This window comes from Paenibacillus sp. 1781tsa1 (genome assembly GCF_024159265.1).
Lineage (GTDB): Bacteria > Bacillota > Bacilli > Paenibacillales > Paenibacillaceae > Paenibacillus.
In genome coordinates this window covers 4556045-4613715 of record NZ_JAMYWY010000001.1, presented here as the reverse complement: position 1 = coordinate 4613715, position 57671 = coordinate 4556045, and the positions used below count along the sequence as shown (strand labels likewise).

Annotated in this window: 62 protein-coding genes (2 of these 62 running past the window's edge); 52 read left to right on the top strand and 10 right to left on the bottom strand. The window is 46.3% G+C overall.

The window, feature by feature from the left end:
- From NKT06_RS20860 to NKT06_RS20845, 4 genes are all read left to right on the top strand, one after another.
- Positions 1-174, top strand: the 3' end of a protein-coding gene (locus tag NKT06_RS20860) for a metal ABC transporter substrate-binding protein (protein ID WP_483311581.1). It extends 876 nt beyond the left edge of the window; 174 of the gene's 1050 nt are visible here — the last part of the coding sequence; its start codon lies beyond the left edge, outside the window; it ends in the stop codon at positions 172-174.
- 99 nt (positions 175-273) lie between these two features.
- Positions 274-1032, top strand: coding sequence for a metal ABC transporter ATP-binding protein (locus NKT06_RS20855; RefSeq protein WP_091018152.1), 759 nt, complete (start codon positions 274-276; stop codon positions 1030-1032).
- Between the two features lie 52 nt (positions 1033-1084).
- Positions 1085-1888, top strand: a complete 804-nt coding sequence (locus NKT06_RS20850; RefSeq protein WP_017687569.1) for a metal ABC transporter permease — start codon at positions 1085-1087, stop codon at positions 1886-1888.
- Between the two features lie 49 nt (positions 1889-1937).
- The gene (locus tag NKT06_RS20845; protein WP_253438843.1) at positions 1938-2651 is read left to right on the top strand and encodes a cytochrome c biogenesis CcdA family protein; all 714 of its coding nucleotides are present in this window, start codon (positions 1938-1940) and stop codon (positions 2649-2651) included.
- Between the two features lie 155 nt (positions 2652-2806).
- Here the strand turns inward: NKT06_RS20845 and splB are convergent, their stop codons facing one another.
- Positions 2807-3877, bottom strand: a complete 1071-nt coding sequence (splB, locus tag NKT06_RS20840) for a spore photoproduct lyase (RefSeq protein WP_253438841.1) — start codon at positions 3875-3877, stop codon at positions 2807-2809.
- Between the two features lie 191 nt (positions 3878-4068).
- On the opposite strand from splB, the gene mntR reads away from it, so the two are divergent.
- The 3 genes from mntR (at position 4069) to NKT06_RS20825 (ending at position 7410) form a co-directional block, all read left to right on the top strand.
- A complete protein-coding gene (gene mntR, locus NKT06_RS20835) occupies positions 4069-4497 on the top strand; it encodes a transcriptional regulator MntR (protein WP_062835284.1) in 429 nt (142 codons plus the stop codon).
- A 211-nt stretch (positions 4498-4708) separates the two neighbouring features.
- Positions 4709-6319, top strand: coding sequence for a family 10 glycosylhydrolase (locus tag NKT06_RS20830; RefSeq protein ID WP_253438839.1), 1611 nt, complete (start codon positions 4709-4711; stop codon positions 6317-6319).
- 89 nt (positions 6320-6408) lie between these two features.
- Positions 6409-7410 carry a patatin-like phospholipase family protein gene (locus tag NKT06_RS20825; RefSeq protein WP_253438837.1) on the top strand — a complete coding sequence of 334 codons (1002 nt, stop codon included), beginning with the start codon at positions 6409-6411 and terminating at the stop codon, positions 7408-7410.
- Positions 7411-7469: 59 nt separating this feature from the next.
- Here the strand turns inward: NKT06_RS20825 and NKT06_RS20820 are convergent, their stop codons facing one another.
- Complete coding sequence (locus tag NKT06_RS20820) at positions 7470-7802, bottom strand: hypothetical protein (protein WP_253438834.1); 333 nt, start codon at positions 7800-7802, stop codon at positions 7470-7472.
- A 5-nt stretch (positions 7803-7807) separates the two neighbouring features.
- Complete coding sequence (locus tag NKT06_RS20815; RefSeq protein WP_062835280.1) at positions 7808-8800, bottom strand: DUF1385 domain-containing protein; 993 nt, start codon at positions 8798-8800, stop codon at positions 7808-7810.
- Between the two features lie 212 nt (positions 8801-9012).
- Between NKT06_RS20815 and NKT06_RS20810 the strand changes: the two genes are divergently transcribed.
- The 5 genes from NKT06_RS20810 to NKT06_RS20790 all read left to right on the top strand — a co-directional run bounded on the left by NKT06_RS20810 (position 9013) and on the right by NKT06_RS20790 (position 13516).
- Positions 9013-9591: a YqhR family membrane protein gene (locus NKT06_RS20810; RefSeq protein WP_253438832.1), complete on the top strand. Its 579-nt coding sequence runs from the start codon at positions 9013-9015 to the stop codon at positions 9589-9591.
- A gap of 76 nt (positions 9592-9667) precedes the next feature.
- Entirely contained in the window at positions 9668-10111 is a 444-nt protein-coding gene (gene aroQ / locus NKT06_RS20805) for a type II 3-dehydroquinate dehydratase (protein WP_253438830.1), read from the top strand.
- A gap of 39 nt (positions 10112-10150) precedes the next feature.
- Positions 10151-11224 carry a M24 family metallopeptidase gene (locus tag NKT06_RS20800; protein ID WP_253438828.1) on the top strand — a complete coding sequence of 358 codons (1074 nt, stop codon included), beginning with the start codon at positions 10151-10153 and terminating at the stop codon, positions 11222-11224.
- 289 nt (positions 11225-11513) lie between these two features.
- Positions 11514-12071 carry an elongation factor P gene (efp, locus tag NKT06_RS20795; protein ID WP_017687580.1) on the top strand — a complete coding sequence of 186 codons (558 nt, stop codon included), beginning with the start codon at positions 11514-11516 and terminating at the stop codon, positions 12069-12071.
- Between the two features lie 191 nt (positions 12072-12262).
- Positions 12263-13516 (top strand): aspartate kinase, encoded by a 1254-nt coding sequence (locus NKT06_RS20790; RefSeq protein ID WP_253438826.1) that lies wholly within the window; start codon positions 12263-12265, stop codon positions 13514-13516.
- An 86-nt stretch (positions 13517-13602) separates the two neighbouring features.
- On the opposite strand, the gene NKT06_RS20785 is transcribed toward NKT06_RS20790, so the two are convergent.
- Complete coding sequence (locus tag NKT06_RS20785) at positions 13603-14352, bottom strand: 2-phosphosulfolactate phosphatase (protein ID WP_253438824.1); 750 nt, start codon at positions 14350-14352, stop codon at positions 13603-13605.
- Positions 14353-14615: 263 nt separating this feature from the next.
- Here NKT06_RS20785 and spoIIIAA point away from each other — a divergent pair, with 263 nt between their 5' ends.
- The 26 genes from spoIIIAA (at position 14616) to NKT06_RS20655 (ending at position 37891) form a co-directional block, all read left to right on the top strand.
- Positions 14616-15620 carry a stage III sporulation protein AA gene (gene spoIIIAA, locus NKT06_RS20780; RefSeq protein ID WP_253438822.1) on the top strand — a complete coding sequence of 335 codons (1005 nt, stop codon included), beginning with the start codon at positions 14616-14618 and terminating at the stop codon, positions 15618-15620.
- Positions 15613-16131, top strand: a complete 519-nt coding sequence (gene spoIIIAB, locus NKT06_RS20775) for a stage III sporulation protein SpoIIIAB (protein ID WP_145322639.1) — start codon at positions 15613-15615, stop codon at positions 16129-16131. The genes spoIIIAA and spoIIIAB overlap by 8 nt, the downstream gene beginning before the upstream one ends.
- 29 nt (positions 16132-16160) lie before the next feature.
- Positions 16161-16364: a stage III sporulation protein AC gene (gene spoIIIAC, locus NKT06_RS20770; RefSeq protein WP_017687585.1), complete on the top strand. Its 204-nt coding sequence runs from the start codon at positions 16161-16163 to the stop codon at positions 16362-16364.
- Between the two features lie 32 nt (positions 16365-16396).
- Positions 16397-16786 (top strand): stage III sporulation protein AD, encoded by a 390-nt coding sequence (gene spoIIIAD / locus NKT06_RS20765; RefSeq protein ID WP_017687586.1) that lies wholly within the window; start codon positions 16397-16399, stop codon positions 16784-16786.
- A gap of 20 nt (positions 16787-16806) precedes the next feature.
- A complete protein-coding gene (gene spoIIIAE / locus NKT06_RS20760) occupies positions 16807-17997 on the top strand; it encodes a stage III sporulation protein AE (protein WP_253438819.1) in 1191 nt (396 codons plus the stop codon).
- Positions 17998-18028: 31 nt separating this feature from the next.
- The gene (spoIIIAF, locus tag NKT06_RS20755; protein WP_253438817.1) at positions 18029-18859 is read left to right on the top strand and encodes a stage III sporulation protein AF; all 831 of its coding nucleotides are present in this window, start codon (positions 18029-18031) and stop codon (positions 18857-18859) included.
- Positions 18860-18874: 15 nt separating this feature from the next.
- Complete coding sequence (spoIIIAG, locus tag NKT06_RS20750) at positions 18875-19513, top strand: stage III sporulation protein AG (RefSeq protein WP_253438815.1); 639 nt, start codon at positions 18875-18877, stop codon at positions 19511-19513.
- 66 nt (positions 19514-19579) lie between these two features.
- Positions 19580-20398 carry a SpoIIIAH-like family protein gene (locus NKT06_RS20745; RefSeq protein WP_253438813.1) on the top strand — a complete coding sequence of 273 codons (819 nt, stop codon included), beginning with the start codon at positions 19580-19582 and terminating at the stop codon, positions 20396-20398.
- 139 nt (positions 20399-20537) lie between these two features.
- Positions 20538-21002: an acetyl-CoA carboxylase biotin carboxyl carrier protein gene (gene accB, locus NKT06_RS20740; RefSeq protein ID WP_253438811.1), complete on the top strand. Its 465-nt coding sequence runs from the start codon at positions 20538-20540 to the stop codon at positions 21000-21002.
- A 55-nt stretch (positions 21003-21057) separates the two neighbouring features.
- Positions 21058-22401: an acetyl-CoA carboxylase biotin carboxylase subunit gene (accC, locus tag NKT06_RS20735; RefSeq protein WP_249913463.1), complete on the top strand. Its 1344-nt coding sequence runs from the start codon at positions 21058-21060 to the stop codon at positions 22399-22401.
- A gap of 218 nt (positions 22402-22619) precedes the next feature.
- On the top strand, positions 22620-23030 hold the full coding sequence (locus NKT06_RS20730; RefSeq protein WP_253438809.1) for an Asp23/Gls24 family envelope stress response protein: 411 nt from the start codon (positions 22620-22622) through the stop codon (positions 23028-23030).
- Between the two features lie 147 nt (positions 23031-23177).
- Complete coding sequence (gene amaP / locus NKT06_RS20725) at positions 23178-23717, top strand: alkaline shock response membrane anchor protein AmaP (RefSeq protein ID WP_017687594.1); 540 nt, start codon at positions 23178-23180, stop codon at positions 23715-23717.
- 14 nt (positions 23718-23731) lie between these two features.
- Positions 23732-23965, top strand: a complete 234-nt coding sequence (locus NKT06_RS20720) for a DUF2273 domain-containing protein (protein ID WP_017687595.1) — start codon at positions 23732-23734, stop codon at positions 23963-23965.
- A 222-nt stretch (positions 23966-24187) separates the two neighbouring features.
- Entirely contained in the window at positions 24188-24640 is a 453-nt protein-coding gene (nusB, locus tag NKT06_RS20715; protein ID WP_017687596.1) for a transcription antitermination factor NusB, read from the top strand.
- A 117-nt stretch (positions 24641-24757) separates the two neighbouring features.
- The gene (gene folD, locus NKT06_RS20710; RefSeq protein WP_253438807.1) at positions 24758-25615 is read left to right on the top strand and encodes a bifunctional methylenetetrahydrofolate dehydrogenase/methenyltetrahydrofolate cyclohydrolase FolD; all 858 of its coding nucleotides are present in this window, start codon (positions 24758-24760) and stop codon (positions 25613-25615) included.
- Positions 25616-25625: 10 nt separating this feature from the next.
- Positions 25626-26990, top strand: a complete 1365-nt coding sequence (gene xseA / locus NKT06_RS20705; RefSeq protein ID WP_367399870.1) for an exodeoxyribonuclease VII large subunit — start codon at positions 25626-25628, stop codon at positions 26988-26990.
- Entirely contained in the window at positions 26980-27237 is a 258-nt protein-coding gene (gene xseB / locus NKT06_RS20700) for an exodeoxyribonuclease VII small subunit (protein WP_017687599.1), read from the top strand. Before xseA ends, xseB begins: the two co-directional genes overlap by 11 nt.
- The gene (locus NKT06_RS20695) at positions 27230-28135 is read left to right on the top strand and encodes a polyprenyl synthetase family protein (RefSeq protein WP_483311629.1); all 906 of its coding nucleotides are present in this window, start codon (positions 27230-27232) and stop codon (positions 28133-28135) included. Before xseB ends, NKT06_RS20695 begins: the two co-directional genes overlap by 8 nt.
- A gap of 284 nt (positions 28136-28419) precedes the next feature.
- A complete protein-coding gene (gene dxs / locus NKT06_RS20690) occupies positions 28420-30327 on the top strand; it encodes a 1-deoxy-D-xylulose-5-phosphate synthase (protein ID WP_253438802.1) in 1908 nt (635 codons plus the stop codon).
- A 22-nt stretch (positions 30328-30349) separates the two neighbouring features.
- The gene (locus NKT06_RS20685) at positions 30350-31195 is read left to right on the top strand and encodes a TlyA family RNA methyltransferase (protein WP_253438799.1); all 846 of its coding nucleotides are present in this window, start codon (positions 30350-30352) and stop codon (positions 31193-31195) included.
- A gap of 84 nt (positions 31196-31279) precedes the next feature.
- Entirely contained in the window at positions 31280-31765 is a 486-nt protein-coding gene (locus NKT06_RS20680; protein ID WP_253438796.1) for a hypothetical protein, read from the top strand.
- A gap of 85 nt (positions 31766-31850) precedes the next feature.
- Positions 31851-32300: a transcriptional regulator AhrC/ArgR gene (gene ahrC, locus NKT06_RS20675; protein WP_017687604.1), complete on the top strand. Its 450-nt coding sequence runs from the start codon at positions 31851-31853 to the stop codon at positions 32298-32300.
- A gap of 55 nt (positions 32301-32355) precedes the next feature.
- Positions 32356-34074, top strand: coding sequence for a DNA repair protein RecN (gene recN / locus NKT06_RS20670; RefSeq protein WP_253438793.1), 1719 nt, complete (start codon positions 32356-32358; stop codon positions 34072-34074).
- A 120-nt stretch (positions 34075-34194) separates the two neighbouring features.
- Positions 34195-35523 (top strand): SpoIVB peptidase, encoded by a 1329-nt coding sequence (spoIVB, locus tag NKT06_RS20665; RefSeq protein ID WP_253438790.1) that lies wholly within the window; start codon positions 34195-34197, stop codon positions 35521-35523.
- A 195-nt stretch (positions 35524-35718) separates the two neighbouring features.
- A complete protein-coding gene (spo0A, locus tag NKT06_RS20660; protein ID WP_253438786.1) occupies positions 35719-36525 on the top strand; it encodes a sporulation transcription factor Spo0A in 807 nt (268 codons plus the stop codon).
- A gap of 409 nt (positions 36526-36934) precedes the next feature.
- Positions 36935-37891: a GGDEF domain-containing protein gene (locus NKT06_RS20655; protein ID WP_253438783.1), complete on the top strand. Its 957-nt coding sequence runs from the start codon at positions 36935-36937 to the stop codon at positions 37889-37891.
- Positions 37892-38161: 270 nt separating this feature from the next.
- Here the strand turns inward: NKT06_RS20655 and NKT06_RS20650 are convergent, their stop codons facing one another.
- Entirely contained in the window at positions 38162-38974 is an 813-nt protein-coding gene (locus tag NKT06_RS20650) for a FlxA-like family protein (RefSeq protein WP_253438779.1), read from the bottom strand.
- 206 nt (positions 38975-39180) lie between these two features.
- Here NKT06_RS20650 and NKT06_RS20645 point away from each other — a divergent pair, with 206 nt between their 5' ends.
- From NKT06_RS20645 to NKT06_RS20625, 5 genes are all read left to right on the top strand, one after another.
- A complete protein-coding gene (locus NKT06_RS20645) occupies positions 39181-41142 on the top strand; it encodes an AraC family transcriptional regulator (RefSeq protein ID WP_253438776.1) in 1962 nt (653 codons plus the stop codon).
- Positions 41143-41330: 188 nt separating this feature from the next.
- Positions 41331-43304, top strand: a complete 1974-nt coding sequence (locus tag NKT06_RS20640) for an AraC family transcriptional regulator (RefSeq protein WP_253438772.1) — start codon at positions 41331-41333, stop codon at positions 43302-43304.
- Between the two features lie 179 nt (positions 43305-43483).
- Positions 43484-44521: an NAD(P)/FAD-dependent oxidoreductase gene (locus tag NKT06_RS20635; RefSeq protein ID WP_253438770.1), complete on the top strand. Its 1038-nt coding sequence runs from the start codon at positions 43484-43486 to the stop codon at positions 44519-44521.
- Between the two features lie 327 nt (positions 44522-44848).
- Positions 44849-45499 carry a hypothetical protein gene (locus NKT06_RS20630; RefSeq protein WP_253438767.1) on the top strand — a complete coding sequence of 217 codons (651 nt, stop codon included), beginning with the start codon at positions 44849-44851 and terminating at the stop codon, positions 45497-45499.
- A 534-nt stretch (positions 45500-46033) separates the two neighbouring features.
- The gene (locus tag NKT06_RS20625) at positions 46034-46510 is read left to right on the top strand and encodes a hypothetical protein (protein WP_017687614.1); all 477 of its coding nucleotides are present in this window, start codon (positions 46034-46036) and stop codon (positions 46508-46510) included.
- Between the two features lie 116 nt (positions 46511-46626).
- Here the strand turns inward: NKT06_RS20625 and NKT06_RS20620 are convergent, their stop codons facing one another.
- Entirely contained in the window at positions 46627-47226 is a 600-nt protein-coding gene (locus NKT06_RS20620) for a thymidine kinase (RefSeq protein ID WP_062835251.1), read from the bottom strand.
- A 176-nt stretch (positions 47227-47402) separates the two neighbouring features.
- Here NKT06_RS20620 and NKT06_RS20615 point away from each other — a divergent pair, with 176 nt between their 5' ends.
- Positions 47403-47615 (top strand): hypothetical protein, encoded by a 213-nt coding sequence (locus tag NKT06_RS20615; RefSeq protein WP_253438764.1) that lies wholly within the window; start codon positions 47403-47405, stop codon positions 47613-47615.
- Positions 47616-47623: 8 nt separating this feature from the next.
- On the opposite strand, the gene NKT06_RS20610 is transcribed toward NKT06_RS20615, so the two are convergent.
- Positions 47624-47971, bottom strand: coding sequence for a potassium channel family protein (locus NKT06_RS20610; RefSeq protein WP_253438761.1), 348 nt, complete (start codon positions 47969-47971; stop codon positions 47624-47626).
- Between the two features lie 63 nt (positions 47972-48034).
- Complete coding sequence (locus tag NKT06_RS20605; RefSeq protein WP_253438758.1) at positions 48035-48346, bottom strand: DUF2627 domain-containing protein; 312 nt, start codon at positions 48344-48346, stop codon at positions 48035-48037.
- Between the two features lie 230 nt (positions 48347-48576).
- Between NKT06_RS20605 and lpdA the strand changes: the two genes are divergently transcribed.
- From lpdA to lipB, 5 genes are all read left to right on the top strand, one after another.
- Complete coding sequence (gene lpdA / locus NKT06_RS20600) at positions 48577-50001, top strand: dihydrolipoyl dehydrogenase (protein ID WP_253438755.1); 1425 nt, start codon at positions 48577-48579, stop codon at positions 49999-50001.
- A gap of 139 nt (positions 50002-50140) precedes the next feature.
- Positions 50141-51169 carry a thiamine pyrophosphate-dependent dehydrogenase E1 component subunit alpha gene (locus NKT06_RS20595; RefSeq protein WP_253438753.1) on the top strand — a complete coding sequence of 343 codons (1029 nt, stop codon included), beginning with the start codon at positions 50141-50143 and terminating at the stop codon, positions 51167-51169.
- A gap of 2 nt (positions 51170-51171) precedes the next feature.
- On the top strand, positions 51172-52158 hold the full coding sequence (locus tag NKT06_RS20590) for an alpha-ketoacid dehydrogenase subunit beta (RefSeq protein WP_253438750.1): 987 nt from the start codon (positions 51172-51174) through the stop codon (positions 52156-52158).
- Positions 52159-52205: 47 nt separating this feature from the next.
- Entirely contained in the window at positions 52206-53633 is a 1428-nt protein-coding gene (locus NKT06_RS20585) for a dihydrolipoamide acetyltransferase family protein (RefSeq protein ID WP_253438747.1), read from the top strand.
- A gap of 111 nt (positions 53634-53744) precedes the next feature.
- Entirely contained in the window at positions 53745-54452 is a 708-nt protein-coding gene (lipB, locus tag NKT06_RS20580; RefSeq protein ID WP_253438744.1) for a lipoyl(octanoyl) transferase LipB, read from the top strand.
- Between the two features lie 26 nt (positions 54453-54478).
- Here the strand turns inward: lipB and prli42 are convergent, their stop codons facing one another.
- Entirely contained in the window at positions 54479-54580 is a 102-nt protein-coding gene (gene prli42 / locus NKT06_RS20575) for a stressosome-associated protein Prli42 (protein WP_017687624.1), read from the bottom strand.
- Between the two features lie 266 nt (positions 54581-54846).
- Between prli42 and NKT06_RS20570 the strand changes: the two genes are divergently transcribed.
- Entirely contained in the window at positions 54847-55980 is a 1134-nt protein-coding gene (locus tag NKT06_RS20570) for a M20/M25/M40 family metallo-hydrolase (RefSeq protein ID WP_253438741.1), read from the top strand.
- A 126-nt stretch (positions 55981-56106) separates the two neighbouring features.
- Here the strand turns inward: NKT06_RS20570 and NKT06_RS20565 are convergent, their stop codons facing one another.
- A complete protein-coding gene (locus NKT06_RS20565) occupies positions 56107-56253 on the bottom strand; it encodes a Z-ring formation inhibitor MciZ (RefSeq protein ID WP_253438738.1) in 147 nt (48 codons plus the stop codon).
- A gap of 346 nt (positions 56254-56599) precedes the next feature.
- Here NKT06_RS20565 and NKT06_RS20560 point away from each other — a divergent pair, with 346 nt between their 5' ends.
- Together NKT06_RS20560 and NKT06_RS20555 are read left to right on the top strand one after the other, a co-directional pair.
- The gene (locus NKT06_RS20560; protein WP_253438735.1) at positions 56600-57193 is read left to right on the top strand and encodes an NUDIX domain-containing protein; all 594 of its coding nucleotides are present in this window, start codon (positions 56600-56602) and stop codon (positions 57191-57193) included.
- Positions 57194-57195: 2 nt separating this feature from the next.
- A protein-coding gene (locus NKT06_RS20555) for an endonuclease Q family protein (protein WP_253438732.1) crosses the window boundary here: on the top strand, positions 57196-57671 show its 5' end (the start). Its footprint extends 745 nt past the window's final position; 476 of the gene's 1221 nt are visible here — the first part of the coding sequence; its start codon is at positions 57196-57198; its stop codon lies off the right edge, out of view.

The window sequence follows — 57671 nt, the reverse complement described above, 5'->3', positions numbered from 1 at the left end:
TTCGAAGAGCTGGTATCTGACAAATTGGCGAAAACACTGGCAAGTGAAGCAGGAGTGGAGACCATGGTCCTTAATCCGGTTGAGGGATTGACCAAGGAGCAGGCAACCAACGGGGATGATTATTTCACCCTGATGGAGAAAAATTTGCAAAATCTGCTGATCGCATTAAAATAAGATAGAATGAAGGATTCAGATCAAAGAGTCTTTACCGTTTGCGGTGAAGGCTCTTAGGACGCTATGCAATCCTTATATATAATGAAGGGCGGCTTTGCCATGCAGCAAATCATGCCACTATGTCATGATCCAATTATAGAGATCGAGAAACTATCATTTTCCTATGGGGATCAGCGAGTGATTGAGAATCTCGATTTTATGGCCCAGGAACGGGACTTTGTCGGGATTATCGGTTCCAATGGGGCGGGTAAAACGACATTGCTGCGTATGCTGGTAGGACTTCTTCCTCCTGCGCAGGGAGATATCAAACTATTCGGACAGTCGATTCGCAGGTTCAAGGACTGGGACCGAATTGGATATGTGCCACAAAAGAATGCATTTAACCCGTTATTCCCTGCGACCGTTCGTGAAGTGGTCATGTCCGGTTTGTACAATAACAAAAACATGTTCCGTCGTATGTCTCGCAAATGTCAGCAACAATGTACGGATGCGATGCAGGTTATGCGGATTGAAGATCTGGCGAATAAACGAATTGGTCAATTGTCCGGTGGACAGCAGCAGCGTGTATTTTTGGCACGAGCGCTTATCAATCACCCGGATCTGTTGATTCTGGATGAACCCACAGTAGGTATTGATGCTGAATCACAGGCGAGTTTCTTTGAACTGATTACCCATATGCATGAACATCACCGCATGACTTTTCTGATGGTGTCTCATGATATGGATCGGATGGAGAGTTATCTGGGTTCTGAAGCTGCGGTAACGAATGGCAAAATTAATTTTCATGTCCGTCATTCGCATGAGGTACAGGATTGTGCTGAGACCAATCTGCAACATACCACTGCACAGGTACGCTAGCCGTATTTATGGCCCATTAGATTAGAGTAAGGCCGAAGGAGTCGTGTTTGTTTTGGAAATATTAATGAGTGATTTTTTTCAGCGTGCGCTGGCGGGTGGGTTGCTAATCGGCATTACCGCTCCGTTAATCGGACTGTTCCTGGTCTTGCGGCGGTTATCCATGATCGGAGACACCTTGTCTCATGTGACCATTGCCGGGGTTGCACTTGGATTCCTGATTGAAGTATATCCCATTGCGGTAGGCTTGATATTTGCCGTGCTGGCTTCATTTGCGATAGAGAAATTGCGCAAAGCGTACAAGAGTTACGCCGAATTATCGATTGCCATTATCATGTCGGGTGGCGTGGCTCTTGCATCCTTGTTCTTCACGCTGGGCAAAGGATATAATGCAGATGTCATGAGTTATTTGTTCGGCAGTATATATACCTTAGACGCTACGGATCTGAAGCTGGTAGGTGTGGTTACGCTGATCGTGGTGATTGTAGTGGCATTGTTACATAAGGAATTTTTCCTGCTCAGCTTTGAGGAAGATGCAGCAGCGGTTACAGGATTGCCTGTGAGAATTCTGAACATGTTAATTACTGTGATGACAGCACTCGTTATTAGTACGGCGATCAAGATTGTCGGTGCACTTCTGGTGTCAGCGCTATTGACCATTCCAGTAGCGGTCAGCCTGTTGATGGCCCGAAGTTTCAAATCCGCGATAATTCTGTCCGTCGTGATCGGTGAAATTGCCGTAGTCCTTGGACTGGTTGTTGCAGGCATCTGGAACCTCGCACCTGGAGCAACGATCGTATTATTGCTGATCATGATGCTGATTCTGACGATGATTGGAAAAAAAGGGTTCCGAGCCTGACGACTGAACGAGCAAGCACGTGAGCCCGGGGAAGGGAGACATCCGCTTCATGCCTGATGTTAATGTATGGATGGCTTTTGTAGCAGGTTTGGTCTCATTTATATCACCTTGTTGTCTTCCACTGTACCCGTCATACCTCTCCTACATTACAGGAATGACGGTGCAACAATTGAAGGATGACCGCAATCAGCGAGAAGTCCGCTTTAAGACCATGACGCACACGCTGGCGTTTATTCTGGGCTTCTCGGCTGTGTTTTATTCATTGGGCCTGGGTGCTGGACTGTTTGGCCAATTCTTCAATGATAACCGCGAACTGATTCGGCAATTGTCTGCGATTTTGATTATGCTTATGGGCTTATTTTTGCTAGGTGTGTTCAAGCCGCAGTTTCTAATGAAGGAACGAAAGCTGGATATGAAGTGGAAACCAGCTGGTTATCTGGGCTCTTTCATATTTGGTATCGGTTTCTCAGCAGGATGGTCGCCTTGTATTGGGCCCATTCTAACAGCGATTATTGCAATGGCTGCGAGTGAGCCCACAACCTGGCTGGCACTAATTACAGGTTATACTGCGGGGTTTGCCATCCCGTTCTTCATTTTGGCGTTTTTCATTGGTTCGACACGCTGGATCTTACGGTATTCCAATGTTATGATGAAAATCGGGGGAGCATTGATGCTATTCCTTGGAATATTGCTTTTTACAGACCAGATGACAAAGATTACAATCTGGTTGCAGCAGATTACACCAGACTGGATGATTATTTAAACGGATTAAGTGAAATTAGATTTTTTATTATGCATGATAAAGCAGGCTACATGTTAACCAGAGTTACTCTGGGTCATGTAACCTGCTTTTTAATCGTTTGGTAGGAATGCTTATACAAGCATCACTATTCGTGCAGGGCAGTACCGTTTTTTCGTTTAGGTGAAGTAATCAATATTGGCTAGTGGAAAATGTTCAAAGATCCGTTCCGTAATGAATTCGCGTAGCGCATCTTGCTGGTCATCTTTATACACATACTTGTACTGGCCCCAGCGGCCCCATTTCATCTTGCGTTTCTCGATATCCATCTCCAGCTTGGTTTTAGGATAACGCTTTTCAATGGTCGCTTTGGCCGTTTTGGTAAAACGGTGCTGGATCATTTCAAACGTAAGATCCTTGGTTGCTTCCTCTGGAAGCGTATCTGCCAGCTTCTGCAACAACTCGGAATATCCTTCTTCCCAGCCCTCATACCACATAATAGGAGCGATAATGAAGCCGAGAGGGTAACCTGCGTGTGCAATTTTGCCAGCAGCTTCTATGCGTTCCTCAAATCTGGAGGTAGCCGGTTCAAAGTTTTTGATGACATAATCCGAATTGACACTAAACCGGATACGGGTGTGGCCGTTATGCTTAATGTTCAGCAGAGGATCAACGTGATGATATTTGGTTACGAAGCGCAAGCGTCCGTATTCTTCATCTGCCATAAAACGGATCAAGTCACTTAAATTCTCCGTGATATGCTCGAGTCCTACGGGATCAGACGTACAGGCGGCTTCAAATCGTGTGATTTCTGGCGCGCGTTCTTCGATGTATCCTTTTGCAGCCTGAATGATCTCCTCGGTATTGACGTAGACGCGGACATAAGGTTTGGCACCAAGTGTAGTTTGAAGATAACAATAATGGCAGTGTCCCATACAGCCTGTAGAGATAGGGATGGCATATTCCGCTGAAGGTTTCGACTGGTCGAACTTGAGTGTTTTGCGCACACCAACGACCAGAGTACGCTTCGCCATCCGGTACTTTTCTTGTTCGGTTTCACCTGGCAGATTCGTGATCCGGTTATGCGATGTGGTCATCTGATAAGGGATGTTTTTGGAAGTCACCCACTCCATAATACGTTTACCTTTATCATATTCCAGCGCACCGGGTTCAAAGTACACCAAATCGGGAATAAAGGGTTTAGTACCTTTTGCTTTGCGAACTGGCGGTTGAGCTACACTTGTACTCACGAAATCACTCCTTTCGATGCGGAACTTTAATTAGTTTGCCTCGTACGGTGAAAAGTCACGCCTGCCAATTACTTGTGTACCGTGCGCTGCGAAATGTGCAGGACTTGCCAATGCGTATTGATAACATGTATCATTATAAGATAGGGACCAGGCACGAATAGGGGCCGGTCAGAGAGAAAAGAGGGAAGCAGATGCCAACGCCCAGTATGGAAGATTATTTGGAGCGTATATACAAATTAATTGATGAAAAGGGCTATGCTCGTGTGTCTGATATAGCTGAAGGACTGGAAGTGCATCCTTCATCGGTGACGAAGATGATCCAAAAGCTGGACAAAGACGAGTACCTGATCTATGAGAAGTACCGCGGACTGGTGCTTACGCCAAAAGGCAAAAAGATGGGCAAACGTTTGATGGAGCGCCATCATCTGCTTGAACAATTTTTAACAACGATTGGTGTTCAGGAAGAAAATATCTACAATGATGTGGAAGGCATTGAACATCACCTAAGCTGGGACTCCATTACATGTATTGAGTCCTTGGTTGAATACTTCCGTCAGGATGAGAGTCGGTTACGTGACCTCAAAAATCTTCAGGACGTCATGAGTAATACGGAGTCTTGAGTTCCAGCAGTACATTAAACAAAGTAATATACAATGAATTTGTATCCTGTGATCAAAGGATGCTTCTTGCCGTTTTAATGGCAGGAAGCATTTTTTTGTTTGGTTTGACACCATAATTTGGTGATTTTTCGCAACTAAACGGACGGTAGGAGCGTCTATTAAACTAGTAGAATTTACCGCAAATTTATAATGATTTTGGAGGACTGCACTAATGAATGTTCGTAAAGGATTGATGCTGCTGCTCATTTTTGTACTTGGATTACAGACAGCAGGCATGACGGCACAAGCAGCCGGACAGAAGGAGATTGCTATTTTTCTGGACGGCAACCGCTTGGAATCAGATGTATCACCATACATCTTACCCAAGTTAAATGTAACGATGGTACCTCTGCGTGTCATTAGTGAAGGACTGGGTGCATCTGTTCTATGGTCTCAAGCTACTCGTACCGTGACCATCCAGAAGTCCGATTCGGTCATCACGATGACGAGTGGACGCCAACAGGCGACCGTGGATAACGCTGTAGTTGGTCTGGATGCATCGGTAGAATTGAAACAGGGTCGGGTAATGGTACCCATTCGATTTGTCAGTGAGAACCTTGGCATTCGGGTGAATTGGAACCAATCAGCCCAGACCATTGATTTGTACACAGGAGACGTTTCAACACCGACACCTGAACCAACTCCGGTAACCCCGGCAGAGCCTGGAGGCACAGGCACTGTACCGGCATCTGAAGAGATGCGGGGAGCATGGATCTCTACTGTGAATGGAGACTGGCCTTCATCCGGGGCGAAGGGAAATGTAGAGAAGCAAAAGCAGGAATACACGAAACAGCTTGATACATTACAAGGGATGGGCATTAACGCCGTATTTGTCCAAGTGAGAGCCAACGGGGATGCCATCTATCCTTCAGGTCTGGTACCTTGGAACAGTGTGCTGACAGGGACACAGGGTAAAGATCCAGGTTATGATCCCCTCGCCTTTATGATTGAGGAAGCTCACAAGCGGGGCCTGGAGTTCCATGCCTGGTTTAATCCGTTTAGAGCGACCAACTCAGCGAGTACAACGAACCTGGCTGCAAACCACATCTCCAAGCTTCATCCCGACTGGATTGTGAATGCATCCGGTAAAATGTACATCAACCCGGGCATCCCGGAAGCCAGACAGCATATTATCGATACGATCATGGAAGTGGTCAATCAATATGATATTGATGGTGTACACCTGGATGATTATTTCTATCCATCGAATGTGACTTTTAATGATGATGCAGCCTTCAAAACCTATAACACATTGAATACCAAAGACCGTGCTGAATGGCGTCGGGACAATATTAATCAGTTCGTCAAGCAGCTCGGACAGAGCATTCACAGGGAGAAAGCTAACGTTGAATATGGGATTAGTCCATTTGGTGTATGGCGTAACAAATCCGTTGATCTGACTGGCTCTGATACCAAAGCGGGAGTAACCGCGTATGACAGCATGAATGCAGATGTTCGGACTTGGATTAATCAGGAATGGATCGACTATGTTGCCCCTCAGGTGTATTGGAGCATGACCCTGAGTGCTGCACGTTACGACAAAGTCGTAGACTGGTGGGCGAATGAAGTGGCTAATACAAATGTGAAATTGTATATCGGCCACTCTCCTTATAAGTTAGGTACACCGGAGATTGGCTGGCAGACATCACAGGAGATCATCGATCAGTTGAACTACAACAAAAAGTATGGTTCGATCAAAGGAGATATTTTCTTTAGTTCACAACACCTGACGAAGAATCCTCTCGGCATAATTGCCAAATTAAAAGCGTACTATGGTCTCTAAAACATTTTAACGATACAGTTATAAGACAAACCCTTGTTCTCATAGAGTGGCAGTAGAAACGTGGCTGCCTGGAGAACGGGGGTTTTGTTGTGTTAATTAACGCGGTGTTTGAAGGTGGAGGCGTCAAAGGCATCTCGCTTGCGGGTGCTGTGCAGGGTGCTCAAGATTGTGGCATTCAGTTCAATCGGGTGGCTGGCACATCATCCGGCTCTATTGTAGCTGCTCTGCTAGCGGCGGGTTACCGGGCCGAAGAGATGAAAGTCATTATCGAGAATACACCCTTTGTTTCATTGCTGCGTCGTTCCCCCATATTTAATACCCGATGGATCGGACCCGCAGCAAGGCTGTTCTTGAAGAAAGGACTGTACTCAGGAGAAGCGCTAGAATCATGGATTCGTAAGATGCTGGAGCAAAAAGGAATTCGCACATTCGCCGACTTGCCGCAAGGCAAGTTGCTTATTACCGCATCGGACATATCCAATGGGACCATCCTGGTGTTGCCGGACGATATTCGGCGGTTCGGCATTGATCCTGCCAAGCTGGATGTTGCAAAAGCGGTACGCATGAGTTGCAGTATTCCGTATTTTTTCGATCCGGTTGTCATACGTAAATCGCCAGTATTCTCCAAAGGACTTCCTTTTCAAGATCAGTTCGTGTATGTAGTGGATGGTGGACTGCTTAGTAATTTTCCGCTGTGGCTCTTCGATGGTGATCGTTCGGAACGAGGGGGAGATGTTATTCCGGTTGTCGGGTTCAAAATGGTGGGCAAGACGGAAGTGGAACCTGCTCGGATCAAAGGACCGCTAAGCATGCTTCAGGCCCTTGTGGAGACGATGCTCACAGCACATGATGAACGCTACATCGAACAGATTAACCGGTTTCGTACCGTGAAGATACCAACGCTTGGGATTAAACCGACGCAATTTCATTTATCGTTACAGGACAGCACGGCCTTATATCGTTCGGGTGTTACCGCAGGGAGCGAATTTTTCAACGGGTGGAATATGAAAATGTATGATGAACAGCTGGACAAACAAAGAAAAGAATTGCGCAAGAAACAAGCAGAAGCTCCGCCTCTGATTCCTGTATAAACGTGAAAAAAGCAATTCTCCGCATTGGGAGAACTGCTTTTTTGTATATTCAGTAACTTTTAGTGAAATTTCGGTATATCTTCATCGCTTTTACCCTTTTGTCCCTGAATTACCTGGAAAGGATAATCCTTGCGTTTCTTTGAAGAGCCGCTGCTCTTTCTGGCACTGGACTGTGCATTGACTTTCGCCATGGTTCGTGCCGATGGCTTAATCTTTGGTAATTTGGCTTTGCTTGCCCAGCGACGAGGCGGATATTTGTACAGCAGGAATACAGCTCCGAACACGACCAGAGGAATAATGATCCTGGATGGACTAGCATTTCCCAGCCAAGTCAAGACTCCAACAGCAGCTAGTGCAATGAACGTCCAAAATAAGATTGCCTGCTTGTTCATATCATTCACCCTTTCACAGGATCGAGTGTTGCAACAGGTACTTCTGATGTAGCAGAGACATTGGCAAGCTTGGCATCCAACTCACGCATACGGTTAAACGAAGCAATGGATACTTCTACCTGTTCGTTGGTCGGTTCTTTTGTTGTTAGCAATTGCAGCCACAATCCCGGATAGCCGAGATAACGCAGTACAGGAATATCGCGTACCGAATTCGTGAGCTTTAACAGTTCAAAAGAAATGCCTAGCACAACTGGCAATAACAACAGACGCTGACCCATCCGCTCCCAGAGGTTATCGTACGTGAAGAGAGAGTATAGAAACACGCCAATAATGACAGTCAACATAATGAAGCTGCTTCCGCAGCGGTAGTGCAAACGGCTGTACTTTTGCACGTTCTCCGGTGTCAGTTCTTCACCAGCTTCATGTGCGCTGATTACTTTGTGTTCCGCTCCATGATACTGGAAGAGACGTTTAATCATCGGCGTCTGTGAGATTAACCACAGATAGGCGAGTAACAGGATCAGCTTAATGCCGCCTTCCAGTAAATTATGCAAAAACTGATTGTCGAATGCATTTTTGAATAGAAAATTCTCGATAACAACAGGAAGCAACGTGAGCACAACTTTACCAAAAAGGAATGAAAGGATGGCTACGGCGGTTACACCAATGATCATGCTAAGGCTCCAGCCCGAACCTTCTTTCTCTTTTTGCTTGGCTTTCTCTTCCGGTTCCAGTTCATCATCAGCATAGGCGTCAGCAGAATAATTGAGATGTCTGCTACCTTTGACACTTGAATCTATAATGCTGACAATTCCGCGTAATAAAGGAATCCGCCGCAATTTCGTGACCCAGGACTTGTCTTGCTTGGGAACTTCCAGATACGTAATTTCGCCGTCTTTTCTACGAACAGCTGTAACGTTGACATGTTTCCCACCGAACATTACGCCTTCAATGACAGCTTGCCCCCCATAGCTGACAGGCTTGGATTGTTGAGGCAAATTATTCACCTTCCTATTCTGTTCTAGGCCTTCGCAAACAAAGGCAGTTTAATAACCCTATTGTATCGAATTTTAAGACCAATTTCTAGTTTGTGAGTCAAACCTTGAAGGATGTTGTTAAGATTGTCCTGTTTTGAACATACTACCTCGTAGAATCAGACAGGAAATTCGGGCATAATCCGGGATTATCAACTGAATGAAGGAGAATATCGATGACAGAACGTAAGCATGAAGATACATCACCTCCTGAAGGTCAACGACCTAAAGAACGGCAGCTAAAAGACAGGGGCAGGCGCCCTACCCAGAGGCAAGATCAAGCGCACTACTATACCAAGCCATTTTCCTTTGCATTGGAGCTTGGTTTCTTTGCAGGTCTAATCTGGGGAGGGTTACACTGGCTATTCTACCTGCTGCATTTTACGATTGTGCCTGTAGGATTTCTCGCAGAGCCTTTTTTCAAACATCAATATATATATACCGCAGCAGGGCATTTGACAGGCTGGCTGTTTTTTATTGTCTTTTCCGTCCTGGCTTCCTTGCTCTACACGTTCACGATTAGAAAATTGAAAGGGCCGTTACCCGGCATGGTGTATGGAATTGTCTGGTGGCTGATTCTCTTTGTACTGGTCGGACCAAAACTGGGGATGATGAAGCCTTTGAAAGGTTTAACATGGGATTCCATCATCACGGAACTCTGCTTCTTTTTGCTATGGGGGCTGTTCATTGGATACACGGTAGCCATGGAGTACACGGATGAACGCAAACGCGAGCCAGAGGAAGCGGGGGCATAGCGCAAAAAAGCTTCTCAATCCGGCAATGCCTGTGTTAAAATAGCAGATGGTTATTTGCAGAGAGGGTGGAGCAGCGATGAAACGAATTATTGTGATCAATGGTCCGAACCTGAACATGCTTGGCGTACGCGAGCCAGGCATCTATGGAACGCTTAGTCTGAAGGATATTGAGGACAAAATTCGCAGACAGGCTGATGAACTTGGCGTCTCCATCGCTTTTTATCAATCGAACCATGAAGGGGATATCATTGACCGTATTCATGCAGCGATGGGTGAAGCAGACGGACTGATATTGAATGCCGGAGCATTTACTCATTATAGCTATGCTATACGTGATGCAATCAATGCTGTAAAAGTCCCTACAGTGGAAGTACATCTATCCAACATTCATGCACGCGAAGCGTTCAGACATCATTCAGTAATTGCAACGGAAACAATCGGGCAGATTGCCGGATTTGGTGAAGTAAGCTATGAACTGGGATTGCTGGCTCTTGTGCGTCATCTGGACAAACAAACCTGAGCCGGGAACCCGGGAATGTGAGAGAAAGAAGGGTTACCGATGGAAAACAAACGAGTTAATAAATTGCGTGAAGCCATGCGTGAGCGTGAACTCAGAGCAATGCTGATTACAAACCCGATTAACCGTCGTTATATGACGGGTTTTACAGGATCGGCGGGATATGTGCTGATTACGGAACAGGATGCTTTCTTGTTGACTGATTTCCGTTACATGGCTCAAGCGCCTCAGCAAGCCAAAGGATTCACCGTTGTGGAGCACGGAGCTAAGCCGATGGATACGGTGCGCGAACTGCTTTCATCCGCGAATATCAAAGAAGTAGGCTTCGAGCAGGATAGTGTTACATTCGGCACGCACTCGGCTTATGCTGAAGCACTTCAGTCTATTGAACTGAAAGCTGTATCCGGGATCGTGGAACAACTTCGCATGTTCAAGGATGTAGACGAGATCGCGGTCATGCAGAGAGCAGCAGATCTGGCGGATGCCACGTTCAGCCACGTTTTACAGTTTGCAAAACCAGGCATGACGGAGCGTGAAGTGGATCTGGAGATGGAGTTTTTCATGCGCAAACATGGAGCAACGTCCTCTTCGTTTGACACCATTGTAGCATCGGGTGAACGTTCTGCTATGCCTCACGGTGTAGCGAGCAGCAAGGTCATCGGGCAAAATGAGTTAATTACATTTGACTTTGGTGCACTATTGGACGGATACTGTTCAGATCTGACACGTACCATTGCTACAGGTACACCTGTACCTGAACTGCGCAAAATTTATGACATTGTACTGGAAGCTCAGTTACATACGCTGGAGAACCTGAAACCGGGCATGACCGGACGGGAAGCAGATGCATTGGCTCGTGATATCATTGCAGGTCACGGATACGGAGATCAATTCGGACACAGCACAGGCCACGGTCTGGGTATGGAAGTTCATGAAGCTCCTCGCTTGTCCAAGCTTAGCGACGATGTATTGAAACCGGGTATGGTTGTTACCGTTGAACCGGGTATATATATTGACGGACTTGGCGGCGTGCGTATCGAGGATGACGTAGTGATTACCGAGACGGGTATTCATATTCTCACGAAGTCGGACAAGAAGTTCACCGTAATCGGCTAAATTACAGCCACAAGGGATATAAGACGATTTTTAATGTGTTATTTAAATTGAAAATATGAAATTCACCTTAACGGAGAGTGCGGAACCAATCTGAAGAAGCGAAGCGTTCGCCTTTATCACCGGATTTTCCCATCAATAATGGGATCAAAAAATCTGGGGATAACAGCGATCGGAGGATGGTACTGCAATCGAAGTGAACGAGGTGGCCTTTCTTGGATTCATTTTACATATAACATTAACCCATCGTCTTATATCACCTACTTTTCAACCATATCAGGAGGGATTTTTTGTGATTTCAGTAAACGATTTTAAAACAGGCTTGACCGTGCAAGTAGACAACGATATCTATACCGTGCTTGATTTCCAACACGTTAAACCAGGTAAAGGTGCTGCTTTCGTACGTTCCAAATTGAAAAACCTGCGTAATGGTAACACGGTTGAAAAAACATTCCGTGCAGGCGAAACCATTGGCCGTGCCATCATCGAAAACCGTGGCGTATCCTACTTGTATGCGAGCGGTACAGAGCACACGTTCATGGATAACGAAACTTATGATCAGTTCACATTGACTAGTGATCAACTGGAATGGGAATTGAACTTCCTGAAAGAAAACATGGTCGTTAAAATCGTTAGCTACCAAGGTGAAATCCTCGGAATCGACTTGCCAACAAGCGTTGAGTTGAAAGTCATCGAGACTGAGCCAAGTGTTAAAGGTAACACTGCACAAGGCGCTACCAAAAATGCAAAAGTGGAAACAGGCTTGAACGTACAGGTTCCTTTGTTCATTAACGAAGGTGACGTTCTCCTGATTGACACACGTGAAGGCAAATACTCTTCCCGTGCGTAACTTTCACAAGCTGTAAGCTAATAAACGGTATTAACAACCCTTTGCCATTCCTTTGGCAGAGGGTTTTTTTCGAAAAAAGATTAGCCTATCAGGCGCTTTCGTAATATACTGGGTTAAAGTCATTTCTCGTAGAGAATAATGACGATGGACATCAATTATGCATACTGCACAAGGTAGGGAGTGGATTTGCGTTGTCATTGTACGTCATGAAATTTGGGGGCAGCTCGGTCGGAGATACAGAACGCATGAAGCGTGTAGCCGGACGTGTTGTAGAAAAAGCGGATGAAGGACATCGGTGTGTAGTCGTGGTTTCGGCCATGGGGGATACAACAGATGATTTGATTGATCAGGCAAAACAACTGAATAGTGAGCTGCCTGCTCGTGAGATGGATATGCTCTTAACCACAGGAGAACAGATTTCGATCTCTTTGTTATCCATGGCTATTCAAGCGCTTGGGCGCAAGGCAGTATCGTTTACAGGCTGGCAAGCGGGTTTCCGTACAGAGCCGGTTCACGGAAAAGCACGTATTCATGATATTCATCCAGACCGTGTGAATGCAGCACTTGCTGAGGGCAACATTGTTATTGTTGCAGGATTCCAGGGCATGACGGAAGACGGCGAGATCACAACATTGGGTCGTGGTGGTTCGGATACAACAGCGGTAGCGCTGGCCGCAGCAATCAAGGCTGATGCGTGTGAGATCTATACGGATGTAGACGGAATATATTCTACGGACCCGCGGATCGTTAAGGTTGCGCGCAAGCTGAAGGAAATATCGTATGACGAAATGCTGGAACTCGCTAATTTGGGGGCAGCGGTACTGCATCCGCGTGCAGTAGAGTACGCGAAGCATTCCGGTGTACCTTTGATTGTAAGATCCAGCTTTAACCATAATGAAGGAACGGTTGTGAAGGAGGAAGCAGCAATGGAACAAGGCGTAGTGGTTAGTGGTATTGCCTATGACAAAAATGTGGCTCGCATCAGTATTCTGGGTGTGCCGGATGTACCAGGAGTTCTGGCCGAAGTATTTGGTGCACTTGCGTCCAATCAGCTGGATGTGGACATTATCGTTCAGAGCGGAGTGATGGATGGCAAAGCGGACTTCTCGTTCTCTGTGGCGCTGTCTGATCGTGAGAACGCATTACGTGTCATTGAAGGCCTTCACAGCCGTTTGCCTTACCGTGAAGTCACATCAGAGGAGAACCTCGTTAAAATCTCCATTGTTGGCGCAGGCATGGTCAGTCATCCGGGAGTTGCTGCGAAGATGTTCAAAGTCATTTCCGCTGAAGGCGTGAGCATCAAAATGGTGAGCACTTCCGAGATCAAAGTATCTTGTGTTATTGACGGAGATAAGCTGCATGACGTCATCAAGGCATTGCATACAGCATATGATCTCGACACTGCCGAGCAAGCCGTTATCGGCGGACCTCAAGATCGCAGATAAGGTGTTTCTGTGTATGGAAATTAGCAAAGGTGAACAGTTGCCAACGGGCATCTGTCCACCTTTTTTTGTTTTTCTCATAGTAATTCTCACATCAACTTGAACATCTTCCCCCCGCGTATGCCTCTGTATGGTTGCATGCGGTTCCCCTCCCCCATCTCGGGAACGCAATCCAGCAGGTTTAATTGAGAACAATACGAAATATCATGAACTCTGCCTAACTTTTCAAGCCTCCGCCCACTAACAGATCTTTGCACCAGATCCGGAATGCTCTCCTGACTTTGGGATACGGCTTGATGAAGCACTGTGCCGAGATCGTTTAGTTGGAGGGGAGAACAGGATTGACGGTGCAGTTCGTCAATGATACATCCAGCACACAAGCCGTCCTCCAAAGCAAATTCATCCTGGTTCCCCGCACATAACAGCAATACATCCCGTTGAAGTTCACATAGAACTGCCGCAACAGCCTGCACATTGAGGAATGAACCAGCGAATACATGTTTCCCCTTGGAAGCCTTGATCAAAGCTCGGGTACCATCGGTTGTGGTTAGAATAATGGTTTTATCTGCAATGCCTGCGGTCATATATTCATAGGGGGAATTCCCCACCTCAAATCCGGTGATTTTTTTGTCAAAACGCTCTCCGCCTCGAATGCAATCTTTCACTTCCATTTGTTTGGCTTGTGGAACCGTCTCTACGGCAATCACAGCCGAAGCGTCATACGCCAGAGCCGTAACAATTGTACTGGTCGTACACAATACATCAATGACAACTGCACTTCGCCCTGCAATATCAATGGTACGTACTTCATTCACATTGGCAACAACATCGACTCGCACTCCCCACAGCTCCTTTCTGTATCTGGGGATCGGTAGTTCTGTTTCGAACCGGAATGGAACTTACCTATCTGCAATTAATATATGCATGCACATCTAGACGGGTGCCTAGAACAGAAGGTGGATCTATGCTTTCAACTCTCAACCGTATTCTGAAGAATTGATAGATTTCAGCGTCATAAATTAAATGTACAGGCATAAACTTGAGATATGAACAAGCGCCAGAAGCGTGAACCAAATGATCTCAAGGTTGGAGGAGCCTACTCATGAAGGTGAACTGGAAGGAACTTTTTCCGGAACCGATCCGAACCATTCTCGGAAGGATGCCACCCGCTCTATTGGAACAAGTGGAGGAAGTACGTATTCGTGAAGGCAGACCCCTGGAGATTAATGCAGACAACACATACCACTTCCTGACACCTCAAGGTTGTCCGACCGGGAATCCTGAAGAAGCGTATGTCCCTCAGAAAGAAGTGACGCACAGGTTGCTGGATCTGATCAGTAATCATTCACTTTATACATTGGAAGAGGAACTGCGCAAAGGGTTTATCACCATACCTGGCGGACATCGAATCGGACTTGCTGGCCGGACGGTACTAAGCGGTGGGCGTGTCGAATACCTGCGCGACATCAACGGGTTTAACGTTCGGATAGCCCGTGAGGTACATGGAGTGGCTGATCGTATCCTTCCTTATCTTCTCGATATGAAGAGCGGACAGGTCCTGCACACGTTAATCCTTTCGCCACCACAACAAGGAAAGACGACATTGCTGCGAGATCTGGCGAGACAAATTAGCAGTGGTACAAAGCTTACAGGGGGCACTGAACTGGTTCAAGGCATACGTCCGCGTCTGAAAGTGGGCATTGTGGATGAAAGGTCCGAAATTGCTGGTAGCTACAAAGGAGTACCTGGCTTCGACGTAGGTCCCCGAACCGATGTGATGGACGGTTGTCCGAAGGCTGAGGGCATGATGATGATGCTTCGCTCCATGTCGCCCGATGTCCTGATTGTGGACGAGATCGGCCGTCCGGAGGATGCTGAGGCAGTGATGGAAGCCCTGCATGCAGGAGTCTCTGTAATCGCGACTGCTCATGGCCGTGACCTATCGGAGCTGTCGGCCAGACCCGCCCTCAGAACCTTAATTACAGAGCAGATGTTTCAACGATATGTCCAGCTGCAACGGACGAGCCGGGGCATGACCTTTCGGCTGGCTGATGGCAAAATGCGTGGGTTGCAGCAGAGCGGTGCAGGAGGTGAAGGCTTTGGTTAACATGCTTGGTGCGGTAATCATTCTGTTAGCCAGCACCCTCGCGGGTTTTTACAAGGCAAGACAGTATGCATTAAGACCGAGACAGTTGCGAGAACTCATTGCAGCCCTCCAGCGACTAATGACGGAGATTAACTATGGGCTCACTCCCCTTCCCGATGCCATGGGCAAGATGGGAGCCCAGACCAAAGAACCTGTTAAGACGCTGTTCCTTCATGCAGCCACACAGATGGAACCTCCCCATGGACTCACTGCTCGGGAAAGTCTGCAGTCAGGCGTGGATCTAGCATGGGGAAGATCGGCCATGAAGGCTGACGAGCGGGAAGTCATGCTGCAATTAAGCTTCAGCCTTGGCACAAGTGACCGTCAGGATCAGACCAAACATATATCGTTAGCCATTCAACAACTAATGCATGAGGAATCCCGTGCCCAGGCAGATCAAATGAAATATGAACGAATGAGCCGAAGCCTCGGGATGCTTGTCGGAGCGTTAATCGTCATTCTGATCTTCTGAAATAGCCGGGATAGTGAGGTGCCAAGGTCATGAATCTAGAAGTGAACGCAATCTTTCAAATTGCGGGTATCGGAATCATTATTGCCATGATTCACACGGTACTGAAACAAATGGGAAAGGAAGATATGGCTCACTGGGTGACCGTAATCGGATTTGTCGTTGTATTGTTCATGGTGGTCCGTATGCTGGACAGCCTGCTACAAGAGATCAAATCGATATTTCTTTTTCAATGAAAAACGGTCATAAAGCCGGATGGTGGTGACCTGTGGAAATTATACAAGTTGTAGGTTTGGCGCTCATTGCAACAGTACTCATTCTGGTCATTAAGGAACAGAAACCGATGTTTGCCTTTCTGATTGCAGCTGCGACCGGCATTGTCATCTTCATGTTGTTGATTGGCAAGATCGGTGCAGTTATCGAAGTGTTGAAGCGGCTTGCCGAGAATTCAGGCATGGAAAGCATTTATCTGAAAACGGTGCTGAAAATTATTGGCATAGCGTACATTGCTGAATTCGGCGCGCAGATTGTCAGGGATGCAGGTCAGGAGAGCATTGCTTCCAAGATTGAACTGGCTGGTAAGGTATTGATCCTTGTACTTGCTATACCGATCATCAGCATTATTATCGAAACCGTCATGAAGCTGATGCCGGTGTAGAAGGGGCGTGCGGACTTCATATGAAATCAATGCATCATAAGCCGCAGTGGCGCCTTACGGTTGTGCTGATGCTCTGTTTTCTGTTCGGTATCCTGGGACAGGTTACTGCAAGCGCACCTTCCGGTGAGTGGATGGAGCAGCAGGCGGATCAGCTTCCCAAGGATCAGGTGGAGAAATACTGGGATCAACTGATGCAACAATACGGTGGTTTCTTCCCGGATGGGAAGACCCCTTCCTTCATGGATATGTTAATCCCCGGCAATGAAGGGTTCAGCCTGAAATCGGTGTTTGTAGCCATAGGAACCTTCATGCTGCATGAAATCTTATATAATGGCAAGCTTCTGGTGACGATTGTGATGTTAAGCGTGCTCAGCATGATTCTGGAGACTCTTCAGACCGCATTTGAGAAAAATAATATTAGCAAAATCGCTTATTCCATCTGTTATATGGTCATCATCATCATTGCAATCAACAGCTTCAGTGTGGCGATTGGATACGCCAAGGATGCCATTACCGGCATGATCAACTTCATGATGGCCATGGTTCCCTTGTTATTCACACTGCTCGCGTCTATGGGTAATGTCATCACCGTCTCCGTGACACATCCACTCATCATTTTCATGATTCATCTGGTGAGTACATTGATTCACTTGCTGGTATTCCCGCTACTCTTCTTCTCAGCTGTTCTGCATCTCGTCAGTTCATTGTCTGACAAGTACAAGCTGACACAGCTGGCAGACCTCCTGCGCAATATTAGTGTGGCACTGCTGGGTATCCTGCTGACGATGTTTTTGGGTGTGATCTCGGTTCAGGGGGCATCGGGCTCCGTAGCGGATGGAGTCAGCCTGAAGGCCGCCAAGTACATCGCAGGAAACTTTGTCCCTGTCGTGGGCAGAACATTTGCGGATGCGACGGATACGGTCATTACAGCTTCTCTACTTGTCAAAAATGCAATTGGACTCACTGGGGTAATCATCATTTTGTTTCTATGTGCCTTTCCGGCACTTAAGATCCTGGCTCTTGCCTTGATATACAACGTAACCGGAGCCATTATGCAACCGCTAGGAGACACTCCGATTGTAGGATGCCTGCAGGCCATCGGCAAGAGCATGATTTACGTATTTGCGGCGCTCGCAGCCGTCGGGCTGATGTTTTTCCTGGCAATTACCATCCTGCTGACCGCGGGGAATCTGACTGTCATGATGCGCTGAATGTATGTTGGCAAGAAAGGGGATGGAAAGGATGGGGTGGCTGAGCAACTGGCTCCAGGAATTGATAATGATCGTTCTGCTGGCGACTTTCGTGGATATGTTATTGCCGAATCGATCCATGGAACGTTATGTCAAGCTTGTGCTGAGCCTTCTCATCCTGCTGACCCTTTTATCACCCATAACCAAGCTGCTCAAAAGTGATCCGGTTGGCGAACTGAAACGAGCAATGTCGGCAATGGATGCTCCATCGGATGGGAATGCAACACTCGAACAGATTTTGGCTCAGGGCAAGCGGCTGCAAGCGGGTGAACAGGAACAATCCCTGCAATGGACAGCGAAAGAACTGGCTAATGTCATGAAAGGCCAGATTGAAGAAACAACAGGAGCGAGGGTTCGATCCGTAGAGGTACAGCTAGCAATGAGTAAATATGAAACCGAGATGGAAGCTGCCTCATCCGTCGAACTGCCTGTGATCCAGCGTGTGTTGGTCGAGATGGCAGGAGAGGATGCAGGAAGCGAAGTGAAGGCTACGCAGCAAGAAGTCGCTGCAAATACAGAACCCATATTCGGAACAGACACAGCAACCGACAAGGCTGAATCATCTCAAATACAGCAGCCCATCCAGATCGGTCAGGTTGAAGTGCCTGATGTACAGATTGATGTGAGTAACGGGCAACGTGATGGAAATGAAGCGTCTTCCGAGCCTGTTATACGTGATCAGGCAGATGAGACTAAGCAGCAAGGTGAGACATCCACAAGGTCCGAACATGCGGTACAGATTATTACATTGCTGTCTGATAAGTGGGATGTTGATGCAAACAAAATACAAGTGAAAGAACCGAAAAGTGCTGAAGTTCTGTGAGAAGGAGGGTGTCCGATGAAACAATGGTTTAGAAAGATGGAGACCTGGATGGGGGGCGGAGAGGGTGGGGCAAGGCGGAGTCAAACCTTCCGCTGGCTGATTATCCTTGGGTTGATCGGGGTGGGAATCATGCTGTTCAACTCCTTCGTCAATGTCAAAAAAATTGATTCCGAAAATATCGGTCGGGAACCACCGGACCCGGCAACATCCATGGCATCCATACAGAGTGATCCGTCCGAACAGAATCCTTTTCAGGCGATCGAAATTGCATTTGAAGACAAAATCAAAGGTGTGTTGGAAAACATTGTTGGTGTGGGGACGGTTGATGTGATGGTTACCGTGGATTCCACAGAAGAACTGGTCGTTCAGCGGAACGTGAAGGATTCTCAGCAACTTACCGAAGAAACGGATGCCAGCGGGGGCAAACGACATATGACGCAATATACCCGTGATGGCGAGATTATTACGTACGAAATATCAGGGGATCAGACACCTATAGTAACCAAAAAGCTCAAACCGCAGATCCGTGGTGTGCTTGTGGTGGCGAGGGGTGCAGAGAACAAGGTTGTGAAGGACCTGATAACCGATGCTGTAGAAAAAGGACTGAATGTGGCAGCCTACCGGATCTCGGTTGTACCGCGCAAACAAGACTAATTTGATTTGTTGAATCACAAGATTCAATTCTCATAAGATTGAAGCCAATTTGAGGAGGAAGTTCTAATGAATAACAAACGTCAAACGGTATGGCTCGTTTCCATGCTGAGTCTGATGGTCATTTTGTCCGCGTATTATCTGTTCACTGAAGATTCCGGTCCAATCAACGCGCCGGTGGCTGACAGTCAGCAAGTCGATGGAATCAAGCAAGGGGAAGCGAAGGAGACGGCAGGCATTCTTGATCCTACAGAAGGATTGGTTGTGAATGAAGTAGTAAGTAGCGGCGAAGTTGAAAGTGATCCAAGTCCGGCTGGCGCTGTGGAAGAACCGGCGGCTACGGAAGGCAAAGAAGCTGGAAATACAGAGAAAACACCTGCTGCCGAGCCGGGAGAGAATAAGGGTGAAGCAGGCAAAGAGACCGACAAAGGGGCAGCAACCACACCGGAGACAGATGGTCAGGCTGGGGGCACTGCAACCAAGACTGATGAGGAAGTCCTCAAGGAGATGGAAGAGCAGAATACGACAGCATCTGCGAGCAGCCAGTTCCAGAACTACCAATGGCAGCGTGAAGAGAGCAACAATCGCAAGTATGAGGAACTGATGACTGTGGCAGGCGACTTGAGTAAAACACCAGAGGAGAATGCTAAAGCAACGGAGCAGCTCCGTACACTGGAAGAAAAAGAAGCCAAAATCACAGGCATTGAGGAGACTCTCTCCCAACAGTTTGCCAATGCGATCGTTCAAGAAGACGCAGACAAGTATAAAGTTGTGGTCCTTAGTGACAAACTGGATGTAAAACAGGCGGTATCCATTGTCGATCTGGTAATGAAAGAATTGGCCGTTTCACAGAACAAAATCAGCGTGCAATACGTTACAGAGCAGTAATCCAAATCATGGAAAAGCAGTCCCGGGAGCTGGTTCCACTCTCGGGCTCTTTCCATTTTTAATGATTATGATATAATACATAAAGCCATATGACCGTCCTAGTGAGACTGGCATGATGCCGAAGGAGTGAATAATGGAAATGTTTAAATTGAGTGAAATTAAAGAACTGATTAAACTGGTAGATGAAAGTTCCGTTCAAGAGTTGGAAATTGAAAATGAAGGATCACGGTTATCGATCCGCAAACCGGGCAAAACGGAGTATGTTCAAGCAGCTGCTGTGCAACCGCAAATGATCGCTGCTCCGCAAGTACAGCCGGCAGCAGTGGTAAGTGAAGCTGCACCGCAGGTCGATACTACAAGTCATTTACATAAAATTGTATCTCCGATGGTAGGTACTTTTTACAGAGCTTCCTCGCCGGAATCGGGTCCTTTTGTGAGCGCAGGTGATAAAGTTGTTGAGAAAACAACGGTATGTATCATCGAAGCCATGAAGCTGATGAACGAGCTTGATGCTGACATCAAGGGAGAAATCGTTGAAGTGCTGGTTGAGAACGGACAGCTGGTCGAGTATGGGCAGCCCCTTTTCCTGGTGAAACCGGAATAACCGTTATAGCTGGTTAACAGCTAACCGCATGAGCTTCGAAGGAGGACAAAACGAAATGAAATTTCAAAAAATACTGATTGCGAACCGTGGAGAGATTGCGGTACGTATTATTCGTGCCTGCCGCGAAATCGGCATCTCAACGGTAGCCGTCTATTCGGAAGCGGACAAGGATTCTCTGCATGTTCGTCTTGCAGATGAGGCTTACTGTATCGGACCGACACTGTCCAAGGACAGTTATTTGAACTTCACTAACCTGATGAGTGTAGCTACGCTGACGGAATGTGATGCAATCCACCCTGGATACGGTTTTTTGGCGGAGAATGCTGACTTTGCAGAAATTTGTGAGTCTTGCAATATTACGTTTATTGGACCTTCTCCTGAGGCCATCACCAAAATGGGTGACAAGGCAGTTGCCAAACAGACGATGAAAGATGCTGGAGTGCCTGTTATTCCTGGTTCAGACGGCCTCGTTGAAAATATGGATGAAGCCATCATGATTGCTAGAGATATCGGATATCCTATCATTATCAAAGCTACTGCTGGTGGCGGAGGTAAGGGAATTCGTATTGCCGAAGATGAAGAGACGCTGATTAAGCAAATTACCGCTGCTCAGCAGGAAGCGCAAAAGGCATTTGGTAATGCAGGTGTGTATCTGGAGAAATTCCTGACAGGCATGAAACACGTGGAAATTCAGATCATTGCCGATAAACACGGAAATGCAGCACATTTGGGAGAGCGTGATTGCTCGGTTCAGCGTCGTCGCCAGAAATTGGTAGAAGAAGCTCCGTGTCCGATTCTCTCCGAAGATGTGCGCACACTGATGGGCGAAGCCGCAGTACGGGCAGCCCTTGCTGTGGATTACTCGGGTGCTGGCACATTGGAGTTCCTGCTCAGCCCGAATGGCGAATTCTATTTCATGGAGATGAATACACGTATTCAGGTAGAGCACCCGGTAACTGAGATGGTTACTGGCGTGGATCTGATCCGTGAGATGATCTCGGTCGCTGAAGGCAATCCACTTTCATTCCGTCAGGAAGACGTGGTTATCAATGGCTGGGCTATTGAATGTCGTATCAATGCCGAAGATCCGGACCGTAACTTTATGCCATCACCAGGCAAAATCGGATTCTACCTTGCACCGGGAGGCCCTGGTGTTCGTGTAGATAGTGCTGCTTATCCTGGTTATACCATTTCACCTTTCTACGACTCCATGATCGCGAAATTGATTGTGTGGGGAGCGAATCGTGAAGAGGCGATTGCAAAGATGAAGCGTGCGCTTGGGGAATTTGCGATTGAAGGCATCTCTACAACTATTCCTTTCCATCAGAAATTGCTGGAGCACCCAACGTTCATTCGTGGTGACTTTGATATCAAATTTCTTGAGGAAAACGAGATTTAAAAGGTATATTGGGCTTGTTTGTCATAATGTAGCCCAAATGATATAGTATGTAATAATAAGAGCGCATGTCTCCTGCAAAGGATAAGCCCGCATCTCGCGGATGTTTGCAGGAGTTCCGGTAAAGCCGGACCGGAAGGGTTCTGAAGGTTGTCTAACCTGAGTCCAGCGCCCTGACGGATGGCCGCAAACTTATCTCGCGAAAGGTGTGTTGAACAGTTATGAGTACACTACCGACTGAATTTGAACGAACGGATATCGGTGAAATCCAGATCGCACCTGAAGTTATTGAAGTGATTGCCGGATTGGCAACCCTTGAAGTGAAAGGTGTTGCAGGCATGAGTGGTGGATTCGCTGGCGGATTTGCTGAATTGCTTGGTCGCAAAAACCTTTCCAAAGGTGTTAAAGTTGAAGTGGGCCAACGTGAAGCTGCAGTTGATGTTTCCGTAATTATTGAGTACGGGTACCGTCTGCCACAAGTGGCTACGGAGATTCAACAGAACGTGAAACGTTCCATTGAGAACATGACAGGATTGAATGTGAATGAAGTGAATGTGCACATTCATGACGTTCAGTTCAAGACCACCGAGAAAGTGGAAGAGATCGACCTGAACAGTCAGCGCGTAAAATAAAAGAAGACAGATTCCCCCGGCATCTTCTGCCGGGGGTTATCCCCGTCTTGGACAGGTCTTCATTATAGCGAAAGCTAAAATGACGATCTGATTTTTGCTAGTGAACAGGTTAAGTCATGTTAGTGAGCAAGGGAGGCTGTGCAGTTCGTGGCTAAAATACTGGATCGGCTTCTGTTGTTTATATACAGCATAAGCGTTGGAGCAATATCGGCAGCCGTCATTCTTCTGATCAGCGGTGTGCTGCCTTACGAATTGAATTATCAGCAGGAACAAAACGTTATTGTTGCGTCGGTTATTGCAGCAGCGATTTTGTTTATCCTGAGTTTGCGGTTTTTCTACATCTCGGTTCGGCGTGAGCGTGCATCGTTGCCGTCTGTAGATCAACGTACTGAGTTTGGTGATGTACAGATTTCGATGGAGACGATTGAGAATCTCTGTTTGAAGGCGACTTCCCGTTTCCGGGGAGTACGTGATGTCAAGGCACGCATACGCGTGGTTGAGTCAGGACTGGAGATTATGATTCGTGCAGTAGTGGATGGTGAGACACCTATTCCTGCGCTGACTTCTGATCTGCAAAAGGCGATACATGATCATGTACAAGAGATTACGGGCATCCCGGTTTCTTTTGTCACGGTGTATATCGCGAATGTAACCCAGTCGCCTAACTACAAGAGTCGAGTGGAATGAGGTGAGTTTCACTGATGCTGTGGAAAGAGATTTGGGATAGTCACAGAGGCCGAATTACCGGAATTATCGGCGGCATCTTTTTTGGATTTCTTTATGTATGGATCGGTTTTTGGGATATGTTGTTCTTTGCACTCTTGGTGTTCATCGGTTATACGTTAGGCAGACGAAGCGATTCGAAGCTGGGTTCGTCCATTCCCTGGAGGGAGTGGGGACAATGGCTGGGTGATCGCTGGCGTCCGTTTAAGTGACCTACCTGAACCCTGCAATATGTTTCTTCCGAAAATAGAGCTGTAGTTTAGGTTGCCCGTTTTTTGGAGGAAACGTATTGCAGGTTTTTTTGTGAAAAGGGATAACAATAACAATACCGTGGAAGCCATCGACTAATCACTTGAGGGATTTGATGAGATGGTTGCATGGATTATAAAATAAGCATGATGACGCTCCAGACGGAGCGCTGCAGGAGGCAGGACATGAAAAGACGTTTGGCAAGGGAAATTGCAGTACAAAGTCTGTATCAGATGGAAATGAATGAGGTGGGTGCAGCAGAAGCTGTAAACATGTTGATCAATGAAGCTGCTGAAGATAATGAAACCGAAGTGGTTATTCGCGATGCAGATGTAATGCGTACTTATGTTACTGAGATTGTACAAGGAGCTTGGAACAATAAGGAAGCGATCGACGGATTGCTCGTGGATTATTTGAAAGGTTGGCAGATCAGCCGTCTGTCGCGTGTAGATCGCCAGATTCTACGACTGTCTACGTATGAAATGGTGTTCCGTGATGACATTCCGGCAAAAGTATCCGTCAATGAAGCGATTGAACTGTCCAAATATTTTGGTACAGAAGAATCCGGTAAATTCGTCAATGGTGTACTTGGACGCATGATTCAGGAAGTTGACGCGATTAAAGCAAAATTATCTTAAGTTAAGATTAATTATAGTGTGTGTTCAAAAAGACCGGTTTTCAGTATCCTTCGTAATCAAAAGCGGGCTTTTTGAACAACCTCTAAATTTATATTCACATAAGGGAGAGAGAGTACAATGACAGCATCTATTATTAACGGTAAAGAAGTATCCCAAGAGATCCGCGCAAGCATGACAACAGAAGTAAAACAGCTTAGCGAACAGGGGGTAGTACCTGGTCTGGCTGTTGTGCTCGTCGGGGAAGATCCGGCATCCCAAGTCTATGTGCGTAATAAAGAAAAAGCATGTCACGACCTCGGCTTCTACTCCGAAGTGCATCGCTTGGATGCCAATACGTCTCAAGAAGATCTGCTTGCCCTGGTGGACAAGCTGAACAATCAGCAATCCATTAATGGTATCTTGGTTCAACTCCCACTGCCAAAACATATCGAAGAGAAAGCAGTCATTGATGCGATTGCCGTGGATAAAGACGTAGATGGATTCCATCCAGTCAATGTTGGTAATCTCGTCATTGGAGACGATAGTCTGCTTCCATGTACTCCAGCAGGTGTCATTGAACTGATCAAGCGTACTGGACTCGAAATGTCCGGTAAACATGCGGTGGTTATCGGAAGAAGCAACATCGTTGGTAAACCGGTATCGCTGTTGCTCCAACGTGAGAATGCAACGGTAACGATGTGTCACTCCCGTACAGCAAATATGAAAGAAATCACGCGTCAGGCTGATATTTTGGTGGTAGCTATCGGTCGTGCAAACTTTGTGGATGCTGATTTTGTCAAACCAGGTGCTGTGGTTATCGATGTCGGCATGAACCGTTTGGAGAACGGCAAACTGGCAGGAGATGTTGACTTTGAGAGCGTGAAGGCAGTATCTGGTCCAATTACACCGGTTCCTGGTGGTGTTGGTCCAATGACAATCACCATGCTAATGCAAAATACACTGATCGCTGCCAAACGCGCTCACGGATTGGCCTAGGGCTCTGTCTGTGGCAGATCAAAAGATCTACTCCATCAAAGACCTGAACCGATACATTCGAATGAAACTGGAATCGGATCAGGTCCTGTCGGACGTTTGGCTACGCGGAGAGATATCCAATTTCACACATCACTCCAGCGGCCATATGTATTTTACATTGAAGGACAAGGATAGCCGGATTAAGTCGATTATGTTTGCGTCCCATAACCAGCGATTACCCTTTGTACCGAAGGAGGGTGCAAGGGTTATTGCCCGTGGTAATGTCTCGGTGTATGAACGGGATGGGCAGTATCAATTCTACGCTACTCATATGCAACCGGACGGGATCGGAAGTTTGTATCTGGCTTACGAACAGCTGAAGAAAAAGCTGGAGGATGAAGGGTTATTTTCACCTTCGCGCAAAAGAGAGATCCCACGTTATCCACAGACTATTGGTGTTATAACTTCACCAACTGGAGCAGCGGTTCGGGATATCATGATTACACTCCAACGCAGATACCCTTCTGCCAAAGTTGTTTTGTATCCGGTTCTGGTTCAAGGCAAAGGTGCAGCACCTTCCATCGTCAAAGCGATTGGCAACCTGAACCGGATGGGAGAAGCTGACGTACTTATCGTTGGACGCGGAGGCGGTTCACTGGAAGAATTGTGGGCCTTCAATGAGGAGATTGTGGCAAGAGCGATAGTCGCTTCAGCTATTCCTGTTATTTCTGCGGTTGGGCACGAAACGGACTTTACCATTGCTGATTTTGCAGCCGATTTGCGTGCGGCTACGCCTACAGCCGCTGCGGAACTGGCTGTACCTAATCGAGCTGAGTTGCTCGATCAGATTGCACAACGTCAGCGCCAGTTACAACACAGCTTGCGTCAGCGTGCTGTACATAATCGTGAACGGCTCGCGAGATTACAGCGTTCGCCGGTACTTGTTCATCCAAGACGTACCTTGATGCAGCACACAGAACGACTGGATATGATGCATCAACGGCTGTTGAGAACAGTGGATACGCGTATGAAATGGACGGGAGAGAAGCAGGAGCGTCTTCGGGCGGCATTGCAACGATTCAATCCTCGTGACCAGGTTAATGCAGCACGCCGAGAGAATGCGGCAGCACGCAGACAGCTGGAACTTGCGATCAGATCCATAACCAGATCGAAGCAGCAACAGTGGAAATCATCTGTGCGGCATCTGGATGCGCTTAGCCCGCTTAAAGTTATGTCACGTGGATATAGCCTGGTCTATGACGAGCAGGAACAGCGCTTGATCAAGTCAACGAAGGATGTACAACCTGGAGATTCGATTAAGATTAAATTAACAGACGGACAGCTGGACTGTCAGGTTTGGGGAATGAAGGAGGACGACAATACCCATGGCGAATGAACCAGAATTGAATTTTGAAGAAGCAATGGCGGCATTGGAAGACATCGTAGGTCAGCTTGAACATGGTGATGTTCCGCTGGAACAGGCCATCGATCTGTTTCAGCGCGGAATGAAACTATCGCAACTTTGCGGTCTGAAGCTGGAACAAGTGGAACGTAAGATCGAGATGATCGTAGAAGAAGATGGAGAGCTTCGCAAGAAGCCTTTCGGAACTGCTGACGATGAGAGCGGTGAAGTCCATGAGTAATCGTCCTTCGTTTCAAGCATACCTTGAAGAGGTCACAGCTGAGGTGACAGAAGCGTTGAAACAGACGCTTCCTGATCATTGGGATGTACCCCAGTCGCTGGCGGATGCGATGCAGTATTCACTTATGGCCGGAGGCAAACGCCTTCGTCCTCTTCTGGTCGTTGCTGCGGCGGAAGCCTTCGGTGCACAGCGTACAGCTGCAATGCCGGTAGCCTGCGCCGTGGAGATGGTTCATACCTATTCACTGATCCACGACGACCTGCCCGCTATGGATAATGATGATTACCGCAGGGGAAAATTAACGAATCATAAGGTTTATGGTGAAGCAACAGCCATATTGGCAGGCGATGCACTGCTAACTCATGCTTTTTATAGCATTGTTCAAGCTGGACGCCGTAGTGGTGTGGCGTCAGATGCGTTGCTGTCCATCGTGGAGGACATGTCCGAACTCGCTGGAGCAAGAGGCATGGTTGGCGGCCAAGTTGCGGATATGGAAGGCGAACAAGGCATGACTGATCTTGCACAGCTTCAATATATTCATTTGCACAAAACGGGTGACCTGATTGTTTTCTCCCTCATTGCCGGAGCACGAATTGGTGGAGCAACGGAAGGACAATTGGAAGCCTTGCGTGTGTTTGGCCGTGATCTCGGCCTGGCGTTCCAGATTCAGGATGATATTCTCGACCTGACGGGCGACGAGCAGAAGATGGGCAAGAAAACACAAAGCGATGTGAATCAGCAAAAGGTAACGTACCCTTATTTTATTGGTATGGAGGCTTCTGTAGACGAAGTGAAATCCCTTACCCAATCTGCTAAAGATGCACTTGAAAGAGCCGAGTTACCTGATGCATCCAGATTGCTGGAAATTGCAGATTATTTGATGAGTCGAGATCATTAGATTCTGACAGAGCGCGCTGTTTCAAAACCTGTATAACCGTGTAATAAATGTAATGTCCTTTTTCCGAGTGGATGGAAAAAGTCTGTCCCGAGTGGATGCGGGAATACATATGGAGAAGAATTCTAAATAACTTGCTGGCGAGAATGCTCGTTATCGGGAGTATAGTGCAGGAAATTATGATTCTTATTCTTTTATGTTATAATGATTTAATGTCATTTGATTCATAATGTATATATCGATTTACAACAATAAACTAAACAATCTAGGAAAGCGGGGAGATTCTCGTGCTGCTTCCACAAATTAAACAACCCAGTGATCTAAAGTCGATGTCTCAGGATGATCTTGCCCTTTTGTCGGCAGAGATCCGGCAGTTTCTGATTGAGAAACTGTCCGTTACAGGGGGGCATCTCGCACCTAACTTAGGCGTGGTTGAGCTCACGGTAGCCCTGCATTACTGCTATAACAGTCCGGCAGACAAAATGATTTTTGATGTAGGGCATCAGGCTTATGTGCACAAAGTTCTGACAGGGCGTATGGACCGCTTTGATACATTGCGTCAACATAACGGCCTATGCGGGTTTGTCAAACGCAACGAAAGTGAACATGATGTATGGGAAGCTGGACACAGCAGTACTTCATTGTCCGCTGCGATGGGGATGGCCCTTGCACGTGATCTGAAGGGTGAGGACAACCAAGTTATCGCGATGATTGGTGATGGAGCGCTTACAGGTGGTATGGCTTTTGAGGCTCTCAATCATATCGGTCATGAGCAGAGAAAACTGATGGTTATTCTGAATGATAATGAAATGTCCATTGCTCCAAACGTTGGGGCCATGCATAAATATTTGAGCAAAATTCGTTCGGATCGTCATTATCTGAAAGCGAAAGATGATGTCGAGGGGATGCTTAAAAAAATTCCTGCTATTGGAGATCGTTTGGCCAAATCGGCAAGCTGGATCAAAGACAGTGTCAAATATATGATGGTACCAGGTGTTCTTTTTGAAGAACTTGGCTTCACATATTTGGGACCGATTGATGGGCACGATATTCCAAAATTGATTGAAACCTTCAAACAGGCGGATAATGTGGATGGTCCAGTCATGGTCCATGTACTTACAACTAAAGGCAAAGGCTATCAGCCAGCAGAAGCCGATTCGCACAAGTGGCACGGCATCTCTCCGTACAAAATTGAATCCGGGCAAGTGCTGAAAGCAGTCGGAAAACCGATGTACACGGAAGTGTTCGGTCAAACGTTGATTGATCTTGCGAAACAGGATAAGCGGATTGTAGCGGTAACACCTGCAATGCCTACGGGATCAGGTCTCATTCCTTTTAGTAAGGAATTTCCTGATCGCATGATTGACGTAGGGATCGCAGAACAGCATGCGGCCACCATGTGTGCTGCACTCGCTATGGAAGGCTTGAAGCCGGTCTTCGCGGTGTATTCCACATTCATGCAACGTGCATATGATCAGATTGTGCATGATATTTGCCGACATAACGCCAACGTGATGTTTGCCATTGACCGTGCCGGGTTTGTTGGACCGGACGGGGAAACACATCAAGGGGTATACGATGTGGCATTTATGCGTCATATTCCAAATATCGTTCTGATGATGCCAAAAGACGAAAATGAATTGCGCCATATGATGAAAACGGCGCTTGATTATAATGAAGGTCCAATTGCTTACCGTTATCCACGAAACAATGTGGTCGGTGTACCTCTGGATGATGTACTTGTTCCGATTCCAATCGGATCATGGGAGCAACTGCGTCCATCGGAGGGATATGCTGTCATCGCTTCAGGATCGATGGTACAGCTTGCCGAAGAAGCAGCGGAGTTGGTGAAGCGGGAAGGTATCACAACAGGCGTAATCAACGCTCGCTTCCTCAAACCTCTTGACGAGCAGATGCTGCGTGATCTGGCTGTTCGAGGAACCAAATTGATTGTACTTGAAGAAGCATCCCAAGCAGGTAGCATGGGTAGTGCAGTACTGGAGTTTTATGCCGAACAGGGATTGCATGATGTTCATGTACAATTAATGGGGATTCCGGATCGCTTCATTGAGCATGGCAGTATTAAGGAACAACGTGAGGAAGTGGGTCTTACCGTGGAAAATGTATGTGCTGAGCTGCGCAAGATGGCTGTTCAATCATCTTACGGCATACCCAAAACACGTTTTCCTTCGTAAATCTACATGATAGGAGAAATACATGTCACTCCCGAAAGAACGAATTGATGTTCTGCTGGTTGAGCAGGGCTATTATGAAAGTCGTGAGAAGGCAAAAGCTGCAATCATGGCTGGACTCGTGTACGCCAATAATGAGCCGATCGAAAAGGCGGGCATGAAAATTCCAAGGGAAGCCGAGCTGAAAGTTAAAGGCTCGGTACATCCCTACGTCGGCAGAGGCGGATTGAAGCTCGAAAAAGCGATCCGTCATTTCGGCCTTGATATGAATGGACTTGTCATGCTCGACATTGGTTCCTCCACTGGTGGATTTACGGATTGTGCACTACAGCATGGTGCGTCTCACGTTTACGCTATTGATGTGGGTTATAATCAGCTTGACTGGTCTTTGCGTAATGATGAGCGGGTTACTGTTATGGAACGAACCAACTTTCGCTATGTGACGCCTGAAGATCTGACGGGACCCGTGCCGAACTTTGCGAGCATTGATGTGTCGTTCATTTCACTGCGAATCATATTACCACCGCTCCTGGCTCTTTTGAAACAACCTGCAGATATCGTTGCATTGATTAAACCTCAATTTGAGGCAGGTCGTGAAAAAGTAGGCAAGTCCGGTGTGGTACGTGATACGAAGGTACACAAGGATGTTTTGCAGACGATGCTTCATTTTGCCAGTCAACTTGGTTTACATCTGCAGGGTTTAACTTTTTCCCCGATAACCGGTGGAGAAGGTAATATAGAATTTCTCGCACATTGGCGTCTGGAAGAACCAGAGGCATCACAACCAGAGAACGATCCAGCTTCACTTGATGCACTTGCGGAGCAAGTTGCCAAGGAAGCAGCTCATACATTTACGGGAAACTCATCATAAGATGGGTTTCTTTTCGCTGGAAAGATGATTGGTGTAAAGGGAAATCGGGAATGAACCTCGAATATGTCTTCGAGGTGAGCGATAATGGATGGTCAATATGACACAATCGTTATAGGTGTACTTGCTGTCTGTTTGATCTTGTGGCTGTTCTTCGGCTTGCGTAATTGGGTGAACCGACCGATGCCGGTAAGCTTGTCTGGAATGCAACTGAACGTGAAGATTCAGGACTCCCCTGCCTTGGATTTGCTTGAAGCACAGGGTTACGAAGTCATCGGTGGCAAAATGAAAGTCCCTCTGGCTTTTGAGGCCAATGAATCCATTTATTACAGCAGATTATTTATTGATTATGTTGCAGAACGTGAGGATCTCAGATACCTGGTGAAAACATCACGTCGCAGACAGCCACTTGAAATGACCGGCCCTGCGCTAAGGGATCGCTTCCTCAATTATCTGTTGTTATATCCTGGCTGTGAAGGATTGCTGTATGTTGACTTGGAGGATTCCGATATTAAGTTAATCAGGCTCATGGACTATCAGGAAGATGTTTATGATGGGGATGATCTTGACTAATATAAAAGAATGAACATTGCAGGGCAAAGTCTGCGGCGGATTTACAATTGCTGCTTTATTGCAATACATTTAACTGGAGGCATGTATGAAAGGACAAAGGCACATCAAGATTCGTGAAATTATTAGTCAAAATGAAATTGAGACTCAGGATGATTTGGTTGAAGCACTGCGCAAATCAGGTTTTCAGGTGACTCAGGCGACGGTATCCCGGGATATCAAGGAACTGCTGTTAATCAAGATTCCGATGGATGACGGACGGTATAAATATTCTTTGCCGACAGATCAACGATATAATCCGATTCAAAAGTTGAAGCGTGCGCTCGTTGATAATTTCTTGCACATTGATCACACGAACAATCTGGTTGTGATGAAATGTCTGCCAGGAACAGCCAACTCCATTGCAGCGTTGCTTGATAATATTGAGTGGAATGAAGTCATGGGCACAATCTGTGGAGATGATACCATTTTGATTATCTGCCGGACTGAAGGTAACAGCGTGACCGTTATTGAACGTATCATGGGTTATATTGCTTAAAGCAATGGTTCAAAAACATAATTTCTGAGTTAGTCATCCGGAGGTGTTTTTGCAGATGTTAGTTACGTTATCGATTCGCAATCTGGCTGTGGTGGAAGAAGTTGACGTAGTATTCCATCCGGGATTCCATGTACTTTCAGGGGAAACGGGTGCAGGGAAGTCGATTATTATAGATGCTCTTGGCTTAATTGCAGGTGGACGAAGTTCAGCTGATCTAATCCGGTATGGATGTGAAAAGGCGGAGATGGAAGCACTTTTTGAGATGGAACCAAGTCATCCGGTCTGGCAGACTTTAGAGAAGCTTGGTATCCATTGTGAGCCTGAAGAGCATTTGGTTATTCGGCGTGAGTTGAATACTCAGGGGAAAAGTACGTCCCGTATTAATGGGCAATTGGTCAATCTGACCATGCTACGTGAAGTAGGCGAGAAATTAATCAATATCCATGGTCAACATGAACATCAGAGTTTGCTGCGTGCAGAGAGCCATCTGGGGCTTCTCGATACCTATGGCTCGGAAGTAATTGGACCTGTCAAAGCAAAGTACCAAGAGCGCTACAGCAAGTTCATCACGGCGGAAAAAGAACTGCGTGCGCTTCAGGAGTCGAGTCAGCGGGCATATCAACTCTTGGACATGTATCGTTTTCAGCTTGAGGAGATCGCAGCAGCAAGCCTTACACGTGGCGAGGATGAATTACTCGGGGAAGAACGGGTCAAACTATCCCATAGTGAGAAAATGATGGACAGTGTTGCTGGTGCATATGATCTGCTCAGTGGTCAACGCGGGCTTGAAGCTGTGAGCATTGCTCTTTCAAGAATTGAAGACATTTCTGGATATGACAGCAAAGGACTACAACCCATTGTGGAGCAGCTGCAATCCGCATTTTATCAATTGGAAGATGCGACATTCCAGTTAAGGGATTATCGGGAGAAGATTGAATTTAATCCGGCGAGACTGGAAGAAGTGGAGCAAAGGCTGAATCTGATTTCTGGCCTCAGACGGAAATACGGGGACAGTGTTGAACTTATTCTGAGTTATTATGATCAGATTAGCCATGAAACCGACCAACTGGAGAACAAGGACGAACGGCTGGAGAAATTGCGAGCTGAACGCGACAAAATGCTTAACCTTGTAATGGAGTCTGCTGAAGAACTTAGCAAGGTTCGCAAACAATGCGCCGAGGAACTTGCTGCACAGGTGGAAAGTGAGCTCAAAGATCTGCAGATGGAGCGGACCACACTGCGTGTTCAGATTACCCCATTTGAAGATCCGAAGGGCATTGAATGGAATGGACGCCGTATTCGTCTGAATCGACAGGGTGCGGACAATGCAGAATTCCTGATCTCACCGAACCCGGGTGAGCCATTAAGACCACTTGGCAAGATTGCTTCAGGTGGTGAGTTGTCGAGAATGATGCTGGCGATGAAGAGTATCTTTGCACGGCATGACCGAATACCTGTGTTGATTTTTGATGAGGTTGATACAGGTGTTAGCGGTAGAGCAGCTCAATCGATTGCGGAAAAACTGTTCCGCTTGTCTTCAACTTGTCAGGTTTTCTCAATAACTCACTTACCACAAGTGGCTTGTATGGCAGATCATCAGTATCTCATTGAGAAACATGTCTACGATGGACGGACGATGACGCAAGTGGAATCGCTGTCAGACGAAGGCAGAGTGAAGGAATTGGCACGTATGCTAGGCGGCGTGGAAATTACAGAAAAAACACTGCATCACGCACAGGAAATGCTGAATTTGGCGGAAGCCAAAAAAGGGTGAAACGAACGGCTGGCGTAATGATTGACAGTAATAAAAGCCTGGGGGCAAGGTTATCTTAAAGGTACGCAATTGGCGACCACCTTTCGTCAAGCGAAAGAAGCAAAGGGAGTGTGACAGCCATTGAATTCCCCCCTCAGGAAGAAATTGCTAGGTCTTTTATTTGCCTTCTTTCTTTGTGTGATTAGCCAGGCCATTCAGCCTGTGCAAAGTTATGCTTCACTACCGGATGAATTGCAGGTGTTTGCTGGCAGGCAAGCAGATGTCCGGCTCGCTGTACCTGCTGCTTCAAGCGCCGTTGTAGATCGTCCTGATATTGTTGGCTTGGATGATCAGGCAGCGATGCATGTTACGAGTCAACAACCTTTGCATCTTAACCCTCAACAGACGGGACATGCCAAATTAACGTTGAAGTTGTGGGGTAAAATTCCGGTCAAAACAGTCCATGTGAATGTGATACCGGATTTGCGTGTTGTACCCGGGGGTCAAACGATTGGCGTCAAAGTTAAATCGGCGGGCATTCTGGTGGTTGGCCATCATCTAGTCCATTCTGGGCAGGATGAGCGTGTATCGCCAGGAGAAAACGCAGGCATTAAGCTCGGAGATCTGATCACGCATATGGATGGTAAACGTCTGGATGGCGTGGCAGGTGTCTCTGAAGCCGTTGAACTTGCAGGGAAAAGTAAAAAAGGTATTGATGTTGTGTTGAAGCGTGGTAAGGAAACGGTCAAGACTCGATTGACTCCGGCTTATGACTCCGAGGATCAAGCGTGGAGGCTTGGTTTATACATTCGTGATTCTGCAGCCGGCGTTGGCACACTTACCTTCTATGCTCCCGATCAGGGCGTATACGGCGCACTGGGCCATGTCATTACAGATATGAATACACAAACATCTATTGTTGTGGGTAGTGGTCAGATCGTCCAGTCCAATGTGACGTCCATTTCGAAAAGTGAGACCGGTGATCCGGGTGAAAAACGTGCTCATTTCCTCAAGGAAAGCAAAATTTTGGGCAATATTGAACGCAATACGGCTTTTGGTATCTTTGGTAAAATGTCCGGAAATCCTGAGCACAGTTTGTATTCAAAAGGTATTCCCGTCGCTTTCTCACATGAAGTCAAAGAAGGACCGGCCGAAATACTTACCGTGGTTGACGGTCAACAAGTTGAACGCTTCTCCATTGACATTGTCCATGTGGCAGATCAAACGGAGCCAGCAACGAAAGGTCTGGTACTTCGCATCACGGACCCGAAACTGCTGGATAAGACCGGAGGCATCGTTCAAGGTATGAGTGGCAGCCCCATTGTACAAAATGGTAAGTTGATCGGTGCAGTTACTCATGTATTCGTCAATGATCCTAAATCGGGTTATGGTTGCTTCATCGAATGGATGTTACAAGATGCTGGCGTTATGATGAAAAAGGAAAACACCAAAAACCTCAAGGCTGGATAAACAGCCCTGAGGTTCTTTTTTGTCGAAAGGAAACATAATATATCGGATAATGAAATAAATTATTTATTATATAGGATTGAGAAAAAAAAATAAAGAAAAATAATTTTCGACAGGAGGAATTTAACTTGCTGTGTCGAAAATTTAACCTGTAAGGAAATGTACGAAACGATGTTTAATTTAAAGGAGGATACCGTTTTGCAAAAAATTGAGGTATTGCTGGCCGATGATAATCGTGAATTTACGAATTTGCTTGCCGAATATATATCTGAGCAGGAAGATATGGAAGTAACCGGTATTGCATACAATGGAGAAGAAGTATTGCAATTGCTGGAGCAAACTCGGGATGTGCCGGATGTATTGATTCTGGATATTATCATGCCTCATCTGGACGGTCTGGGTGTGCTTGAGCGCTTGCGCGACCTGAACCTGTCTCCACAGCCTAAAGTCATTATGCTTACGGCATTCGGACAAGAGAATATCACACAGCGTGCCGTGCAACTCGGAGCTTCCTATTACATTCTCAAGCCGTTTGACATGGAAGTGCTTGCGAATCGTGTGCGTCAACTGGTGGGAACACAGACGGCGATGTCTACAAGCAGCGGATCATCCATGTTCATGAAATCCAATGTTGTGCCAATGGGCAAACACAAAAATCTCGATGCAAGCATTACGTCCATCATACATGAAATCGGTGTTCCTGCGCATATTAAAGGATATCAGTATTTGCGGGAAGCCATTACGATGGTGTATAACAATATCGAAATTTTGGGAGCCATCACCAAAACGCTGTATCCGGCGATTGCCGAAAAATTCAAAACCACGCCGTCCCGCGTCGAACGTGCCATCCGTCATGCCATTGAAGTGGCATGGACTCGTGGTAACATCGACAGCATCAGCCATCTGTTTGGCTACACGATCAACATCAGCAAGTCGAAACCAACGAATAGCGAGTTCATCGCGATGGTTGCTGACAAGCTCAGAATTGAGCATAAGGTAAGCTGAAAGGGTCAGGAGTAGTGATCCGCTACAAAAATTGTATTCTGAATAGTTTCCAGCCAGATGAATTTGGCGATAAACAACCTGAAATATCACATATCTTGGTGCGATGTATGCTAACGAATACCGTCATTTATTGGATGTAGTACATCCAGTAAATGACGGTGTTTTTGCTTTACGACTATATGAATCAAGAGGAAGAAATTGATCTGTGTACGAATTATTCCCAACATTTGAGATTGAGCATTAGAGTAATGCGATTAGTTAGATTCACTTAAAGGAAATATTTCATAAACTTTTACCTTCAGTTAACGCTTTTTCAAGTAGAAAGTGGTACGATGTGACCATTGACAAAGACCTACATATATATTTGGAAAGTTCGGATTAGATGCTACGAACAGAGGAGTAGAATCGTATGTTTACGCAAATAGGCGAGATTGCTGAACCAATTCCTGTAGTACAATCTGATACAAAATGTGATATCGTCTATCATCTTTTCAAGTCCAATCCCAGTTTGGAAGGTATAGCTGTTATGGGGGAGAAGGGTGTGTCATTGATGATGCGCCCCCGATTCTTTCAGCAGATTGGCACCCAGTATGGCTATAATCTGTATATGGGACGTCCTGTAGAACTTGTGATGAACACGCAGGCACTGGTCGTGGATTATTCGGAACAGATTACGGATGTCAGTGTTCTCGCCATGGACCGAGATGAAGGGGAAATATATGACCTTGTGCTGGTCACGTCGGGAGAAAGTTTTTTTGGAGCTGTGAGTATTCGCCGTTTGCTGCTTGCTGTTGCTGATGTACGGGCTGAAATGGCGATTTTTATGAACCCGCTGACTGGTCTTCCAGGTAATCATATTATAGATGAAAGGCTGTCTCAGGCTCTTCAGCTGGACCATTTTAGCGTATTGTACGTTGATCTCGATCAATTCAAATCCTACAATGATAGCTACGGCTTCAAAATGGGGGATCAGCTTATTCAGGCGACAGCAAATTTGCTTCGCAAGCTTTTTGTTCTTCCTGAAGCTTTTCTTGGACATATCGGTGGTGATGATTTTATTGCGATTCTCAATCACCATGATTACAAGCACATTAGTGAGGAAGTCATCTCGGATTTTGAGAAAATGAAAAAGACGTTCTACAACGAACATGATTGGCATCATCAATATGTTCTGGGGGAAGGACGCTCCGGGCTGAATCGACCCATCCCTCTCGTGTCGGTATCGATCGCCGTTGTGACCAATAGCAAGCAAAAATATGAAAACATAGATCAGATCATTGATGAGGCCACACGCATCAAAAAAGGTTGTAAAGCGATTGCCGGCAGCATCATCTGTGCAAATGATACCGCCAGCAATCCATGTTAGAAATAAAAAGTACACATTCGATATAAATGGAAATATACAACTATATGAGAACGTAGAGGACAGAATGAACCTTAAGAAGTGGAGCGTTCGCCTTTATACCCGAGATAGTAAAACGCAGAAGTTCAGAAAAACCGCTACGTATCAGGAATTAGTCACCTGTAATAGCGGTTTTTCTATCATTTGATGCATGCGGGTCCAAGGCTGTGTTCCGCAAAGAAAACATTTCAACCCCAATATGTATACATATAAGTATGTTTGAGCAAAAGGTACTCAGATTCGAATATCAACGGATGGGTATGAAGCAGCAGGAGATGCAAAAGCCGTAGTTTGCGGACTGTTTCCTGATTCCTGATCTGTGATTCCGCCATCTGATGGGTTCTCTTTACTTTCCGTTTTCTTTCCTTCATTTACTTCCTGATCTTCTTCTCCAGATGCTGCAGAGATAGGAGTTTGTGCTGCCTCTTTAGGTGCGGGCTGATGGATCTCTTTCACCAGATCCCCAATCTTTTGATTGACCTTGCTGAGCTGAGAATTGACGTCCTGAACAACCTCTCGTTTTGCCTGAAAGACGGTGCGCTCTGAATTTTCCAACATCATGGATTTGCCCAGATCGAGAGCGTTTCCCGGAGGATTAATCTCCAGAACGAGTCGGTCGAATCGGGTCTCTCCTTCAGTGGTCTGAATGGAGCCCTGCATGCGATCACGCAAACCGACCAGCTTACCCAATTGATCATAAGTCTGACTATGTTTAATTAGATGATCCAGTGAAGGGGCTTGTGTCTCGTCGGTTGGTTTGGTTGGTTGCTGTTGAGTTTTTTCGGGCTGTCTTAATTTGTTCTTTTCCTGCAATTCCTCTGATTTAATTTGAGCGATCTGGCTATCGATCTGGGAAATGGAGCTCGTTAAGGATTTAATCCGCTGAGCTTTGGTTTTGGTATCCAACTCGTCATTGGTTTTTACCCCTTGCATTTCTTCATTGAGCCGGATCTTCTGCTGCATGAGTCCCTGAATTTCTTTATCCCGACTGGAGACTTGATTCCCGGGAGTGAAACTGCTTTTGGTTGCAGATGAGATTGAATTCATATTCTCTGTACCCCTTTCACTCTTTATCATGGTTCTATTTACATATATCGGATGTTAAGAGAAGGATTTGAATAGCTTTTTTTGTTGTGAGGATGGATCCATTTACATCGGTTGTATTGCGTACTTTATCATAATAATTGATAATGGTTATCAATAAGTGAGTAGAGTACAGACACAATCTATGCAGATGGAGATGGGTTAGCAAAATGTGGAATGATTATTATATCCTCTGGAACTATGCTGCGGTGAGTATAGCGGATATACGTTACATTGAATTAGAAGCATATGAAGAGATGAATTACAAATTTCCAACAAGTACCTTTGTACTCACCATTCAGGGTGAGGCTGGCGTAACGATTGAAAACCAAACGTATGAAGTGAGTCGCTTTTATATTCTCCATGGGGGAAAAGGGAGTAAGTTGGTGATTCAAGCAGGCGAATCCGGATTGCGTTTATATTACTTGATGTACAAAGCAAACCTGTCTCGTGGAGGGAGAAACGATCTGGGAAGGTTAATGGAGCGTATCAATCCGTTCCAATTGAACTATGGCTTTACCCCCGATATGCCAACCATTCTATATGAGCAATTGAAGCAGATGCACTTTTTGTGGGATCAAAAGAACCCCATTCAGCACTTTCAGGCCAAGAGTTTGTTCTATTCCTTTGTGGAGCAGATATCGTCACAGATACCTCGTGTATCCAATCGCTATCCAAGTATGATGGATCAGGTCAGTAAAGTCATTGAAATTATAGAGTCTTCCTACACCCAGCCACTTACACTTCATGTTTTGGCAGAAAGGATTGGTACCAGCCCCAGAAGTTTGTCACGCAAGTTCAAACAGTCGACGGGAACCAGTCCCATCGATTATCTGCTTCAGTTTCGGTTGTTCAAAGCCAAGGAGATGTTACTGCAAACGGACGCCACGTTGGAGGAGATTGCAGCCGGTATCGGTTATCCGGATGGATATTATTTGGGACGTATGTTCAAGAAACATACAGGTCTTTCTCCTTTGCAATTCAAAGAAAAGAGCTCAGCACCCCTATATTGGCCTGATCTGACATCAAACATGGCGCGAAATGACATTTTCAGAGGTGGAAGTGGAAGGTATGTTTATACTGATGGTGATAATCATTATCAATATAAGCATGGAGGGTCAATAGATATGAACAGACAGACAAGAACGGGAATGCTGCTTAGTATTCTACTAAGTCTTACGTTACTGCTGAGTGCCTGCTCTACAGGTGTTGCCAGTAATTCAAGCGGGGATGCATCCGGAAGCAATAATACATCAAGTTCCACGAAGACAGTAACAGCGGAGAATCAAAGCAATTCATCGGAACCCCGCACAGTCTCAACGGTTAAGGGAGATATTACAATCCCCGCTGAACCTAAACGGATTGTGGTTGACTTGTATCTGGGCAGCTTGATCGCTCTGGGAATCAAACCTGTGGGTACACCAGAGATGAACCTGAAAAATCCTTATTTTATCGACTCACTTGAGGGTGTACAAAATATTGGTGAATATGAAACCATTTCTCTTGAAAAGGTGTTGGAACTTGAACCGGATCTGATTGTGACAGGTAATCCTGATTTATTTGATTCCTTTAGCAAAATTGCACCTACCTTGGTTGTACCTTATGGCGAATTTAAAAACACCCACGAAGAGATCGCCTACTTTGGAGAAATGCTAAATAAAGAAAAAGAATCGGAGGCATGGTTAGCCGATTATGATGCAAGAATTGCAGATGCCAAGAAGCGCGTTGGTGAGGCGATTGATCCGCAGGCTGAGGTGTCGGTTATGCAGTTCTATGATAAAGCACCGTTGGCCTTTGGTGATAATTTTGGGCGGGGAGGTCAGGCGGTCTACAGCGCACTTGGTTTGAATCCTCCTGCAGATAAGAAAGAAATCTTAATGAAGGATCAACTTGTTGAAGTATCATCGGAAGCGATTCCTGAGTTTGCCGGAGATTACATTATTCTAACAGCAGATAATCTGACCCTGGAAGAGTTGAAATTGAAACCAGTCTGGAGTTCACTGGATGCGGTTAAGAATGATCGAGTGTTTATCTGGAGCCCGGATCGTTCATGGTACTTTGACCCGATTGCAACATTGGATCAAACAGAGGAATTGGCCGCGTGGTTTACGAAGATTTCTGAACCCAAATAAGCGTAACAAGTTATAGATGAGATGAAATCCAATTCCACTCTAAATTACAGTTGATAATGAAAATTATTATCATTTATAATAAAGGTATATTAGTGAACCTTTGCTACACATATGTTATCGGATGTGTGGCAGAATGATGACCTTGTAAGGCCTTTGGTCCGGGTGAGGCTGGGATTGGAGAGTATTCAATGCAATTAGATGAACAGATGAAATGCTGGAATCATGCCGCTGTTAAGGTTCTGGATATACGCCGGATCGTTATGGGGGCAGGGGAACAACTGAGTTCCTATACACTTCCGGCAAATGGTTATATATATACGATTCGAGGATCGGCTGTGCTTCAGTTGGATGGAAAAACATACAATGCAGAGCGATTTCACATGCTTCATGGGGCAAAAGGATCTTCACTGGATATCCGAACAAACGAAGATTTGGAATATATTCTGCTCTATTACAGAGCATTCCTTGCCTTTCCTAGTTATCGCAAAAAGTGGTTATTGGCACAGCCTGAGGCTGCCCCGTTTTCTTTGCAATATGGATTTACGCCAAATAGTCCGCTTGGACTGTTACGTTATCTGGATGAGCTTGAGGATGCATGGGCACAGTCCGGCAGTCTGGATCTGCTTCATACGAAAAGTTTATTTTACCAATTCATTCATGAAATGATGGTTCAGCTAACAGAGCAAGAGATCAAAACAGAGCTTGCTGACCCGGTGAAACAAACCCTTCGTTACATACAGACCCATTACAGGGAACAGGTCACGCTTGATTCTCTGGCTGAACAATTTAACTACAGCTCTCGTCATTTATCCATGCAATTCAAACGAAAAACGGGTTACAGCCCTATTGATTATTTAATTCAGACTCGAATCGCTAAGGCTCGCAATCTGCTTTTGCGATCTGATGCAACGCTGAGTGAAATTGCAGCAGAAGTAGGTTATTCGGATGTGTATTATTTTAGTCGTATCTTCAAAAAACATGTGGGGATCTCTCCGATACAGTATCAACGAAAGATGAGAGAAGAAGCGAGAACAGAGGATCGTCCATTGGTAATCTCTGAATCGTCCATTGGCCGGAAGTGGAAGTCGGGATATATTGATTATGAGAATCATTATCAATATATAGACGGAGGGTCTACACCGATGAAAAGAAGAAAAACAAGTTCCAGTATGATTATGGTTGCATTATTGAGCATAACGATGCTGCTCGCAGCCTGCTCTTCAGGTACAGCAACAACACCAATAGCTGGCGAAGGCACGGGTGCCAGTTCCAATAACAGTAGTACGGCAGTGTCATCAGACACAGGAAGCCAAGCGAACAAAGACAATGAAACACGAACGGTCTCAACGGTTAAGGGTGATGTGGTTGTTCCAGCGAATCCTAAACGGGTTGTTGTATTATATCTCCAGGGAGACGTCGTCGCACTTGGAATTAAGCCCATTGCTACATCTGAAGTATTCAACGGGGCTGCCTACAAGAGTGAGCTTGAAGGTGTAAATTCACTAGGCACCTGGTTCGAACCGAATCCTGAAGCTGTCATTGACCTTGATCCGGATCTGATCATTGTTCCTTCCGAAGAGACGTATACGTTGTTAAAGGATATCGCACCTACGGTATATATTCCTTACGAGAAAATGACAACAGAAGAAAGACTCCAGAGTATAGCGAGTATTTTTGGCAAAGAGCAGGAAGCCGAGACGTTAATCACCAATCTCAACAACAAAGTCGAAGAGAGTAAGAAGACTCTTGCAGATGCAGGCATATTGGACAAAACGGTATCCATTGTGGAGGGTGGTTTGAAAGGTATGGTTGTTGTAGAGAGCAAGCAATATGGCCGAGGATCTCAGGCACTATATGAGTACTTGGGGATGAAAGCACCTGAAGTGGTACAAAAAAAAATTGATGTAGTATCGGAAGCGGGAGGCTCCAATCTATCCATGGAAGTACTGCCTGAATATATAGGGGATTACGTATTTCGTTCGGTGTATGAAGGTGCAGATAACCTTACGAATGATCCAATATGGAGTAGCATACCGGCTGTGAAAGAAGGTCGCCTAATTGAGATTGATTTCGATTTCTTCTATTATTCAGATATCTATTCAGTCAATAAACAACTTGATTTTGTCGTGGAAAAGCTGTTGGCGGCTCCAAGAGCGAAATAGTAAATAATAGTAAATAATAGTAAAGTGCAGAGTAGTTCGTAAATGTTTTGTACAAGAAATGTTTGTTTTTTAGCCATTGTATTTTGATAAGATTACCATTACACTAGGATTTAAGTGATAATGAGAATCGATATCAAATACTCGATGTTCTGGATCGAATTAACGGAGGTATTTTTAATATGAATCAGCAGTTGGAACTCTATGATGTAACCATTATCGGCGGTGGCCCTGCGGGCATGTACTCTGCCTTTTATAGCGGCATGCGGGATATGAAGACCAAGTTGATTGAGGCACGTGACAGATTGGGAGGTCGCATGCTCTTTTATCCGGAGAAAATGATCTGGGATGTCGGGGGTGTGACGCCAATTCTGTGTGAAGATCTGATCAAACAATTGGAAGAACAGGCAAGAACTTTTGAGCCAACCCTCGTATTTGAACAACAGATCGAAGGATTCGAGCGTCAACCTGATGGCACAATTCTGTTAACTTCTGCAACAGGTGAACAACATTGGACACGTACCGTCATCATGGCAATCGGATATGGTATATATAAAATGGCCAAGCTGGAGCTTGAAGGTGCAGACCGTTACGAGGTTAGCAATCTGCACTATACCGTGCAAGAGTTGGAGCCATTCCGTGGTAAACGCGTGTTGATATCGGGTGGAGGCGACTCTGCTGTGGACTGGGCGAATGAACTGGAAGCTCTGGCAGAGCAAGTTACGGTTGTGCATCGTCGTGACCGCTTTGGCGGGCTGGAGCGTAATGTACTGCGTATGAGAGAATCCTCTGTAGATGTCCGTACACCTTATGCGGTAGAGACACTGCATAGTATGAGTGGTGATGTGATTGAACAGGTGACCATCTCACACGTGGACACAGGTGAAACTGAAATGCTTGAAGTCGATGCTGTCATTGTAAACCATGGTATGAAGAGTGACTTTGGTCCAATCCGGGATTGGGGACTTGATCTTGGCGAATGGCATGTCACTACAACGGAGAGATTACAAACCAATATTCCTGGTGTTTTTGCCGCAGGTGATTTTGTAGATTATGGTAGCAAACTGTATCTGATTGCTGGTACCTTCACTGATGCTGCCCTTGCTGTGAACAGTGCGAAGCTTTACATGGACCCTGAAGCGGAAAAAGTGGCTTATGTTTCCTCCCATAACAGTCGCTTTAAAGAGAAAAATAAAGCTCTTGGTGTAGTAGAAGAATAAAGGTCTGCGATCGGTTATATTAAGATGACTTCGGATTCATCCCGAAGTCATCTTTTTTGCATAAAATGGGTAATAAGAAGGCATAATTTTACCAGAAGCAAAGGCTGCCGAATTGTATAAACACTACCAAATGTCTATAATAAGCCTGAGAAACATTAGAATGACACTATATAAGTTGAAATAATCATTTACACGATAACGGAGAGGACAGAAACAATCTGGGGATAACAGCGATTGGAGATTGTTCTGTCATCGTAGTGTCAGTGTAAATAAACTTTAATTCAACTTATATAGATACCATAAATAGATCAGAGTGGAGTGCAGCGTATGAAAAAGGGATCACAGCCACAACGAGGTTTCACCTTCATCCAGCGGTGGTTCAAACGATCTGATAAAAAAAAGATCAAATGGTCAGAAATGTATCTCGCACTTGCAGGTGCGCTCCATCGCTTGTTGGTTGAAGGGCGGCGTGAACGTTCAGCAGCCAAACGGCTGCATCAGGACTTGCCCATTAACGCGTTGGGTGAGATGAAACTAGAGCCAGGGGATATTGTGTACACGCCAAGCTCGGAATCAACGTATTACGCCGGGCATATGGGCATTATCGGTCTTGATGGCAAAGTGTATCATGTACACCCTTATGGGCCTGTATTTGCTGATTCATTAGAGTGGTATCTCACGCGGTTTTATGAAGGGGATCGCTTCATTGTATTCCGTTCCAGACTGAGTGAGGCAGGCATGAAAGCAGCAGGTTGGGTACAGGACCATTACAAGCAGGTGAAATTTTACCGATTGCAGACCAATCTTCGCAGTATTGAGCGTAATTACTGTTCCAAGTTTATATATCAGGCCTATCAGTTCACATCCGGACTGGATCTGTGGAGTCGCAAATTTACCCGAATGAATCAGGGGTATATCTACCCATTTCGAATTGAGCGCTCACCAGAGCTGGACGTTCTGGGAACTTTTTATAAATAAGGTGGGAACCGACTAAAATACTGTTCTTCCGAAAGGAAGGAAAGCAGGTTATGTCGGTTTTTTTTATATGTGTAGAGATTAAAAACAGGAAAACCGCCCAAAACGTCGAATAGATTATGAGATAGGCATGCACAACTTGGAATCGTATACATAACAGAAGGCGCGATGATTTTTAGCCAAAAGCGAAAAAACGACTACGAAGTAGGCGAACAAGAGAGAGTGAAGCGAGATGAAATGGCCGGGCTTCTTACACCGATTCCGACTGAACCAAAAAGTAGTGAAGCTATCGGACTATACCCCAAAAAAGGAAAGGAGGCACTACTGTTCCATATGTAAGAAAAACGTCAAATCGGTCGTGCATTATGCGGCACCACAGGGAAATGTTTCAGGTGTATGCAGTTCTTGTAAGTCTTTGGCGGATGAAAGAGGAATGTTTCCCATTTAATAAGAAGAGATGCGCTCAGGAAATAAGAATTTTTTGATTTATGCGCGTTTTTGTAGTACATTAGCAAATGTATTCGAAGGAGGATTCTAATGTACTCAGGTAGACAAGACGATACTTTATACATCATGACCTACACCTTAAACAGCGGTATCAAGGGTACGGTTCCACTGTCTAATAAGCAGATTATTGAGTGGCTGGATTGCTACAGAAATGAGAAGCGCTTCGTGACCGAAATCGGCAAGGAGTTTTTTGGATTGAATGCAGGATTGGTAGCAGACTTTAAGGTTCAGAATCATTTATCGGATTATCAGCAGACCATTATGCCTACACAGCAACAGGATAACCTGGAACGCCTGTCCAGTGCTTATAAATCAACCGAGTTATTAATGAAGATTGATTGTAAATGCGGCACGGCTTACGTGACGGAATCTCCATACAAGCGCACGAAATGGTACTGCACGAAGTGTAAAGAGATTGTATTTTTGGATGCTAAAAAAGGAATGGTGGAAACGTCGCGTGGTGACGCTTACTACATGACCAACAAATATTTTGTTTCCCGGGACTAGCGGGAAGTGATCCTGTAAGCATCGCTGCAAAGCGGTGCTTTTTTGTGCAAATGTTCGCCGCGACAAACAAAAAAGCCCATAAGGGCTTTTGGAGGATCTCAGAGATCTCTTAGAAATTATGAGGAGCATTCAACTTTGTGAGGAGGAATGAAGCAGCAACGACAGCGTGGCTCGTAAGCTTCTGAATCGCCAATCATAACAACCGGACCCAAGGTAACGGGTTCCCCATTGACGATACGTTGCGTAAAGGCAGCATCTGGGCTGCCACATACGGCACAGAAAGCCGAGAGTTTCTCAATGTCATCTGCCATGGCAAGCAAACCGCCGACATATCCGAATTCCTTACCACGGTAATCCATATTAAGTCCGTCCACAATCACATGTTTGCCACAATAAGCTAGCTCCGAGACAAGTTCCATGATGGCACTGCTGAAAAATTGTACTTCATCAAATGCAACAACATCAGCATCTATGGTTTGATTCAGGATCATTTCTACGGATTCCGGGGTTAATTGCCGGGGAATGGAATGGGCAGGAAGTCGATAACCAATTCGGCTCACGATCTCATCCTGGGCAAACCGATCATCCTCGGCTGGTTTGTAGGCCACAACCTTTTTACGGCCAAATTGAATTAATTTCTGACAACGGCGAATGAGTTCACCGGATTTTTCACTGAACATGGGTCCAGTAATTACGGTAATACGTCCTGTTTGCACGGTGCTGCTACTCCTCTCACATACGGGATTCAACAAAAAAAGCGACCATTACAGAGTACCACAAAATCTTTGGAAAGAGCCAGAACTAATCTGTGCAGCTTTGTGTTACTATATGGAATGTTAAGCCGTTGGTTCCGGCAGCTGTTACCAGGAGTTATGGAAAAGAGGTGTTTACGATGAGTGAAGTATTAACATCACTTCAAGAACGATATGAAAGCTTGAAAGAGCAGGCATCCCTGGATGAAGCGGCGCAGGCCTTATTTGCAGAACTGTTCGCAGAAGCGGAGCGACTGCAGGCAAGTAACCTGACGTTGCGCAGAACGATCTTGAAGTCTTCTTCCAAAGAATCGCGTATGTCTACCAAACTGCGGGATGCTTTATACGAATGACCCGGAGATTACTCCGGGTCCTCTTCTGTCTTTAATTTGCGAGGGAATAGAATACCTGCTGTAATTCTGGCAATCATGGCAAAGGTGAGACCAATGCCTGCAAACATGTAGATGACGGTAAAAGCTTTGCTGAACCCGGTGGTTGGCACAAATTCAGGATGTCCCACCGTAGTCAGGGTAACCGCACAGAAGTATAACGCATCAATCCAGTGCAAACCTTCAACACGAGTGTAAAACAAAGTGCCTGACAGCAACGTTGCTGCCGTTAACGCGAACAAAGCCAGAAACTTGGGGTCCTTGAACGCATGGAAAATGCCTTTGAGCAGTCGTTTTAACGTGATTATAAATGATACCATGTTGATCCATCCTGTCTATGTAAAGTAGGCGGTGTGTTGTATAAACACACAAAAAGCCCGGACTCAAGGAGTCCCTCCGGGCGTCTCTGCTTTTTCGGGTACATTTTTGGACCGGAAACGGGGACCTACATAATTACGCTTGCGGTCACGGAACAGGATCCAGCCTCCCAGAAAACTCATACCTGCGGCAAAAAGGACAAGTCCACCGCCAAAGGAAAGCCACTGGAATCCTGGTGAAATCAGTTCGTTCCCGTGCTCGGCATAATATAGGAACAGGGCATCTTTCATCATCAGAAAACCCTTCATTGCCATTAAACCGGGGATGACCAGAACAACAATCGCCAAAAATCGCGCAAATACCAATCTTGTATTCATGAGCTTTATACCCTTTCTGCCAAAGTCGACATTAAATAAAGGTTACGCTTACAGATCATACCTGATTCCATCATAGCTTGGAATGCATAGGCTGTCCATGTGTGATTGCTTCAAACTTTGAGTTGACCGCTCAAGGAGAGTACAATGGCATATAGAGGGTATAAGCCAAACCATGATTCAAGCCATCATAAATGATACTGAAATTTGATTCATAGAGGAGAGCATGAGAGATGCCAATTACATGTGATGTTGCAATTCTTGGAGGAGGAACCGGTGGATATGTAGCCGCGATCCGGGCTGCACAGCTGGGAAAACAGGTCGTTATTATTGAGAAGGACAAGCTCGGCGGAACCTGTCTGCATCGTGGCTGTATTCCGAGTAAAGCTTTGCTGAAAAGCGCGGAAGTGTACGCCGAGATTCAGGAGAGCGAGACGTATGGTATCGAGACAGCTGGAGCCACACTTGTATTTCCCAAAGTACAGGCGCGCAAGGATGCGATTGTGGAACAGCTTCATCAGGGCGTTCAATATTTGATGAAAAAAAATAAAATTCAGGTCGTACACGCGAACGGTCGCGTTATCGGACCTTCCATATTTTCCCCGCAGAGCGGAGCGGTCGCTGTAGAGTTCGAAGATGGGGAGATGGATACAGTTGTGCCGACCAATCTCATTATTGCTACTGGTTCACGTCCACGTGTGCTGCCAGGGCTGGAACCGGATGGCAAGTTTATTATGAGCAGTGACGAAGCACTACGAATGGATGAACTTCCTGCATCACTTATTATTGTCGGGGGTGGTGTGATTGGACTGGAGTGGGCATCCATGCTGAATGACTTTGGTGTAGACATCACGGTGGTAGAAGCAGCAGCTCACGTATTGCCTGCCGAGGATGAGGATGTTGCCAGAGAAATGCAGCGCTTGCTCAGCAAGCGAGGGGTTCGTTTCCTGACAGGTGCCACTGTTCTAACGGAAACATATAACACGGATCAAGAGGGCATCCAGATTGATGTGCAGCTTGGTGACGATAAGCAGGAAACGCTGAGAGCGGAGAAAATGCTCGTGTCGGTTGGGCGTCAGGCCAATGTCGAAAATATCGGACTCGAAAATACAGATATCAAGCTGGAGCGCGGCTTCATTGCTGTGAACAAACAGTTACAGACCGGTGAAGGTCATATCTATGCTATTGGTGATTGCATCGGTGGATTGCAGCTTGCACATGCTGCAAGTCATGAAGGTATTCTTGCTGTCGATCATCTGGCGGGCGAAACGGTACATGCCGTAGAATCCCATCGCATCCCGCGCTGTGTGTATACACGTCCGGAAGCAGCAAGCATCGGATTCACCGAGCGTGAAGCCAAAGAACGTGGCTATAAGATTAAAACAGGGAAGTTTCCATTTTCGGCCATTGGCAAATCGCTTATTCACGGAAGTCGGGACGGATTCGTGAAGGTGATCGCAGATGCCAAGACGAATGATATATTGGGGGTACATATGATTGGCACCCATGTGACGGAATTGATCGCTGAGGCTTCATTGGCTCAGATGCTGGATGCCACACCTTGGGAAGTCGGACAAACCATTCATCCGCACCCTTCTCTGTCGGAAATCATGGGTGAAGCCATGTTGGCGGTCGATGGAAAGGCCATTGGAATGTAAGCCAAACAGGCTTATGAGAAAGGTTCTTTCCTTTTTTGGGTAAAAGGGATTATAATAAGGTTAAGCCAAGTCTTAGTACCAGGTTATAAGATCGGGTAGTAAGAGTGGCACAGGCTCTGATTAAAAGGAGGTACCTCATATGAGTTCACAAGGTACTGCAGACGCGGTCCATCGGCATCAACAGCTAGGACTTAGCGATGGTGAAGTATTGGATATGTACAAATACATGCTGCTCGCACGCAAGTTTGACGAGCGTTGCTTGCTCTTGCAACGGGCTGGCAAAATTAACTTTCACGTATCCGGTGTAGGACAGGAAGCTGCGCAAGTAGGGGCGGCTTTTGGTCTGGATCGGGATAACGATTATTATTTACCTTATTACCGCGATTATGGCTTTGTCATGGCGGTAGGCATGACTCCGCGTGAGTTGATGCTGTCTGCTTTTGCAAAAGCGGAAGATCCGAATAGTGGCGGGCGGCAAATGCCGGGTCACTTCGGTCACAAAAAGCTGCGGATTGTGACGGGCTCCAGCCCGGTTACAACACAGGTTCCGCACGCTGTTGGCTTTGCGCTGGCTGCCAAAATGAAGAAGCAAAAATTTGTTTCTTTTGTTACGTTTGGCGAAGGATCAAGCAATCAGGGGGACTTCCACGAGGGAGCCAACTTTGCAGGTGTGCATAAATTGCCTGTCATTATTATGTGTGAGAACAATCAATATGCAATTTCGGTACCAATTCACAAACAGTTGAGCGGCAAAATCTCCGATCGAGCACAAGGATACGGGTTCCCCGGACTGCGTGTAGATGGTAACGATGCATTAGAAGTATATGCTGCAGTGAAGGAAGCGCGTCGCCGTGCCATAGCAGGCGAAGGACCCACACTGATTGAAGCGATGATGTATCGTCTCTCTCCTCACTCCACTTCCGACAATGATCTGGCTTACCGGACCAAGGAAGAAGTCGAAGAGAACTGGAAGAAAGATGGCGTTCCTCGCATGAAGAACTACTTGATCGATTGCGGCATCTGGGACGAAGCCCGGGATGCGGATCTGGCTTCCCAGCTTGCGCTGGAAATGAAAGAAGCAACTGAATATGCAGACAACGCGCCATATCCGAAACCTGAGGACACTCTGACGCACGTTTATGCGGACAGCGAAGAAGGGGGACGGTAAGTATGGCAGTGATGGAATATATTGATGCAATCCGTCTCGCGATGAAAGAAGAGATGGAACGGGATGAAAATGTTTTTATCCTTGGTGAAGACGTAGGTCTCAAAGGTGGTGTGTTTACCACAACTAAAGGGCTGCAAGATCAGTTTGGCGAAATGCGAGTGATGGACACACCTTTGTCTGAGTCCGCTATTGCAGGTGTTGCCATTGGTGCAGCGATGTATGGCATGAAGCCGATTGCCGAGATGCAATATTCGGACTTCATGTTACCGGCAACCAACCAGATCATTAGTGAAGCGGCGAAAATTCGCTATCGTTCCAACAATGACTGGAGCTGTCCGATTGTTATCCGCGCGCCGATTGGTGGCGGAATCTTCGGTGGGTTGTATCACTCCCAATGTCCGGAGTCGATTTTCTTTGGTACACCTGGACTGAAAATTATAGCTCCCTACTCGGCATACGATGCCAAGGGACTGCTCAAGGCCGCTATTCGCGACCCGGACCCGGTACTCTTTTTTGAAAATAAAAAATGCTACAAACTTATCAAGGAAGATGTGCCTGAAGATGATTACATCGTTCCGATTGGTAAAGCCAACGTACTTCGTGAGGGTGCGGATATTACGGTGATCGGTTACAGTCAGCCGCTGCATTTTGTCATGCAGGCTGCTGAGGAGCTGGAGCGTGAAGAAGGCATTACAGCACATGTTCTGGATTTGCGCACATTGCAACCGTTGGATCGTGAAGCGATTATTGCTTCCGCTCGTCTGACAGGCAAGGTGTTGATCGTACACGAGGATAATAAAACCGGTGGTGTAGGTGCCGAAGTTGCCGCAATTATTAGCGAGGAATGTCTGTTTGAACTGGATGCACCGATTCAGCGTCTCTGTGGACCTGACGTGCCGGCCATGCCAATTAGCCCAACATTGGAGAAATTCTACATGCTGAGCAAGGACAAAGCCAAAGCAGCAATGCGTGCACTTGCCGAGTTTTAATTTCGTTTTTTGGATCGTTTAATAGTAAAGTTTGGAGTGATAATCAAATGGCTGAACGTATGAAATGGATCGAGGTCATTATGCCGCAATTGGCGGAATCGCTGGTCTCGGCTACCATAGGCAAATGGTTGAAAAAACCGGGCGACCGTGTGGAACAGTACGAGCCGATCTGTGAAGTAATCACGGATAAAGTCAATGCCGAAATTCCATCCACTGTGGATGGAATTATGGGTGAGCTTTTGGTGGAAGAGGGCACAACGATTGCTGTTGGTGAAGCAATCTGCCGCATGCAGGTCGCAGCTTCTGACGAAGAAGCGGCTGAGCAGGTAACACAAGTATCGCAGCAACATGTAAGCCATACTCCTGTTGCCGCCTCAAATACAGCAGGACATGATCCCAATCAGCCGATGCGTAATCGGTATTCCCCGGCAGTTCAATCCCTGGCAGCAGAGCATGGTTTGAACTTGCAAAGCATCCAAGGCACTGGGGCCGGTGGTCGTATTACCCGCAAAGATGTGCTGGCATTTGTTGCACAGGGAGGTAACGCGGCTGGATCTTCTGCACAAGAATCATCTCCTGTAGCACAGCATACACCTTCTGGTGTGCCGTCTGCTTCCCCATTCAGCGGCGTAAATCGTGGAAATGGAGAAATGGGTTTAACCGCTGGAGAAGCGATCTCAGCGTCCGATGCAGGCGTTCCTGTGAGACATTCAGGCATTCATCTAACCGAAAGCCCGAAAATTCCACAGATTGAAGTAGAAGGTGGCGGCCAGGGAAGATCGGAGTATTTCATCGATGTTACACCTGTGCGTAATGCCATTGCCCGGAATATGCGTCAAAGTGTATCGGAAATCCCGCATGCATGGACAATGATCGAAGTTGACGTAACGAATCTCGTGATGCTGCGCAATAAACTCAAGGATGAGTTCAAGCGCAAGGAAGGCATCAATCTGACATATCTGTCCTTCATGATGAAGGGTGTCGTTAACGCGATTAAAGACTATCCAATCATGAACTCGGTATGGGCAGTGGACAAAATTATCGTCAAACGGGACATTAACCTGTCCATGGCGGTAGGGACCGAAGATTCCGTACTTACACCCGTAATCAAACATGCCGATCAGCGAAATATTGCAGGTCTGGCCCGTGAAGTGGATGAACTGGCTCGCAAAACACGTGAAGGTACGCTGAAGCTGGACCATATGCAAGGTGGTACGTTCACGGTGAACAACACGGGCTCATTCGGTTCGATCCTGTCCCAGCCAATCATTAACTATCCGCAGGCAGCGATTCTTACATTCGAGTCGATCGTCAAGAAACCCGTGGTTATTAATGATATGATCGCTGTTCGTTCGATGGCTAACCTGTGTCTGTCGCTGGATCACCGAATCCTGGATGGCGTAATCAGCGGACGTTTCTTGCAACGTGTCAAAGAAAACCTTGAAGGATATACCTTGGAGAGCAAGGTGTACTAAGTAAATAGTTGACGGGAAAGTGTATGTGCCGGAGGCCGTGCACTTTTCCTGCTGTCTATGGACAAGTGCTCAATTGTACATTGAACCTGAAGCAGAAGGGTGTGGGGAATCATGAGCAAGCCGCTGGATGTTGCATACCTACCGATGCTTGATTATGAAGAGGCTTGGAACCGCCAGAAAGCGATTGTGCAGCGATTGGACGAGGGCGAGGGAGCCGAGCAGATGCTGCTGTTACAGCACCCGCCAACGTATACGATTGGTTCACAAAATCATCCGGAGCATCTGCTTCTCAGTCCGGAAGAGTTGCGTGAGCAAGGGATTTCTTTGTTTCAAATTGACCGCGGCGGTGATATTACTTATCATGGCCCAGGTCAGTTGGTAGGTTACCCGTTATTGATTCTTGGTCGGGATGAAGACTTGGATTTACACGGATATTTACGGAAACTTGAACAGGTACTTATGGATTATCTCGCAGACCAGGGCATCGAAGCCGGACGCAAAGAGGGTTATACGGGTGTGTGGATTGGCGATATGAAGATTGCTGCGATCGGCATCAAGTTTAATCGCTGCAAACACCGCCGCGGTTTCGTGACCAGTCACGGGTTTGCTTTTAACATCAGTTCAGGCATTCAACATGCTGGGTTTCAGGGGATTGTTCCTTGTGGAATTGAGCAGTATGGCGTTACCTCACTGGAGGATATAACAGGCAAGTCTTATACAGTGGAGCAGGTAGCACGCGATATTGTTCCGTACTTTAATCGCATTTTTCCATATCAAATCAATTGGATTAGCGAAAAAGAAGCCCTTCAACGGCTGTAAACAGTTCGTCGAAAGGCTTCATGTGGCTATCCGAACAGCAACGGTTCGAGAGCTATGAAAAGGGTGGACCCGATCATGGCGATCAGCATGAGATAGATGATGATTTTGAACCATTTCTTTTTTTGCATGATGAGAGAACTCCTTTCAACATAAAGTGTATGTTCAAAAAGACTGGTTTTCAGTACCAAGAAGATGGGATGAAGCTAGAAATGGAGTAGCGGAGCGTAGGGAAAACTACGTGAGCAACGGACATTTCGGCTGAATTCCATATTCGATGCTGATGATGCCGCCAGGCATCCTTCGTAATCAAAAGCAGACTTTTTGAACAACCTCATAAAATAAACAAGCCATAGTAATTGTATTGTACCGTATCTACGAGAGGGAGGAAAGTCCTGTGATTAAACAACAACGTGTTATTGATCAGTTCATGGAACTGGTGCAGATTAATAGTGAAACAAAAAATGAACAGAACATCTCGAAGGTGTTAAAAGAACAGTTTGCAGACCTCGGTCTACATGTCTATGAGGACGACACCATGGAGCAAACCGAACATGGCGCCGGAAATCTCGTTATTACCTGGGAAGCCGAAGGAACAGATGGCGTTGCACCGATCTTTTTCACATGTCATATGGACACCGTAACGCCGGGACAGGGAATTAAGCCTGAACTCGGTGAAGATGGCTGGATTCGCAGTGATGGAACAACGATCCTGGGAGCAGATGACAAGGCAGGGATTGCGGCAATGTTCGAAGCGATTCGTGTGATTCAGGAAAACAAGATTCCACATGGTAAAATTCAATTTGTCATTACGGTGGGCGAAGAGTCTGGCCTAGTAGGCGCACGTGCCATGAATTCAAAGGATATCGATGCCGAGTTCGGCTATGCGCTGGACTCCAACGGAGCTGTAGGTACGATTTGTGTAGCTGCACCAGCCAGAGCTGAAATTCAAATGAGCATCTATGGTAAGTCTGCACACGCGGGAGTGAACCCGGAAGACGGAATCAGCGCCATTCAGGTTGCGGCCAAAGCAATTGCAGCGATGACACTGGGCAGAATTGATGATGAGACAACAGCAAACATTGGAAAATTCCAGGGTGGGTCACCACTCAACGTGGTATGTGACTTTGTACAGCTTGAAGCGGAAGCACGCAGTATTGTGCAGGAGAAAGTCGAATTGCAGATTGCACAGATGCGTGACGCGCTGGAAACGACATGTCGTAAATACGGTGCAACGGCTGAATTCAGAAGTGAGATCCTGTATCCCGCATTTGGTTTCCATGATGAACATGAGGTTGTACAGCTTGCACAGCGTGCCATCCGCAGTATTGGGCTGGAGACTCATACGTTCGCTTCTGGTGGGGGCAGTGATGCCAACATCTTTAACGGATTTGGCATTCCAACCGCGAACCTGGCGGTAGGGTATGAGGATATTCATACAACCAAAGAACGCATTCGTGCCGAAGACATTGTAAAGTTGTCCGAGGTGGTTATCGCTATTATTCAGGAAACGGCAACAGACAAGAAATAACATGTAATTCTTAGACAAAAGTCCGAACCCGGTCTGTGCGGATTCGGACTTTTTGCGAATTCATGTTATATTTCAAGGGAGAAGACTCGGTAATATTGGATGAAAATCTATCCATGGCTTAATAGATCAATGACCCATTGATTTACGTCCAGCGAGCAGATCACTTAATTTGGCATCCGGTCCCCACTCGTGCAACCATTGCTTGAGTATGAGCTGTACTTGCCGGGCTTGTCCTACCACGTGTACGGATTTAGGCGTCAAATAACTGTTCATCAAAATCCCCCCTGATTTGTTTATATTTGCTGTGTGACTTCTATACGCTCACCATATGCCCAAAATCAGAAATTTATACATTAACCGAATATATAAATTGAGCTAATCCTTTACACAAGAACGGAGAGGGCAGAAATAACCAAGAGAAGCGGAGCGTTCGCCAAAAAGCTTTCTTTTAAAAGCTGCATCGTAAGCATAAGCTATCACCAAATTTTATCTATTAGAGAAAGAAATCAAAAAATCTGGGGATAACAGCGATCGAAGGGTTGTTCTGTCATCGGAGTGGTTAGTGTAAATATTTTTAGTCAATTTATATATAATCCAACGATATGGAGTTGAAGAACGAATGAAACCAAACCAATCTGCCCAATCCATCCATGCAGCGCAACCTGCCAATCCGAAGTTGGATGAAGTGACCGTATCCACCAAGCCAATCTTCGAGGGGAAAGTGATTTCACTACAGGTCGATACCGTTAAACTGCCGAACGGTGAGACGGCTACACGAGAAATAATCCGGCACCCTGGAGCAGTAGCTGTACTCGCTCTGAATGGGGATCGCATGCTTGTAGTGGATCAGTATCGTCAGGCAATGGGACGCACCGAAGTGGAGATTCCTGCGGGAAAACTGGACCCGGGAGAAGAGCCGGAAGTGGCGGCCGCACGTGAATTGCGAGAAGAGACGGGATATGTGGCCAAGTCGTTGCGTCATCTGCGTTCGTTCTACACGTCACCAGGATTCGCAGATGAGATCATTCATCTATACATCGCTGAAGAGTTGGAAGCCGGAGATATGGAACTGGACGAAGATGAATTTCTTGAAGTATCCGAGATCACACTGGAGGAAGCTTACGAACTCATGGACGACAACCGGATTAGCGATGCTAAAACGATGATGGCTGTGTACGCGTGGGACCTCTACAGAACGACAGGACGGTTCTAGGGATGAATGACCAACTGGAAACGTCCACGATGTGGGAGCCCTGTTATACAGACCTGCATATTCACATTGGACGAACCTCTCGCGGTGAGGCCGTAAAAATCAGCGGCAGTCGCGATTTGACATTTGAGAATATTGCCCGGGAAGCATCGGATCGCAAAGGAATTCATTTGCTTGGTGTTATTGATTGTCATTCTCCGGTTGTACAGATGGATATTGAACAATTGCTGGAGAGTGGTACGATGTCCGAGATTGAGGGCGGCGGTATTGCCTACCAGGACACCACCATTCTGCTGGGTACCGAAATTGAGCTGCGCGAGCCTGGAATGCGTGAGTTCCATATGCTGGCGTACTTCCGTGATCTGAAAACGATGAAGTCCTTCACGGACTGGATGAAACGTTATATGAAAAATGTGAACCTTAGTTCTCAGCGTGTCTACGTGCCCGCTCTAGAGATGCAGTCTGAGATTAAGGCGCGTGG

Bases quoted from the DNA above. Each gene is read 5' to 3' on its own strand.
- NKT06_RS20855 (WP_091018152.1), top strand. From the start codon at position 274: ATGCAGCAAATCATGCCACTATGTCATGATCCAATTATAGAGATCGAG.
- NKT06_RS20845 (WP_253438843.1), top strand. From the start codon at position 1,938: ATGCCTGATGTTAATGTATGGATGGCTTTTGTAGCAGGTTTGGTCTCA.
- mntR (WP_062835284.1), top strand. From the start codon at position 4,069: ATGCCAACGCCCAGTATGGAAGATTATTTGGAGCGTATATACAAATTA.
- NKT06_RS20830 (WP_253438839.1), top strand. From the start codon at position 4,709: ATGAATGTTCGTAAAGGATTGATGCTGCTGCTCATTTTTGTACTTGGA.
- NKT06_RS20820 (WP_253438834.1), bottom strand. From the start codon at position 7,802: ATGAACAAGCAGGCAATCTTATTTTGGACGTTCATTGCACTAGCTGCT.
- NKT06_RS20810 (WP_253438832.1), top strand. From the start codon at position 9,013: ATGACAGAACGTAAGCATGAAGATACATCACCTCCTGAAGGTCAACGA.
- aroQ (WP_253438830.1), top strand. From the start codon at position 9,668: ATGAAACGAATTATTGTGATCAATGGTCCGAACCTGAACATGCTTGGC.
- NKT06_RS20800 (WP_253438828.1), top strand. From the start codon at position 10,151: ATGGAAAACAAACGAGTTAATAAATTGCGTGAAGCCATGCGTGAGCGT.
- spoIIIAA (WP_253438822.1), top strand. From the start codon at position 14,616: ATGAAGGTGAACTGGAAGGAACTTTTTCCGGAACCGATCCGAACCATT.
- spoIIIAC (WP_017687585.1), top strand. From the start codon at position 16,161: ATGAATCTAGAAGTGAACGCAATCTTTCAAATTGCGGGTATCGGAATC.
- spoIIIAE (WP_253438819.1), top strand. From the start codon at position 16,807: ATGAAATCAATGCATCATAAGCCGCAGTGGCGCCTTACGGTTGTGCTG.
- spoIIIAF (WP_253438817.1), top strand. From the start codon at position 18,029: ATGGGGTGGCTGAGCAACTGGCTCCAGGAATTGATAATGATCGTTCTG.
- spoIIIAG (WP_253438815.1), top strand. From the start codon at position 18,875: ATGAAACAATGGTTTAGAAAGATGGAGACCTGGATGGGGGGCGGAGAG.
- NKT06_RS20745 (WP_253438813.1), top strand. From the start codon at position 19,580: ATGAATAACAAACGTCAAACGGTATGGCTCGTTTCCATGCTGAGTCTG.
- accB (WP_253438811.1), top strand. From the start codon at position 20,538: ATGTTTAAATTGAGTGAAATTAAAGAACTGATTAAACTGGTAGATGAA.
- accC (WP_249913463.1), top strand. From the start codon at position 21,058: ATGAAATTTCAAAAAATACTGATTGCGAACCGTGGAGAGATTGCGGTA.
- NKT06_RS20730 (WP_253438809.1), top strand. From the start codon at position 22,620: ATGAGTACACTACCGACTGAATTTGAACGAACGGATATCGGTGAAATC.
- NKT06_RS20720 (WP_017687595.1), top strand. From the start codon at position 23,732: ATGCTGTGGAAAGAGATTTGGGATAGTCACAGAGGCCGAATTACCGGA.
- nusB (WP_017687596.1), top strand. From the start codon at position 24,188: ATGAAAAGACGTTTGGCAAGGGAAATTGCAGTACAAAGTCTGTATCAG.
- folD (WP_253438807.1), top strand. From the start codon at position 24,758: ATGACAGCATCTATTATTAACGGTAAAGAAGTATCCCAAGAGATCCGC.
- xseB (WP_017687599.1), top strand. From the start codon at position 26,980: ATGGCGAATGAACCAGAATTGAATTTTGAAGAAGCAATGGCGGCATTG.
- NKT06_RS20695 (WP_483311629.1), top strand. From the start codon at position 27,230: ATGAGTAATCGTCCTTCGTTTCAAGCATACCTTGAAGAGGTCACAGCT.
- NKT06_RS20685 (WP_253438799.1), top strand. From the start codon at position 30,350: ATGTCACTCCCGAAAGAACGAATTGATGTTCTGCTGGTTGAGCAGGGC.
- NKT06_RS20680 (WP_253438796.1), top strand. From the start codon at position 31,280: ATGGATGGTCAATATGACACAATCGTTATAGGTGTACTTGCTGTCTGT.
- ahrC (WP_017687604.1), top strand. From the start codon at position 31,851: ATGAAAGGACAAAGGCACATCAAGATTCGTGAAATTATTAGTCAAAAT.
- recN (WP_253438793.1), top strand. From the start codon at position 32,356: ATGTTAGTTACGTTATCGATTCGCAATCTGGCTGTGGTGGAAGAAGTT.
- NKT06_RS20655 (WP_253438783.1), top strand. From the start codon at position 36,935: ATGTTTACGCAAATAGGCGAGATTGCTGAACCAATTCCTGTAGTACAA.
- NKT06_RS20650 (WP_253438779.1), bottom strand. From the start codon at position 38,974: ATGAATTCAATCTCATCTGCAACCAAAAGCAGTTTCACTCCCGGGAAT.
- NKT06_RS20645 (WP_253438776.1), top strand. From the start codon at position 39,181: ATGTGGAATGATTATTATATCCTCTGGAACTATGCTGCGGTGAGTATA.
- NKT06_RS20640 (WP_253438772.1), top strand. From the start codon at position 41,331: ATGCAATTAGATGAACAGATGAAATGCTGGAATCATGCCGCTGTTAAG.
- NKT06_RS20635 (WP_253438770.1), top strand. From the start codon at position 43,484: ATGAATCAGCAGTTGGAACTCTATGATGTAACCATTATCGGCGGTGGC.
- NKT06_RS20630 (WP_253438767.1), top strand. From the start codon at position 44,849: ATGAAAAAGGGATCACAGCCACAACGAGGTTTCACCTTCATCCAGCGG.
- NKT06_RS20625 (WP_017687614.1), top strand. From the start codon at position 46,034: ATGTACTCAGGTAGACAAGACGATACTTTATACATCATGACCTACACC.
- NKT06_RS20615 (WP_253438764.1), top strand. From the start codon at position 47,403: ATGAGTGAAGTATTAACATCACTTCAAGAACGATATGAAAGCTTGAAA.
- NKT06_RS20610 (WP_253438761.1), bottom strand. From the start codon at position 47,971: ATGGTATCATTTATAATCACGTTAAAACGACTGCTCAAAGGCATTTTC.
- NKT06_RS20605 (WP_253438758.1), bottom strand. From the start codon at position 48,346: ATGAATACAAGATTGGTATTTGCGCGATTTTTGGCGATTGTTGTTCTG.
- lpdA (WP_253438755.1), top strand. From the start codon at position 48,577: ATGCCAATTACATGTGATGTTGCAATTCTTGGAGGAGGAACCGGTGGA.
- NKT06_RS20595 (WP_253438753.1), top strand. From the start codon at position 50,141: ATGAGTTCACAAGGTACTGCAGACGCGGTCCATCGGCATCAACAGCTA.
- NKT06_RS20590 (WP_253438750.1), top strand. From the start codon at position 51,172: ATGGCAGTGATGGAATATATTGATGCAATCCGTCTCGCGATGAAAGAA.
- NKT06_RS20585 (WP_253438747.1), top strand. From the start codon at position 52,206: ATGGCTGAACGTATGAAATGGATCGAGGTCATTATGCCGCAATTGGCG.
- lipB (WP_253438744.1), top strand. From the start codon at position 53,745: ATGAGCAAGCCGCTGGATGTTGCATACCTACCGATGCTTGATTATGAA.
- prli42 (WP_017687624.1), bottom strand. From the start codon at position 54,580: ATGCAAAAAAAGAAATGGTTCAAAATCATCATCTATCTCATGCTGATC.
- NKT06_RS20565 (WP_253438738.1), bottom strand. From the start codon at position 56,253: ATGAACAGTTATTTGACGCCTAAATCCGTACACGTGGTAGGACAAGCC.
- NKT06_RS20560 (WP_253438735.1), top strand. From the start codon at position 56,600: ATGAAACCAAACCAATCTGCCCAATCCATCCATGCAGCGCAACCTGCC.